We start from the raw sequence: 49,345 nt of genomic DNA, 5'->3' as shown, positions 1-49,345 counted from the left end.
CGGGAATCTGTCGACGGTGGGCGGTGTGGGTGGGCAGGACCGTTGGCGCCCGGGCTTGGGCCCACGAGCCCCCCAGGGTTGGGTTACGGCGGTTGCTGCCCCCCCCAAACCCCCCCCCCCACGCCGGGCAAAACGGGGGGGGTGTTGGGGGGGCCAGCACCCGCCCAAACCCCCCCCAGGGGGGCTCGTGGGCCCCACCCTGGCCCCCAACGGTCCTGCCCACCCACACCGCCCACCTTCGACAGATTCCCGCGGCGGTGGGTAGGTGTCGACCTTGGTCGACGCGGTAGATCCACGCCATGCGTGGATGGAAGCGTCTGTAAACTGTCTGGAGAAAAGCCCCCTTCTTGTTGAAGGGGGCGCGCCGACAGGCGCGGGGATAAGGAAAAATGCGCGGACACGGCGCGCAATAGTGCGCCGTGTCTTGGGCGCGTCATTACCTCGCACTATCATGCGCGGATGACTTCCGTACGCCTGACCTGCGCACTGGCGCTGCTGCTGCCATTGGCCGCCTGCACCACCGCGCCCGCCCCTTCCGCCTCCGTTCCCACACCCGTCGCTGCGGCTGCGCCGCCCAAGCTGCTGCTGATCTCCATCGATGGCCTGCGTGCCGACGCGCTGGACCGCGGCCTGACCCCCAACCTGCAGCGACTGATCGACGGCGGCGTGCGTGCACGCTGGATGACGCCGTCCTATCCGTCGCTGACCTTCCCCAACCACTACACCATCGTCACCGGCCTGCGTCCGGACCACCACGGCATCGTCAACAACAGCATGGACGATGCAACCCTGGGCCGTTTCGAACTGAGCAACCGCGACGCGGTCACCACCAGCGGCTGGTGGGGTGGCGAACCGATCTGGGTCAGTGCCGAGAACGCTGGCGTACGTTCGGCCACCACGGCGTGGCCGGGCAGTGAGTCTGAAATCCGCGGCGTGCGCCCCAGCAAGTGGCGCGTGTACGACGGCAAGCAACCGCTGGAACAGCGGGCCGGCATCGTGCTCGACTGGCTGGCGCAGACCGATGCTGATGCACCGCGCCTCACCACGCTGTACATGGAACACGTGGACAAGGCCGGCCACAACTACGGCCCCGAGTCGAAGCAGTATGCCGACGCCATCGTGCGCGCCGACCAGATCGTCGGCCAGGTGCTCGATGGGCTGCAGCAGCGCGGCCTGGCCGCGACCACCAACGTGATCGTGGTCTCTGACCATGGCATGGCCAGCGTGCCGGTCGGCCAGGTGATCTCCACCGAGTCGATGGCCGACCCGGCCATCGCGCGCAATGTCAGCCAGGGCCAGTCGGTGGGTTTTGCGCCGGTCGCCGGCCACGACGCGGAAGCCGAACGCGCCCTGCTCGGACGCCACGCGCACTACGAATGCTGGAAGAAGGAGAACCTGCCGGCACGCTGGCACTACGGCACGCATCCGCGGGTTCCGGCCATCGTCTGTGCCATGGATGAAGGCTGGGATGCCCTGCATCAGGAGAAAATCGCCAAACGCGACCATCAGGATCGCGGCTCGCATGGCTACGACAATGCCCTGCCCTCCATGCGTGCCGTGTTCGTGGCCAGCGGCCCGTCATTCCGACAGGGTTTGGTGATCGATGGCTTCGACAATGTCGACCTCTACCCGCTGCTGGCGCACCTGCTGCAGGTGCCGGCCGCGCCGAACGACGGAAATCCGGAAACGCTGAAGAAGACCCTGCGCTGATCCGATTGTAGAGCCGAGCCCACGCTCGGCTGCATTGCGCCGGGCATGGGCTCGGCTCTACAAGAACGTGCATAAAAAAACGCGGCGCCAGGCGCCGCGTTTTTCTTTGGACCGGTCGGTCGGCCGGATCAGGCCTTGGCGACGGCCTTCTTCGCCACAGCCTTCTTCGCCGGAGCCTTGGCCACGGTCTTCTTGGCAACCGGGGCGGCGGCGCCTACGGCGACCTTGCTCGCGGTGTGCGAACGGGCGTTGCCGTAGCTGGCGTTGTAGCGCTTGCCCTTGGCGGTCTTGCGGTCACCCTTACCCATGTCTTCAACTCCTCAAGTGTGAAATCTGGTTACCCCGTACTGACACGGGTTCGGCGGGGCCGCCTTGCTGGGCGCCCCCGCGCACGATCGAAAATCCTATCACGGAGCGCCTAGTGCGCGCAGCTGGCGTCGTGCACGTGGCCGTGGTTGAGGCGAAGATTGACCAGGTGGGCCACCCCCACCAGCAGGCCGCCGATGGTCATCACCACCGCATGCGGCACGGCGTTGTGGTGCAGCGGGTCATACAGCACACCGGCCCACAACGCGACCAGGCCGGGAATCAGGAAGCCCAGCGCGCGCAGCGCGCCGTGGCGGCGGTAGCCCCATACCAGGCTGAACAGCCCGAGCAGGGTCACAAACACCACCAGCGCCTGCTCCACGCCGTCGCTCAGCCAGAACGACAGGCCCAGCGAAGGCGCCGCCGCCAGCAGTACGGGGATCACCGCGCAGTGCACCGCGCACAGCATCGAACCGGTAGCGCCGAAACGGTCGAGCAGATGGCGCAGGCGTGAGGACAGGGACATGACTTCCAGCAGGGTCGGCGAATCGTTATGGAATAATATAACATCCCTTCCCGAACCGCACGGTTTCCCCTCCCCCTCTCCCATCGGCGGGATTCGTGCGCCCTGCGATTGATACATTGTAACAAAGGACCGATCCATGCCTGCCCACACCCCACGGCTCAAGCCGCATTCCCTGGCCCTGGCCCTCGCCGCCCTGCTTCCGACCGTTGCCTTTGCCGCCAGCGAAGACGATTCCCATCGTGACCGCCACCTGACTGAACTGTCGTCGGTGCAGGTCACCGCGTCGCCACTGCAGGGCGATGCCGAATCGCTGGCCCGCCCGGTGGAGGTTCTGGCCGGTGAGCGCCTGGACGAGCAGAAGGCCGGCACCCTCGGCGATACCGTGGCCAAGCTGCCCGGCGTGCAGAGCACCTTCTTCGGCCCCGGCGTCGGCCGCCCGATCATCCGTGGCCAGGAAGGCCCGCGCGTGGCCGTGCTGTCCAACGGCATGGGCAACATGGATGCATCCACCGTCAGTGCCGACCATGCCACCAGCATCGAGCCGTTCCTGGCCGACCAGATCGAAGTGCTGAAGGGCCCCGCCACGCTGTTGTTCGGCAGCGGTGCCATCGGTGGTGCGGTCAACGTGGTCGATGGCCGCATCGCACGGGAGCTGCCGGAGCGGCCGCTTAGCGGCCGCGCCGAACTGCGCGGCAATTCGGTGAACAATGAGCGCAGCGGCATGTTCCGCCTCGATGGCGTCAGCGGCAATGTCGTGCTTCATGTGGACGGCCTGGTGCGCAATGGCGACGACTACCGTATCCCTGGCTACGCGGTGATCGACAGCCTGGAAGACCACCATGACGACCACGACCATGACCACGCGGGCGAGGAAGGCGAAGAGCCGCGTCGCGGCCGCCTCGACAACAGCTCGATCCGCACCCGTGCCGGTGGCGTCGGTGCGACCTGGCTGGGCGAAGGCGGCTACTTCGGCGTGTCGGCCAGCACCTACCGCACCAACTACGGCATTCCCAACGGCGCACACGTGCACGCCGATGGCGACGATCACGGCCATGACCACGGCCACGACCATGGCGACGAAGAGGAAGGCGGCGACGAGCATGACGTGCGCATCGACATGGTGCAGAACCGCTTCGAGACCAAGGCCGGCATCTATGACCCGGTCTCGTTCCTGAAGAACATCAACGCACGCGTGGCCTATACCGACTACGAGCACGTGGAGCTGGAGGCCGGCACGCCGTCGACCCGCTTCACCAACCGTGGCATCGAAGCGCGCCTGGAAGCGGTGCAGCAGCAGATCGGTGGCTGGGACGGTGCCTTCGGCCTGCAGTTCGGCAACAGTGATTTCGGTGCCAAGGGCGAAGAGGCGTTCGTTCCGGATACAGGCACGAAGAACATCGGCCTGTTCGTGCTGCAGGAAAAGCAGTTCGGACCGTTCAAGCTGGAACTGGGCGGCCGCCACGACCAGGTCAAGCTGGACCCGACCGGTGATTACCGGCGCCGCACGTTCGGCGCCACCAACCTGTCTGCCGCCGGCATCTGGAAGCTCAACGACGCCGTTGACCTGCGTATCGGCGTGGACAGCTCCGAGCGTGCACCCACCAACGAGGAGCTGTATGCCGCCGGCGCCCACATCGCCACCCGTTCGCTGGAGATCGGCGACGCCAACCTGAAGACCGAGCGCGGCCAGCGCGTGGAACTGGGTATCCACACTCACAGTGAGCGCCTGGACTTCTCCGCCTCGGTCTACCAGACCAGGTTCAAGGACTTCATCTACCTGGCCGACACCGGCGTTACCGAGGGCCTGCCAGTTCGTGCGTGGACCCAGCAGGACGCGGTATTCCGCGGTGCCGAGGCCGAGGCCCTGGTGCACCTGTTCGAGGGCGGCGCCGGTGACTGGGACCTGCGCCTGTTCGGTGACTACGTGAAAGCCAAGCTGGATGGCAGCGGCAGCCGCAACCTCGACATCGCCGTGCCGCACGGCGACCACAACCACAATTACAACGTGGAACTGGCCAACACCGGCTACCTGCCGCGTATTGCCCCGGCCCGCGTCGGCGCCGACCTGCGCTGGTCGAAGGACGGCTGGCGCGCCTCGGTCGGTGCGGTGCGCTACAGCCGCCAGAAGGACGTGGCGCAGAACGAGGAGCCGAGCGATGGCTACACCCTGGTCGACGCCCACCTGGCCTACCGCTGGGACCGCAACGCCAGCAACAGCTACGAGGTGTTCCTGGATGGCAGCAACCTGACCAACCGCGAAGTCCGTCCGCACACCTCGCTGCTGCGCGACTACTCGCCGCTGCCGGGCCGTGGCGTCGCATTCGGCATCCGCGCGTTCTTCTGATCGGCCTGCGCCGTCGGAACATCACCTGAGGGGGCCGAAAGGCCCCCTTTTTTTGTCGTATATGGCATGAACTGGTGAAAGCGGCGCACTACCAATGCGTCACCATCTACTACGCGGCTAGACTCAGCCCGGTATCAATCCAATAGAAAAACTGAGCGGAAACACTTGCATGACCATGAGTCTCGATGCCGAACTGAAAGAGCGCATCCTTGCAATCGCCAAATGCGGGAGAACCGCTTGGCTGGCCGGTGACATCGCGGAGGCAGAGCATCGCTTCCTTGAAAGCTGGGACATGATTCCAGAGCCCAAGTCATCCTATGACCACGCCCAGAGTTCATCGTATGGAATAGCAGTTTTCTATCGCGATACCGCCCAGTTTGAGAAGGCCAGAGCGTGGGCGATGGTCGCCAGAGACATTTATGGACAAGGAGAAGCCTCAAGCGAGTACATGGACGAGCTCCTTGCAACGATTGAGTTCGAATCGGGAAACCTTGATGCAGCCTACGCGCTGTTCGAACCGCAGCACCGCAAGTACGGCACACGTGCCTTTGAGGGCCATGAGAAGGGGTTCATTGATTTCATCAAGAGCAGGAAGAAGGCCAGATGAGCGGATCAGCCACCGGCTAGCCGCATCCGTTCCGGCGCCAAGCCTTTTCATCCACGCATGGCGTGGATCTACAGCAACTCCAGCGGGGGGCCTTCGGGCCCCGCTTTCGTTCAGATTCTCACCATCACGTATCCGTCACAAAGATGTGCGTACGACAACAAGCGGACAATCCCGTCACTCAATGTCTCGCCAACCGGACACTAATGTCCGAAAATATACCCATGACCGCCCAACGTGCCGATGCCGCTGCCCGCCGCGCCCTCATCCTCGACGCCGCCGATCATGTGTTCGGCCAACACGGTGTCACCGCCCCGCTGGACCTGGTGGTTGAACGCGCCCAGGTGGGCCGCGCCACCCTGTACCGCAACTTCCCCGACCGCACCGCACTGATCCAGGCGCTGCTGCAGCGCACGGTCGACCGCATCCGGCGCCAGGTCGAACAGCTCGGTGACCGCGACGACGCCCTGTTCGAGGTGTTCGAGGGCATGGCCCAGCGCATCATCGATTCGCCTGCGCTAGCCGATTACTGGCGTGCGGTCGATTCGGACGTGCCGTCCATGCGCGCTGCGCGCGAGACCGTGCGCGACCTGTTGGAGGAACCGATCGCGCGCGCCAAGGCCGCCGGGCTGTGCCGTGCCGACCTGGAAAAGACGGATATTTCACTGATCTCGGGCATGCTGGGTGCGGCCCTGCGCGGCAAGACCCGCGACGAGCGCGCCCAGTTGGCCGGGCGCGCCCTGCAGCTGCTGCGTGGGGGTCTCCAGGGAGCTGCCAGCGAGGCCCGTTGATGGTCCAGCCGTATCTGAAGCCGGTTCCGGATTGGGAGGAACATGAGAAGCCGACCATGCCCGGCTCGGCGTCGATGCCCTGGCACCCGCCGTACCGGCGTGCGGCCTATGCGCTGGTATCGTTGCTGGTAGCGATCACCGGCGGCCTCGGCAATGCGCTGGTCACCGCCAACCTGCCGTTCCTGCAGGGCCAGCTGGCGCTGACCCCGACCCAGGGCAGCTGGCTGGTAGCGGCCTATGCCATGGTCAACGTCACCGCCAACCTGCTGGCCTTCAAGTTCCGCCAGCAGTACGGCATCCGCCTGTTCGCCGAAATCGGGCTGGGGCTGTATGCGGCGCTGGCGGTGCTGCACCTGTTCGTCGGCAGCTTCGAGACCACGATGCTGACCCGTGCCGCCAGCGGCTTCGCCGGCGCGGCCTGTTCAACGCTGGGCACGCTGTACATGCTGCAGGCGCTGCCGCGGCGCTTCACCGGCAATCTGCTGGTGGTCGGTGTCGGCCTTTCCCAGCTGGCGGTGCCGATCGCCTGGATCGTCTCCCCGGGCCTGGTCGATACCGGCCAGTGGCACCAACTGTACTCGTTCGAGGCCGGCCTGGCCCTGTGCGCCTTCGCCGCAGTGGTAGTGCTGAAGCTGCCGCCGGGCATCCAGGTGAAGGCGTTCGAGCCACTGGACTTCCTCACGTTCGCGCTGCTCGCCCCGGCCGTCGCCCTGCTGGTGATCGTGCTGGCGCAGGGCTACACGCGCTGGTGGCTCAATACAGCGTGGCTGGGCTGGGCGCTGATCGCTTCGATCGTGCTGTCCACCACCGCCTTGATCATCGAGCACTACCGGCGTAACCCACTGCTGCAGATCCGCTGGCTGTCGACGCTGCCGGTGCTGCATTTCATCGTCGGCGCCTTCCTGATCCGCTTCCTGACCACCGAGCAGTCCTACGGCGTGGTCAACCTGATGCGCACGCTGGGCATGGGACCGGACCAGATGCGGCCGCTGTTCGTGGTGATCCTGGCCGGGGTGATCACCGGAATCGCCGGTGCCTCGCTTACCTTCGGCCCGAAGCGGCTGATCGCCCAGCTGCTGATGGCGATCCTGCTGCTGGGCGCCGCCGCGTTCTTCGACCAGCACCGCACCAGCATGGATCGGCCGCACGACTTCTACGCCAGCCAGTTCCTGGCCTCGGTCGGTGCGGGCATGTTCATGGGGCCCCTGATCATGCTTGGCATCTCTGCTGCGCTGAAACAGGGCGTGGACCACATGATCACCTTCCTGGTGACGCTGTCGATCACGCAGACGCTGGGCGGCCTGGCCGGCTCGGCGGTGCTGGGCACCTTCCAGCTGCATCGCGAGCAACTGTATTCCAGCGCGCTGACCAGCCAGCTCGATCCGGCCGATCCGGTGGTAGCGCAACGCCTGCGTCTCCAGCAGCAGCTGTACAGCGCCCAGATCGCCGACCCGGTCATGCGCAGCGCACAGGGCAGCGCGCAGCTGGCACAGACCACGCGCCGAGAAGCCAACGTGCGTGGCTTCAACGATGTGTTCACCCTGAGCGGTTGGCTGGCGATCGGTTTCCTGTGCTGGTTGCTGCTGCTGTCGCTGCGTACCGCCGTACTGAAGCAATGGCGCAAGCGCCACCCGCCCGTGTCCACCGCGGCCACGCCGGCCGCATCCCGTTGAGTCCCCCCATGCCTCCCGTGCCGCCCCGACCCGACGACGCCGACAACGTCACCCCGCCGCCGCCCACCGACGCGGCGCCCGCGTCCACGCCGGTAGAACCCGCGGTCGCGCCGAAGTACCTCAAGCCCAGCGCGCGCAGCGTGGCGGTGATGGTGATTGTCGCCCTGCTGGGCATTGCGCTGATCCTGCGTGCCTGGCACCTGTGGCCGTTCACCAGCAGCGTGATGGTGACCGACAACGCCTATGTGCGCGGCCAGATCACGGTGATGGCGCCGCAGGTGAACGGCTATGTGACCGAGGTGCTGGTGAAGGACTTCCAGCACGTGAAGGAAGGCGAGCCGCTGCTGCGCATCGATGACCGCATCTATGCGCAGCGTGTCGCCCAGGCGCAGGCAACGCTGGACAGCGCGCGTGCGGCGCTGGCCAACTCCGACCAGTCGCAGGCGCAAAACCGTGCGCAGATCGCCTCGGCGCGCGCCACGCTCTCGGCCGGCCAGGCCGAACTGCAGCGCTCGCGCAACGAGCTGAAGCGCTACGAGGAACTGGCCGCACAGCAACTCGTGTCGATCAATGACCGCGACAAGTTCCGCACCAGCCAGGCATCGGCGCAGGCCAGCGTGCAGCAGTCGCAGGCGCAGATCCGCATCGCCGAGGAAACGCTGGTGTCGACCCAGGTCGCGCGCAAAAGCCTGGAGGCCCAGGTGGAAAGCGCGCAGGCGCAGCTGGAGCTGGCCCGCATCGATCTGGCCAATACGGTGATCCACGCACCGCGCGACGGCCAGATCAGTGAAGCCAGCGTACGCGTGGGCCAGTACGTCGCGGCCGGCTCGCAGCTGCTGTTCCTGGTACCTGACACGCTGTGGGTGGTGGCCAACTACAAGGAAGGCCAGACCTGGGGGATGGCGATCGGCCAGCCGGCCACGTTCTCGGTGGACGCGTTCCAGGGGCAGGTGCTGAAGGGCCGTGTCGAAGAGATCGCGCCCGCCACCGGGTCGGAGTTCAGCGTGTTGCGCCCGGACAATGCCAGCGGCAACTTCACCAAGGTGGTGCAGCGGCTGCCGGTGCGGATCTCGATCGATCCGGGTCAGGCACTGGCGGCGCGGCTGCGGCCCGGCATGTCGGTGATCGTGCGGGTGGATACGGCAGGCAAACCGAAGGACTAGCCCTTGTCATGAAACGGGGTCAGATCCCTTTTGCCAATGGCAAAGGGATCTGACCCCACTCAGGATGCCGGCCAGCGGCCGGCACTACCATTGCATTACCCCGCGCAGCGCGCGCAGAGACCGTGCACTTCAAGGGTCTGTGCCTGCGGCTGGAAACCCAGTTCCTTGGCGCGCTTTTCCAGCTGGCTGACGATTTCCCGGTCTTCCAGTTCCACCGCGCTGTGGCAGCTGTTGCAGATCAGGAACGGCACCGAATGCGCGGCGCTGCTGGGGTGGTGGCAGGCCACGAAGGCATTCACCGATTCCAGCTTGTGCACGAAACCATTGGCCATCAGGAAGTCGAGGGCGCGGTACACGGTGGGCGGGGCATCAGCACCCACACCCTTGCCGTTGCGCACCCATTCCAGCAACTCATAGGCCTTGACCGGCTTGCCGGCCTCGGCGATCAGCTTCAGTACATTGGCGCGGATCGGGGTAAGGCGCAGCCCGCGTTCGCGCGAGACACGCTCGACCACCGCCACGAAATCCGATGCGTCGTGGACGTGGTGGTGCGGGGCGGTACAAGCAGTGGCGGTCTTGGCGGACATGCGCGTTCTCCGGTTCGGGCCTGGCAAGGATGCCTCAGGCCGTTGCTACCTTGGTGATGGCCACATCGATGCGTTTCAAGGCCTGCTCGCGGCCAGCCAGGTACACGGTATGGGAAATGTCAGGACTGACCTGGGTACCGGTGATGGCCACGCGCAACGGCTGGGCCACCTTGCCCATGCCGATCTCCAGCGCTGCGGCCGCGTCATGCAGGGCCAGGCCCACCGATTCGGCGGTCCATTCCGGCAACGCCGCCAGCAGCTCGCGGGCCTTGCCCAGCGCCACCTCGGCACCGGCCTTGAAGTGCTTGGCCACCGCCGCGTCATCGTACTCGGTCAGCGGCTGGTACCAGACCACGGCTTTCTCGGCCATCTCCTTCAGGGTCTGCACGCGTTCACGCAGGGCGATCACCACGTCCTCCGGTGCCGGTCCGGCAGCCACGTCCAGCCCCAGCTTCTGCAGCTGGTAGACCAGGTGCGGCACGATCGCGGCCACATCCTCGGTCTTCAGGAAGTGCTGGTTGACCCAGCCCAGCTTGGCCATGTCCAGTCGCGAGGCCTTGGAGTTGCAGTCCTTCACGTCGAACAGCTCGATCAGCTCCTGGCGGCTGAACAGCTCCTGGTCACCGTGCGACCAGCCGAGACGGGCCAGGTAGCTCAGCAGCGCATCGGGCAGGTAGCCGGCGTCCTTGTACTGCATCACGTCGGCCGCGCCGGTGCGCTTGGACAACTTGGCGCCCTGCTCGTCCAGGATCATCGGCATGTGGCCGAACTTCGGCACCGGCGCACCAATGCCTTCGTACAGGTTGATCTGGCGCGGGGTGTTGTTGATGTGGTCGTCGCCGCGGATGACCTCGGTGATGCCCATGTCCCAGTCGTCCACCACCACCGCGAAGTTGTAGGTGGGGTAGCCGTCCGGGCGGAAGATCACCATGTCATCCAGCTCGCTGTTGGCGATCTCGATGCGGCCCTTGATCAGGTCGTCGAACACCACCGTGCCTTCCAGCGGATTCTTGAAGCGGACGACGCGGTTCGGGTCGTCCCTGTAGGGCAGGCCCAGATCGCGCGCAGCGCCGTTGTAGCGCGGCTTTTCCTGCCTGGCCATGGCGGCCTCGCGCATGGCATCCAGCTCCTCGCGGGTCTCGTAGGCGTAGTACGCCTTGCCCTCGGCGATCAGCTGCTCGGCCACTTCCTGGTAACGGGCAACGCGGTCGGTCTGGTAGATCGGGCCTTCGTCATAGTCCAGGCCCAGCCACTCCATCGCCTCCAGGATGGCGTCGATCGCACCCTGGGTGCTGCGTTCACGGTCGGTGTCCTCGATGCGCAGCACGAACTCGCCGCCACGGTGGCGGGCCTCCAGCCAGCAGTACAGCGCGGTGCGGGCACCACCGATGTGGAGGTAGCCGGTGGGACTGGGGGCGAAGCGGGTGCGGCAGGTCATGGACGGCTCGAGGAACGGGAATCCCCCGATTTTACCAGCCCGCCGCCCCCGACGGAAAAAGGGGACGGAGGGGATTAAGTCGTGATTGCCCAGCCCGTGGGCACTGCAACCGGGAAACGGAGGGGAGATGCGACTTAATCCCCTCCGTCCCCTTTTACGGTTCCACCTTGCGCGGGAACGGCTGCTCGCGCATCGCGGCGTTGTAGGCGAACGAGGCGACGATGGCAGCGGCCTGCTTCAGGTCTTCCGGTTCGGCGTGGTCCCAGGTGTCCAGGTGGCTGTGGTGGACATTGGTGAAGTAGTCCAGCCGGTCCTGGATGAACTGGAAGCCCGGCAGGCCGATGCGGTCGAAGCTGATGTGGTCGGTGCTGCCAGTGTTGCGGGTGGCCACGGTGGTGGCGCCCACGTCATGGAACGGCGCCAGCCAGGCTTCGAAGATGGGCATGGCCGCCAGGTTTTCCTGAGCGTAGATGCCACGGAAGCGGCCCGAGCCGTTGTCCATGTTGAAGTAGACCTGGAACTTGCCGTAGTCGCGGGTCTTCTGCAGTGCGCCGGTCGGCTCGCGCAGCGACGCCGGCAGCGCCTTCTGCGCCGGGTCGGTCGGCTCCGGGAACTTGCCGAAGTGCTTGGCCACATAGGCCTGCGAGCCGATCAGGCCCTGCTCCTCGCCGCTCCACAGCGCCACGCGGATGGTGCGCTTGGGCTTGGCGCCGGTGGCCTTGAGGATGCGCATCGCCTCCATCATCACCGCCACGCCGGCGGCGTTGTCGGCCGCACCGGTGCCGCTGTGCCAGGAATCCAGGTGCGCGCCGATCATCACCACTTCATCGGGCTTGCTGCTGCCACGGATCTCGGCCAGCGTGTTGTAGCCGGGCTGGTCGGCCTCGTCGGTGAAGCGTGCGGCCACATCCACGCGCAGGCGCACGGTCTGCTTGGCCTCCAGCGCGCGTACCAGCGGATTGAAGTGCTCGCTGATCATCGCCAGCTCGGGAATGCCCACCGACTCACCGGCCTTGCGCGAACCACCACCGGCAACGCGGATGATGCCGTTGTCCCAGCTGCTGATGCCGATCGAGGCCAGAGCGCCCTCTTCCACGAAGAAGGCATTGACCTTGGCCGCCAGCTGCTGGCGTTCCTGGTATTCCTTGACCCGCTTGGCGCGCTCGGCGGTGGCGTCCTTGTCCTTGGGCAGGGTGAACTCCTGCAGGCCCTCCAGCGAGGTGGCGTCGTGGCGGTGCGAATCGGGCTCGGTGCCCCGCTTGTATTCGCGTGCCTCGCCCAGCAGGAGGATCTTGCCACGCAGCTTGCCGCGGTACTTCTCTATGTCTTCGGGCTTCTTGATGTCGACCTGCACCAGCTCGCCTTCGACCGGGCCCTTCGTACCGGGGGTCCAGGCCTTGGGCAGCGCATGCAGCGGCTGCACGCGGTCACCCAGCATTTCCACGCTCGCCGAGGTGAATTCCCAGCCACGGCCGAAATCATCGAAGGCCTCGTCGTGGACGTTGTCCAGCTTCCATTCGTTGAACTTGCCGCGGGTCCACGCATTGGCGCGGCCCATCGCCGGCGAGTTGGTCAACCGCGGTCCAATGCGTTCGGTGAGGTAACTGAAGGTGTCCATCACCTGCGACCGGTGGAAGGCCTCCTGGCGGATGCGGCTGACCATGTCCAGGTCCACCGTCTCGCGCTGCTGCGCCCCTGCATTGCCACCCATCACCAGCGCTGCGGCCAGCACGCCCCACTTCAACACATCGCACCCCTGCCCTTCGGCTCGATCTTCAACCCATCGAGTCTAGCCAGCAGGGGCGCGCCGATACCGTCCCATCGGTCATGGACAGCAGTAGATCCACGCCATGCGTGGATGAACAACCCGATCACCCCCTCCACCCCAACCACAACTGCGCCCGCTCCGGCAGCAACAACAACCAGTGCCGCCGGTCGACGCTGCAGCAGCCGTACACCGCCGCATGCGCGGGCCAGTCATCGGGCAGGCCGTCGATGCCGATTTCGGCCAGCGCTTCCGCCCCGGCCTTCCATGGCCGGTAGCGCGGCACCCGTCCGGCCACTGCGCCACGTCCCTGCCGCGCACCCTGCAACCAGCCCAGGCCCTTGCCCCGCAGTCCTTGGCAGGTCGCCGCCGCCAGCTGGAAGCGGACCAGGCCGGGGGCGATCCGTGCCCCCGGCAGGGCCGCCAGCACGCCATGTGCCTGCAGCAGTGCATCCACTTCCAACAGGGCCGGAATACCCTGCCGTGCCCGTTGCCGCAATCCTTGGCGCCAACTCATGGCCTGCTCCTTACTTCAGGTCCGCGCCGAGCGCGTACCAGTCCACCCGACGGGTCACCCACATCGCCAGCGCCAGGATCACGAACAGCAGCAGCGAACCCATCAGCAGCGCATTGTTCTCCGACACCAGCAGGCCATACAGCGCGCCGTACAGCACGGTCAGCAGCGCCGCGAAGCCGAAGCCGCGCTTCCAGTGGCCCAGCACATTGGCCAGGTACACCGCCTGCAGGCCGATGCAGGCCACCGCCGAAACCAGGTAGGCCTTCCAGAACGCGATGTGCTCGGACAGGCTGATCAGCAGCAGGAAGAAGATCGCCAGCGCCAGGCCGACCATCAGGTACTGCAGCGGGTGGATGCGCAGCGACTTGATCAGCTCGAACAGGATGAAGCCGAGGAAGGTCAGCAGCACGAACAGCACGCCGTACTTCGAGGCACGGTCGGCCTGGGTGTAGCTATCGACCGGATCGACCAGCGACACCGTCACCGCCTGCGAGTCCACCGAACCGTCATTGCGCAGCTGCCGCTGTGCGTCGGAGGCCAGCGAGGACACCGCCCAGCGCGCATCGAATCCCTGCGCATCAACGCGGCGCTCGTTGGGCAGGAAAGCTCCGCTGAACGACGGATGCGGCCAGCTCGAACGCAGCGCGATGTGGGTGTCATCGCCCACCGGCACCACCGACAGCATGCGACTGCCATCCAGGCGCAGCTCCAGTTCAACGGTGCTGGCGGCCAGCGTGCCGCCCTGATCCGCATCGAAACCGGCCACCGGTGCATGCAGGCCCCGCCCGATCTCGCTGGCCGCACCAACACCCGGCAGCAAACGCAGCTGCTTGCCATCCACGCGCAGGTTCGGCGTGCCGACCAGGCCACGGACATCGGAAACCCCCACCGCCACATACGGCTGGCCGTAACTGCGGCCCGCCTTCACCGGGTAATCGTCTGCGGCGAAGGTCGCCTTCATCTGGCCGTTCCAGCTGTACACCGGCACCTTGAACAGCCCCACCTCACGCTGGCTCGGCAGCATCTCACCGCCCACCTCCAGCGACGCCGGCATCTGCAGCCAGTGCCCCTCGGTGACCTGCACCTCGGTCTTCTTGACGCCCAGCGGGTCAACCAGTTCAACCTGCTTGCGTTCCACCCACGGCACCACCCGCACCGGGCCCACCAGCTGCTGCGTGCCGGCACGGCTGTCGGCCACCCGCGCAAAGGCCTCGTCGCGGTACTGGCTGCGTTCGGTGATCACCCCGCGGATCATCATCAGCGGCACCAGCAACAACAGGATCAGCCCGCCGACAATGGCGAACCGCAGCAGCATCTTCAGGGATTTCATGGTCCATCCTCGTTGGAGAGGGCTGCAGGATGGACCGCTGCGGTGAGCAGGGTTTGTGGCGAATTTGAAGCGAGTGTGAAGTCAGCGGCGCGGGCGCTGGCCCGCAGCACCCAACGGCAGCCACAGGCTGGCCACCGTGCCACCGCCATCGCGGGCGTCGAGGCTGGCGCGTCCGTCATGCAGGCGAGCCACTTCCTGCACGAACGGCAGGCCCAGGCCGGAACTGCGCCGGCCGCTGCCGGGGCGGGCCAGCGAATAGAAGCGTTCGAACACCCGTTCGCGCGCGTAGTCGGGAATGCCGGCACCGCGATCCGCTACCTGCAGGCGTACGCCCTGCCCGTCCACCTCGGCCTGCAGCGCGATGTCCGCGCCGGGCGGTGAGAAGGCAATGGCGTTGTCGATCAGGTTGTGCAACGCCTGCCGCAGCAGATAGGCATCACCCTGCACGCGCATGTCGGGTACGCTGCCGATGCGCACCTGCACGCCGGCCGCCTGCGCACGCACCTGCGCGGCCGCCGCCGCATCGGCCAGCAGGGTTGGCAGCGCGATCGGATCGCGGGTCTGCAGCCAGCCGTGCTGTTCCACTTCGGCCAGCGCCAGCAGCTTGTCGATCGTCTCGGTCAGCCGCTCCTGCTGATCGACGATGCTGCGTGCAAAATGCACGCGGTCGGCCTCCGGCAGTGGCTCCTGCAGCAGCTCGGCGGCACCGCGGATCGCCGCCAGCGGACTCTTCATTTCATGCGTCAGCGACTGCACGTACTGCTCGACGTAGGCCTTGCCCTCCAGCTTGCGGCGCATCGTTTCCAGTGCCTGGCCCAGGTCGCCGATCTCGTCGCGGCGCCGCCGCGGGGGTGGCACCGGTTCGCCGGCGCTGACCGCACGCGCGTAGCGGCTGAGCTGGCCAAGGCCCGTGGTGAGCCACATCGTCACCAGCACGCCGACCAGCGCCGACAATCCGATCAGCCAGGCGCCGCGCTCGATGATGGCGCGTTGGCTTGCAGCGATGAACGGATCGATGCTGCGGTTGGGCTGGGCCAGGCTGAGCACGCCGATCAGCGTGCGCCCATCGTCCGGGTCGTATACCGGCGCCGCCACATGCATCACCGTATTGCCTTCCTCGCCCGGCGTTTCCGGGCTGGAGCGGGCACCGTACTCGCCACGCAGGGTGCGATAGACATCATTCCAGCGCGAGTTGTCGCGCCCCAGGTCGCGGCCCAGCGAGTCGTAGATGACGATGCCCTTGGCATCGGTGATGGTCACCCGGTAGTCCAGTGAGCGCTTGGGAAAGCGCCAGACCATCGCTTTCAGGTCACGCTGCCGCGCCTTGGCGAGGTTGCGGGTGAAGCTGCCGCTGCCGATGGTGCCGGCCTTGACGTCGGCGGCGGCCATCTCGGCCAGCACGTTGGCCGCATCGACCAGGGTCGATTCCATCGCCTGGCGCACGCCGGGCTTCACTTCGTTGACGAACACGCGCATCACGAAGAACGCGGCGATGCCGGTTATCAGGAAGAAGCCGAGGAACAGCTTCAATACCAGGCGCATCGGCTAGACCTCCAGCGCGTAGCCAAGACCACGGTGGGTGCGGATGGGGTCTTCGCTGGCACCGGCCGCGCGCAGCTTGGCGCGCAGCGTCTTTACATGCGTATCAACGGTGCGGTCGGCGCTGTCGGCACTGCTGTCCCAGCCACGGTCCATCAGCTGGGCACGGCTGAGGATGGCGCCCGGGCGCTGCAGCAGCGCTTCCAGCAGCGCGTACTCGTAGCGGGTCAGGTCCAGTGCCTGGCCGCGGAAGCGGATACGCCGACCTTCGCGGTCGATGGCAAAGGCGCCATGTTCCTGCCAGCCCGCATCGGCGCTGGGTCCTGCGTTGACCGGTGCCGCGCGGCGCAGGCGCGCACGCACCCGCGCCACCAGTTCTCGCGGCGAGAACGGCTTGGTCATGTAATCGTCGGCGCCCAGTTCCAGGCCCAGCACCCGGTCCACTTCATCGTTGCGGGCGGTCAGGAAGATCACCGGCAGCTTGGCCGCCGGCCCGGGCTGCGCGCGCAGCCGCCGGCACACTTCGAAACCGCCCAGGTCGGGCAGGCCCACGTCCAGCACCACCACGTCGATATCGCCGGCCTGCAGCCGTTGCAGGGCCTCGCCGCCGAGCAGGCAGTGGCTGGCGGCATAGCCTTCGCTGCGCAGCGCATAGAGCACGGTTTCGGCGATGGCGGCTTCGTCCTCGACCACCAGGACATGGGCAACGGGAGCTGTCATGGCGCGCAGCATAGCCGCTGCGGCCGCCGCCCCGTACACTGCCGCCCATGAACTACCGCCACGCCTTCCATGCCGGCAACCACGCCGATGTGCTCAAGCACATCGTGCAGCTGGCCCTGATCGACAGCTTCAAGCGCAAGGACAGCCCGTTCTTCGTGCTCGATACCCACGGCGGTGCCGGCCGCTACCTGCTGGCCAGCGAAGAGAGCCGCAAGACGCTGGAGGCCGAGTCCGGAATCATGCGGCTGATGGCCCAGCCCAAGCTGCCCGAGGTGGTCGAGCGCTACCTGAAGGCGGTGCAGGCCGACAATCCGGTGGGCGCGCTGACCAACTACCCGGGCTCGCCGCTGTTGAGCGCACAGGCCATGCGCGCGCAGGACCGCATGGCGGTCTGTGAGCTTCAGGAGGCCGAAACGGCCACGCTGAAGGCCCTGTTCGCCCATGACAGCCGCGTCGACGTGCGCGCCGGCGATGGCTATGCCCTGCTGCGCTCGCTGCTGCCGCCGAAGTTCAACGGCAGCAAGATCGGCCGTGGCCTGGTCCTGATCGACCCGCCGTACGAGGCCCAGGACGCGGAATACCAGAACGTCCTGGCCGCCCTGGCCGAGACTCTGGCACGCTGGCCGCAGGCCACCTGTGCGGTCTGGTTCCCGATCAAGCAGCGGCGCACCATCCTGCACTTCCTGCGCAAGGCCACTGCCCTGCCGGTCAAGTCGGCGATGACGATCGAGTTCCTGGTGCGCCCTGACGACTCGCCGCTGCGGCTCAACGGCAGCGGCATGCTGCTGCTCAACCCGCCCTGGCAGTTCGACCGGGTGGTCGGCCCGGCCCTGCCGGCGCTGCGCCAGCACCTGGGCGAACCCGGTGCCAGCACCCGCCTGGATTGGCTCAAAGCCCCCGAATAACGGCCTTCACGAGGCTGTACCGCCGTGAGCCTTCCGTTCACGGAATGCAGCCCCGGTGATGCCACAATCGATGGACCACCAAGGAATCACCCGGTATGGCCACTCGCAACCGCATGCCGCCCTGGCATGAGATCTTCAAGGCTCCCAGCGGCCACGAGCTGCTGATCCGCCCCATCCGCCCGGAAGATGGCGCACCGCTGCAAGCGGCATTCAGCCTGTTCGGGCCGGAAGAAATCCGTGATCGTTTCCTGCAGGCGGTGACCGAACTGTCGCCGGAGACTACCCAGCGCCTGACCCACCCGAACCCCAAGACCGAGATCACCCTGGTCGCAGCCGAGTCCCTGCCCGCTGGCGAAGCGGTGGTCGGCGCGGTTGCCCGGGCCTCGATCATCCCCGGCACCCGTGAAGCCGAGTACGCGATCCTGATCAGCCGCTTCCTTATCGGCCAGGGCCTGGGCCGGCAGCTGATGCGCAAGCTGGTGAAGTGGGGCCGCGGCAAGTACCTGGACCGCCTGTACGGCGACGTTGCCGCCGAGAACGAGCCGATGAAGCAGCTGGCCGCCTCGCTGGGCTTCAAGCCGGTGCCGCATCCGAACGGTGCCGAAGGCCTGGTGCGGATGGTGCTGGAGTTGGACAACTGAAGGTAGCGCCGGGCCATGCCCGGCGACGTTGATTCAACCGCCGCGCTCGCCGGGCTTGGCCCGGCGCTACACCCGCTCACGTCACGATCATGGGCCCGGCAGGGGCTTCTGCTAAAATCCGGAGTCCATGTCGCGTACCTCATACCCCGCCCCGCCGCTGCCGCGTGCCGGCCAGCTCCGCGCCTGGTGGCGCGCCCCCGCCTCGCCGACCGCCCTGGCCTGGTACCTGGCCCAGGCCGCGCGCGCGCACGACGCCCCGCTGCTGGTGATCGCCCGTGACAACCACGGTGCCAACCAGCTTGAAGCCGACCTGCAGACCCTGCTTGGCGGCGACCCGGCCCTGCCGGTGGTCGCCTTCCCTGACTGGGAAACCCTGCCCTATGACCGCTTCAGCCCGCATCCGGACATCATCTCGCAGCGCTTGGCTGCCCTGCACCGCCTGCCCACGCTGAAGCGTGGCCTGGTGATCGTGCCGGTGCAGACCCTGCTGCAGCAGCTGGCCCCGCGCAGCTATGTGATCGGTGGCAGCTTCGACCTGAAGGTCGGCCAGCGCCTGGACCTGGAGGCCGAGAAGCGCCGCCTGGAAAGCGCCGGCTACCGCAACGTGCCGCAGGTGATGGACCCGGGCGACTTCGCCGTGCGCGGCGGCCTGCTGGACGTGTTCCCGATGGGCGCCGACGAGCCGCTGCGGGTAGAACTACTGGACGAGGACATCGACTCGATCCGTGCCTTCGATCCGGAAAGCCAGCGTTCGCTGGACAAGGTCGAGGCGGTGCACATGCTGCCCGGCCGCGAAGTGCCGATGGACGAGGCCAGCATCGCACGCGTGCTGGCCACGCTGCGCGAGCGTTTCGATGTGGATACCCGGCGCAGTTCGCTGTACCAGGATCTGAAGTCCGGGCTGGCCCCGGCCGGCGTCGAGTACTACCTGCCGCTGTTTTTCGAACGCACCGCGACCCTGTTCGACTACCTGCCCGACGGCAGCCTGCCGGTGGTCTGCGCCGGTGCTGGCGAAGCCGCCGAGGCGTTCTGGGCGCAGACCGGCGAGCGTTATGAGCAGCGCCGCCACGATGTGGAACGGCCGCTGCTGCCGCCGTCGGCGCTGTACCTGTCGCCGGAGCTGCTGCGCGAGCGCCTGAACGATGCCCCGCGCATCGAGGTATGGGCCGCCGACCATGCACGCATCGCCGACGCGCACGCGCTGGGCGACCAGCCGCTGCCACCGCTGCCGGTGGCCGCGCGCGAAGCCCCCGCCGGCGATGCGCTGAAATCCTTCCTCGGCCATTATCCGGGCCGGGTACTGATCGCCGCCGATTCACCCGGCCGCCGCGAGGCGCTGCTGGAAGTGCTGCAGGCCGCCGAGCTGAAGCCGCCGGTGGTGGCCGACCTGCCCAGCTTCCTCGCCGACGACGCGCGCTTCGCGATCGCGGTGGCACCGCTGGAGGATGGCTTCGCGCTGGACGATCCGCGCATCGCGGTGCTGACCGAGCGCCAGCTGTTCCCCGAGCGCGCCGGCAGCACCCGGCGCACGCGCCGCGCCGGCCGCGAGCCGGAAGCGATCATCCGCGACCTCGGTGAACTGACCGAGGGCGCGCCGATCGTGCACGAGGATCATGGCGTCGGCCGCTATCGTGGCCTGATCGCGATGGACGTCGGCGGCATGCCCGGCGAGTTCCTCGAAATCGAATATGCCAAGGGCGACCGCCTGTATGTGCCGGTCGCCCAGCTGCACCTGATCAGCCGCTATTCCGGTGCGTCGGCGGAAACCGCGCCGCTGCATTCGCTCGGTGGCGAGCAGTGGAGCAAGGCCAAGCGCAAGGCCGCCGAGAAAGTACGCGACGTTGCTGCCGAGCTGCTGGAGATCCAGGCCCGCCGCCAGGCGCGTGCCGGCCTGGCACTGCAGGTCGACCGCGCGATGTACGAGCCGTTCGCGGCCGGTTTCCCGTTCGAGGAGACCCCGGACCAGCTGGCCGCGATCGATGCGACCCTGCGCGACCTGGCCAGCAGCCAGCCGATGGACCGCGTGGTCTGCGGCGACGTCGGCTTCGGCAAGACCGAGGTGGCGGTGCGCGCCGCGTTCGCCGCCGCCAGTGCCGGCAAGCAGGTGGCCGTGCTGGTGCCGACCACGCTGCTGGCCGAACAGCACTACCGCAACTTCCGCGACCGCTTCGCCGATTACCCGCTGAAGGTCGAGGTGCTGTCGCGCTTCAAGACCAGCAAGGAAATCAAGGCCGAACTGGAAAAGGTCGCTGCCGGCACCATCGACGTCATCGTCGGCACCCATCGCCTGCTGCAGCCGGACGTGAAGTTCAAGGACCTGGGCATGGTCATCGTCGACGAGGAGCAGCGATTCGGCGTGCGCCAGAAGGAGGCGCTGAAGGCGCTGCGCGCCAACGTGCACCTGCTGACGCTGACCGCCACGCCGATCCCGCGCACGCTCAACATGGCCATGGCCGGCCTGCGCGACCTGTCGATCATCGCCACGCCGCCGCCGAACCGGCTGGCGGTGCAGACCTTCATCACCCAGTGGGACAACGCGCTGCTGCGCGAAGCCTTCCAGCGCGAGCTGGCACGTGGCGGCCAGCTGTACTTCCTGCACAACGACGTGGAGAGCATCGGCCGCATGCAGCGCGAGCTGTCCGAGCTGGTGCCGGAAGCGCGCATCGGCATCGCCCACGGGCAGATGCCCGAGCGCGAACTGGAAAAGGTGATGCTGGATTTCCAGAAGCAGCGTTTCAACGTGCTGCTGTCGACCACGATCATCGAATCGGGCATCGACATCCCCAACGCCAACACCATCATCATCAACCGTGCCGACCGTTTCGGCCTGGCCCAGCTGCACCAGCTGCGTGGCCGCGTCGGTCGTTCGCACCACCGTGCCTACGCCTATCTGATCACCCCCGACCGTCGCGCGATCACCCCCGACGCCGAGAAGCGCCTGGAAGCGATCGCCTCGATGGACGAGCTGGGCGCCGGCTTCACCCTGGCCACACACGATCTGGAAATCCGCGGCGCCGGTGAACTGCTTGGCGAGGACCAGAGCGGGCAGATGGCCGAGGTCGGCTTCAGCCTCTATACCGAGCTGCTGGAACGCGCGGTACGCAGCATCAAGCAGGGCAAGTTGCCCGACCTGGATGCCGGTGAAGAAGTGCGCGGCGCCGAGGTCGAGCTGCATGTGCCGGCGCTGATCCCGGAAGACTACCTGCCGGACGTGCACACGCGCCTGACCCTGTACAAGCGTATTTCCAGCGCGCGCGACACCGATGCGCTGCGCGAGCTGCAGGTGGAGATGATCGACCGCTTCGGCCTGCTGCCGGATGCGGCCAAGCACCTGTTCGCCATCGCCGAGCTGAAGCTCAAGGCCAACACGCTGGGCATCCGCAAGCTGGACCTGGGCGAGAACGGTGGCCGCATCGTGTTCGAGTCCAAGCCGAACATCGACCCGATGGCGGTGATCCAGCTGATCCAGAAACAACCGAACCTCTACGCCATGGAAGGGCCCGACAAGCTGCGCATCAAGCACCCGCTGCCGTTGCCGGAAGACCGCTTCAATGCGGCCCGCGCCCTTCTGACCACCCTCGCCCCGGGTTGATCGCCCCCCCGAACACCCCGCACCGGTCCCCACCCGGTGCGGGCGGATGACCATGCTCCCTGACGCCGTACCCGCCCCCGACCTGCTGCACGCGCAGTCCTGCCTGATCGATGCGCTCTCGATGTCGCTGCAGATGCGCGACGCCTACACCCGCCACCACTGCGACCGCGTCGGCCTGCTCGCGCAGTGCCTGGCCGCGCACTGCGACCTGGGTCAGGAGGCCTGTGCACAGGTCGGCCTGGCCGCGCGCTTCCATGACATCGGCAAAATCGGCATTCCCGACGAGGTGCTGCTGGCCCCGCGCCGCCATACCGACGAGGAACGCGCGATCATGCGTGAGCATCCGGTGCGCGGCGAACACATCTTCCTGGCGACCGGTCGCAGTGACGCCGCGCCGGTCGCGCAGCTGATCCGTGCCCATCACGAGGCGTTCGATGGGAGCGGCTATCCCGACGGGCTACGCGGTGAAACCATTCCCCTGGGCGCGCGCATCGTCACCATCGTCGATGCCTACGATGCAATGACCAGCGTACGCCCGTATCGCGACGCAATGGAGCACGAAACCGCCTTGCGGATCATCGAAGCGCAGTCCGGCGGGCTGGTGGACCCCTACGTGCTGCAGCGCTTCCATCGCATGCTGGCGCGGGAACCTGCGCTGGCCTGAGATCTTCCCGACGGTGAAACGACCCGCCGGTAGAGTCGACTGTTAGTCGACTGCTCGTCGTTCAGCTCGAGAAAATCCCGCGCTGCGCGCGATAGTCGACTAACAGTCGACTCTACCAGCCGGCGCTGCGCTGCCGGCCTGGAAAACAAAAGGCCCGGCATTCGCCGGGCCTTTCGCATCATGCATCACGGATGATCGATTACCAGATCACCACGCGCTTGTCGTCGGCACGCACCATCGCATCACCGGCCTTGCACTGGAATGCAGCGGCATAGGACGGCATGTTCGACGGCGCACCGTTGGCACGGAAGTTGGCCGGGGCGTGCGGATCGGTGTTCAGGCGGACGCGCAGCTCACCATCGGTGAAGTTGCGGCGCCACACCGTGGCCCAGTTCATGAAGAAGCGCTGGTCCTGGCTGTGGCCATCGACCTCGACATTCGCCTTCGGGTCTTCCTTCAGCGCCATCTGCAGCGCGTCATAGGCCACGGTCAGGCCGCCCAGGTCGCCGATGTTCTCGCCCAGGGTCAGCTTGCCCTTCACGAACACGCCCGGCACCGACTCGTAGCCGTCGAACTGCGCGACCAGCTGGTCGGTACGCTCGGTGAAGGCCTTGCGGTCGGCGTCGGTCCACCAGTTGTCGAAGTTGCCGTTGGCGGCGAACTGGCTGCCCGAGTCGTCGTAGCCGTGCATCATTTCGTGGCCGATGACCGCACCGATGCCGCCGTAGTTCAGCGCCGGATCGGCCTTGGCGTCGAAGAACGGCGCCTGCAGGATCGCTGCCGGGAACACGATCTCGTTCTTGGTGGCGTTGTAGTACGCGTTGACGGTCTGCGGGGTCATGCCCCATTCGGTCTTGTCCACCGGCTTGCCGATCTTGTCCAGCATGTAGCGGTAGTTGAACGCACGCGCCGCCTGCATGTTGCCCAGGTAGCTGTCGCCGTTGGTCTGCAGGCCCGACCAGTCACGCCACTTGTCCGGGTAGCCGATCTTCGGGGTGAAGCTGGCCCACTTTTCCAGTGCCTTCTTCTTCGTTTCCTCGCCCATCCACGGCAGCTGCTCCAGCCGCGCCTTCAATGCCTGCGACAGGTTCTCCACCAGGTGCTGCATGGCCACCTTCGACTCGGCCGGGAACACGGCGTCGACGTACAGCTGGCCCAGGGCTTCGCCCATGCCACCGTTGACCGACTCCAGCACGCGCTTCCAGCGCGGCTGCATTTCCTTCTGGCCACGCAGGGTGGTGCCGTAGAACTCGAAGTTGGCCTTCTCGAACTGGCTGCTCAGGTACGGCGCGGCATCGTCGATGGTGTGGAAGCGCAGGTAGGCCTGCCAGGTGCTGGCCGGCACGTCGGCCAGCATCTTGTCCATTTCACCGAAGAAGCCCGGCTGGGCCAGTGAGAACTTCTGCGCGGCCGGCACCTTCAGCGTGTCGAACAGCGCGGTCCAGCTGAAGTTCGGGGTCAGCCTGTCGGCCTCAGGAGCGCTGAGCGGGTTGTAGCGCTTGGCCGGATCACGCATTTCGATGCGCGACATCGAGGCCTTGGCCAAGCGGGTTTCGAAGGCCATCACGGCCTTGGCCTGCTCGGCGGCCTGCGCCGCGTCCACGCCGGACAGGGTCAGCACCTGTGCGATATAGGCCACGTAGGCGTCGCGGATCTTGGCCTGCGCATCGTCGAAGTAGTAGCCCTTCTCCGGCAGGCCCAGGCCACCCTGGCCGACGTAGGCGATGACGTTGGCCGAATCCTTGTAGTCGGCATTGGCGAACAGCGAGAACAGCACGCCCTTGCCTTCGGCCTGGCTGTCGCGCAGGTACCGGGTGATGGCGGCGGTGTCGTTAAGCGCGGTGATCTTGTCCAGCTGCGGCTGCAGCGGCGCCAGGCCGGCAGCTTCGATCTTCGCTTCGTCGTTGCCGGTCTTCCAGATGTCACCGATCTTGGCTTCCACCGAGCCGGCCTTGGCCTGGCTGGCGGCGGCCTGCTGCACCAGCGCGTGCTGCACTTCCAGCGAGCGCTCGCGCAGGATCTCGAAGCTGCCCCAGGTGGTCTGGTCGCCCGGCACCGGGTTGGCCTTCAGCCACTTGCTGTTGACGAAGCCATTGAGGTCGGTACAGGCGGAGATGGACGGATCCAGGTCGGCGCTGTTGAGCGAAATCAGCGGCGTCTTGATCTGCGACAGGTCGAAGGCTGGCTTGGCGTCGGCGCTGGCCGCCGGTGCGGCGTCATTCTTGCCACAGGCCGCCAGCGAAGCAGCGATGGCGATGGTCAGGCCCAGCGGGACCAGGTTGCGGACGTTCATGAGGCTCTCCTGCGGGTAATTTCACAGGGTAGCCGGGGGCGTGAGGTTGGGGACCGGCCAAAGGTCACAGAGCGGCCTTCTGTAGAGTCGAGCCATGCGCGACTGCTCTCCGTTCCGGGTTCATGCTTCGTGCGGCAAAAGCCCAAAGCAGCCGAGCGTGGGCTCGGCTCTACAAAAGCGAAGGCCGGCTTGCGCCGGCCTTCTGCTTCTTATTTCGCCTTGCCCTGGTTGGCCACGGCTTCGGCGGCCTTGCGCGCCGCTTCCGGGTCGCCCAGGTAGCGGAACGACTGCACGGTCAGGTCATCGTTCAGTTCGAACAGCAGCGGGATGCCGGTCGGGATGTTCAGCTCGAGGATTTCCTCGCGCGAGACATTGTTGAGGTACTTGTACAGCGCGCGCAGCGAGTTGCCGTGGGCGGTGACCAGCACGGTCTTGCCGTCCTTCAGCTGCGGGGCGATGGCGTCGTGCCAGTACGGCAGCACGCGATCCAGGGTGGTGGCCAGCGACTCGGTGCCCGGCAGCGCGTTGCGGTCCAGACCGGCGTAACGGCGGTCATGGATCGGGTGGCCCGGATCTTCCAGTTCCATCGGCGGCGGCGGGATGTCGTACGAACGACGCCACACCTTGACCTGCTCCTCGCCGTGCTTGGCCGCGGTCTCGGCCTTGTCCAGGCCCTGCAGGCCGCCGTAGTGGCGCTCATTGAGGCGCCAGGACTTGTTCACCGGCAGCCAGTCCTGCTCCAGCTCGGCCAGCGCACCCTGCAGGGTGTGGATGGCGCGCTTCAGTACGGAGGTATGGGCGACGTCGAACTGCAGGCCTTCCTCGCGCATCAGGCGACCGGCGGCGGCCGCTTCGCGACGCCCCTGCTCGGTCAGGTCAACATCGACCCAACCGGTGAAGCGGTTGTCCAGGTTCCACTGGCTCTGGCCATGGCGCAACAGTACGAGTCTACGGGTCACTGCAGGGTCTCCAACGCGAGGATAGGCAGGCCGCCATTGTAGCCCGGCCGCCGCTCACCGGGCCGTGGCGCCGCCCGTGCGATGCTGTGACCCATGAATACGGTGATCGATCCCGGGCGCTGGGAAGGCAGCGTCGCTGCCGCCCGTGCGCAGCAGCTGCAACTGGCGGGCCGCGCGGAGCGCCAGGACCGCCTGCCACGCAGCGTGCGCTGGCTGGCCGGGATGGATGTCGGCTTCGAAGACAACGGCGCCATCACCCGCGCCGCGGCGGTACTGCTGGATGCAAAGACGCTGCAGCCCGTGGCGCAGGAGATCGCGCGGGTTCCCACACTGATGCCCTATATCCCGGGCCTGCTCAGCTTCCGCGAGCTGCCGGCATTGCTGGCCGCACTGGCACTGCTGCCACGAACGCCGGACCTGGTGTTCGTCGATGGCCACGGCATCAGCCATCCGCGCCGGCTTGGCGTCGCCGCGCATCTTGGCGTGGTCACCGATCTGCCGAGCATCGGCGTGGCGAAATCGAAACTGGTGGGAAGGTTCGTCGAACCGGGCGCCGAAGCTGGTGCGCATACACCGCTGCTGGATGGCGACGAGCAACTGGGCTGGGTGCTGCGCAGCAAGGTGCGCTGCAAGCCGCTGTTCGTGGCCGGTGGCCATCGGGTCAGTGCCGACACCGCGCTGGGCTGGGTGCAGCACACCCTGCGTGGCTATCGGCTTCCGGAGCCAACCCGGCTGGCGGATCGGCTGGCCTCGCGGCGGGACGAATGACCTTCGCTGCTCTGGACGGAGGCAGCCTGCGCGGTCGTGTCGGGACGATTGGGTAGAGTCTACTGTCAGTTGACTATCGCGCGCAGCGCGGGCTTCGTCGCAGCCTCGCGGGAGAGCAGTCGACCAACAGTCGGCTCTACCAAGGCGGATTCGTCCAATCGGTTTTGTCCGACCGTTTTCACCCGGCCGGATTCACCCGATCCGCGTGACGGCATACCCCGTTCAACGATGCACGTGGCCACGATGGCCCTGCGCGTCCTCGCCATGGTCGTGGCCCTCGTGGCCCTCGTGGCCCTCGTGTCCGCCGCCCTTGGCCGGCGCCGGCCCGCCACAGGCTTCGCCACAATGGTCCGCTTCAATCTGCAGTGTCACGTGCTCGATACCGAAGTCATCATGCAGGCGACCGCCCAGCTCGCGGCGCAATGCATCGGCGTCGGTGCCGTCGCGCATCACGATGTGCGCGGTCAGCGCCGGCGTGCTCGAGGCCAGCGCCCACACGTGCAGGTCATGCACATCCAGCACTGCAGCATGGCCGGACAGGCTGTCGCGCACCCTGGCCACATCCATGCCCTTGGGCACGCCTTCCAGCAGCACGTTGATCGCCTCACGCATCAGCACGTAGGTACGCGGCAGCACCCACAGGCCGATCAGCACCGCCAGGATCGGGTCGATCGGTTTCCATCCGGTCCACTTGATCAACAATGCGCCCGCAATCACTGCCACCGAGCCGAGCATGTCGGCCCATACTTCCAGGTAGGCGCCCTTCACGTTGAGGCTCTCGCCACTGCCCGCCTGCAGCAGGCGCATCGAGATCAGGTTGATGACCAGGCCCGCCGCAGCAATCACCAGCATGCCGGAGGAGGCGATCTCCTGCGGCTGGCGGAAACGGCCGACCGCCTCCCACAGGATGTAGGCGGCGACCACGAACAGCATGGCACCGTTGATCATCGCGCCCAACGCTTCCAGCCGTGCATAGCCGTAGGTGCGGCGCGCATCCGGCGGGCGCCGGCTCAGCCGCACCGCGACCAGCGCGATCATCAGCGCCAGCGCATCGGTGGCCATGTGCGCGGCGTCGGACAGCAGCGCCAGGCTGTTGGTCCAGAACGCGCCCACCACTTCGACGACGAGGAAGGTGGTGGTCAGGCCGAGTGCCCACCACAGGGGTTTCTCGTGGCGGATCTGGGATGGCAGGTGGTCGTGGTCGTGGCCCATGGCAACAGCTCCTTTGCGATGCGGTGCAGGCTACGCGGTGCCGGCGGGGGAGACTATTACGATGTTTATAACATTGCAGGCCACACGAGCCCTCCGGGCATGGCCCGGCGAGGGCTGCAGACCGACGACCGCCTGCGGTCAGAAGCCGAAGCGCAGGCTCGCCCAGTATGCGCGGCCCGGCTCGTTGTAGGTCGCCGCCCCGGCATCGCTGCTGTTGGCCTCGCGGAACAAGCGCTTGTCGGCCAGATTGTTCACTCCGAAACCGAAGCTGACCGTCTCGGTCACCTTGTAGCGCGCGCTCACGCCCCAGATGTTGTACGCGCCACGATCCTGCAGCGCGATCGATGCATCACAGCTGCCAGTGCAGCGCGGGTCGTTGTTGATGTTGGTCGTGGCCGGTTCCTGCCTGCCGTAGAAGGTGCCGGTCAGCAACACGGACAGCCTGTCGGTGGCCTGCCAGTCCAGCATGGTGTTGATCGTGTACTTCGGAATCACCGACAGCGGCTGATGCGTGGTCTTGTTCTCGTTTTCCACCATGTAGGTGAAGTTGTTGCTCCACTTCAGGCGGTTGCCCTGCTCGCCCAGCAGCGGAATGACCAGGTTGCCTTCCAGCCCCTGCACGATCGCCTTCGGCGCGTTCTCCCAGCGGAAGATGCGGCCCTTGGTGTCGGCGGTCAGCCCGATCTGGGTGTATCCGGCCTGGATCTTGTCCTTGTAATCGTTGTGGAAGTAGGTCAATGACGCCTGCCAGCCGCTCTGCGGTGCCCACTCGATGCCCAGTTCCTTGTTCAGGCTGGTTTCCGCCTTCAGGTCCGCGTTGCCGCGCATGTAGCAACCAGCGCCCAGGCTCGGCAGCGCATTGGGGCAGCCGTTGCCGCGGGTGTAGTAGAGATAGTCCGGATTCGACTGGTACAGGTTCGGCGCCTTGAACGCGCGGGCAATGCCGCCCTTCACCACCCAGTCGCTGTTGATGCGGAACTGCGCATTGAGGCTGGGGCTGGTGTTGTTGCCGAACTGGCTGTGGTGGTCGAAGCGCAGGCCCGGGGTAACGATCCAGCGCTCGCCCAGGTAGATGTTGTCTTCCACGAACGCCGCCGTGGTCTGCGCGTCGGCCTTGCCACGCGCACGGTCGGCCGACAGCCCCGGGATGCCGCCGCCGCTGCTGCTGGACTGGCTCATCGAATAGGGATCGGTCAAGCGGCTGTCCAGGTACTCGAAGCCGAGCGTCCAGACGTTCTCGGCGCCGCCCAGCGTGGTCGGGAAACTCACTTCGCCATCCAGCTGGTAGTTGCGCAGGCGCGAGGTCGACCAGTCGGTGCCGTTGAAGCTGCCCTCCGGGCCACCGGCCAGGCCTTCATTGATGCGCGAGTTGTTGACCGCCTCGACTGCGGCCGTCACCCGCGAAGTGACATCACCCCAACGGCCGCGGTGGGTGACCGCACCGGTGTTGCGGTACATGCGGTTGGTCTCCGCTTCGCCCTCGGCCAGTGCCGCCAGATCGACGCCGGTCGAGGTACCGGTGGTGCTGACGGCGCGGTCGCCGGCGTAGATGTTGCCCTGGCGGCTGGTGCCGGCTTCGAACTCCACCACCTGGTTGGCGGTCACGTCCCAGCGCAGCAGCGCGTTGACGTCGCGGTTCTTGACGCCCTCGCGGCCAGCTGGCGGCACTGCGTTCGGGTTGGTGGCGTACTGGCGGTTGAGGTCCAGTGAGTCGGCGTCGGTCTTGTTGAGGTTGCCGTACAGGCGGAACGACAGGGTGTCGGTCATCGGCCCACTCAGCTGCAGGCCGACACGCTCGCTGCCACCTTCGGCACTGTGCTCGGGCACCAGGCCATACAGGTCGACCGCACCGGTCAGGTCGCCGGTCGGGCGCTTGGTGATGATGTTGACCACGCCGCCGGACGCACCGGAGCCATAGCGCGCCGCCGCCGGGCCGCGCAGTACTTCGATGCGCTCGATCATTTCCGCTGGCACCCAGTTGGTGTCACCGCGGGTATTGCGCTCACCGCTGCGGCCCATGCGCACGGCATCACGCGCACCGATGCGCTTGCCGTCGACCAGGATCAGGGTGTTCTCCGGGCCCATGCCACGCAGGTCGATCTGGCGGTTGTTGCCGTACTGGCCCGAGGCACTGTTGCCGGTGAGGTTGACGCCCGGCATGGTGCGCAGCAGTTCGGCGATGTCGTTGGCCGGCGGGCGCTTGGCGATGTCCTCGGCGGTGATGGTCGAGGTACCCAACGCCTGGCGGGCAATCTGCGAGGCGGTGACATGCACCGTGTCGATATCGGTGGCGTCGGTTCCGGCCTGGGCGGTCAGGGCGCTGCCCGCCAGCAGGGCGGCAACGGCAAGCGCCAGCGGGCGCGGCGAAAGGACAACGGCAGGAGACATGATCTGGACCTTCTGGCAGGGCAACGGGGCCTCTGGCAAAGGGCTTGAGGCAACGACGAGGGGGAGGCGGAGCGTCGCTGCAGTCGCCTGCGGCCCGATCCGTGCGCGCATTCTCCCATCAATGCGAGTGATTCTCAAATGCGTTCACTCATTGCCGCAGTGGCGCCGATGTGCTTTGCGCACCGTGCAACCCTGCATCGCGCTTAAACTGGCCGGCTTACCCGCCATCAACCGCACGCCGCCACGGCCGATACCCGTGGTTTGTCGTACGCAGTCAGAGATCGACGTGGAAACACCGCAACTGGACGATGCCAGCCAGCCGCTGGCCGAAGCCTGGCAGCACTGCCTGCAACAGGCTGGCCCTGCCGCCACCGCGCTGCTCAAGGCCGCTGCCACCGATGCCCCAGCCGTGCTGGCACAGCGCTTTTACGAAGTGCTGCTGCAGGACGGGCGTGCACGCCGCTTCCTGTCCCACGACCAGGTCAAGCAGCGCCTGCAGCCGGCCATGCAGCGCTGGCTGGTGCAACTGCTGACCACTGATCGCGACAGGATCGACAGTGCCGTGGCCTCGCAACGGGTGATCGGCGATGTGCATGCCCGGGTCGGCATTCCGGTCGACCTGGTCACCCGCGGCGCGCGCGTGCTCAAGCACGAGCTGTTCGTGCGCCTGCGCGACGACGCACCCGACAGTGCCACCGCGTTCGCCGCCATCGACTGCCTCAGCGCGATCATGGACATCGCCATGGAAGGCATGACCCTGGCCTACACCCATGCGCGCGAACGATCCACCCGTGCCGATGCGGCCTACCGGTTGTTCTCGCTGGTGCAGAACGTCAGCACCGAGCGCGAGCGCCAGCGCGCCCTGCTGCTGGACTGGGAAAACGCACTGCTGTACGCACTGGCCGGCCACGTGCAGGCCGGCGAAAGCGCCAGTCTGGCGACCTCGGAATTCGGCCTGTGGTTCACCCACAAGGGCATCCCCAGCTTCGGCGAGAGCAGCGAAACCCAGCAGGTCGGCCAGCTGATGGCCCGCATCGACGGGAACCTGCAACAGGCAAGCAACGATGCCCCGGCGCAGCGGCTGGCGGTGCTGCCGGCCATCCGCGAGGATCTGGCCGCCATCCGCACCCTGATGACCCTGCTGTTCGAGCGCATCGGCGAACTGGATGCCGGCAGCGATGCACTGACCAACCTGCTCAACCGCCGGTTCCTGCCGACCGTGCTGCGCCGGGAAATCGAGCTGGCCACGCGCAACGGCACGCCGTTCTCGCTGCTGCTGCTCGACCTGGATCACTTCAAGGCGATCAACGACGGCCACGGCCACGATGCCGGCGACCGCGCGTTGCAGCACGTGGCCGGCCTGCTCGGCCAACTCACGCGGGGCAGCGACTATCTGTTCCGCTATGGCGGCGAAGAATTCGTGGTGGTGCTGGTGGCCGCCAGCGAGTCACAGGCCTCGGTGATCGCCGAGAGCCTGCGCCGGCAGATCGCACAATCACCGGTAGCACTAGCCAATGGCCAGGTGCTGGAGCTGACCGCCAGCATCGGCGTGGCCGGTCACGATGGTCATCCGGACTACGAACGGTTGATGGCACGTGCCGACGCGGCGATGTACGAGGCCAAGCGCAGCGGCCGCAACCGCGTGGTGGTGGCCAGCGCGGACCTGCAGGAAGCCCCGGGGCGGCGTGCACTGCAGCGATGACGACAGGACAGGTAGAGTCGACCGCTGGTCGACTGTCGCGCGCAGCGCGGGATTTTTCGCACGCGGGGCGAAGAGCAGTCGACTGACAGTCGACTCTACCGACAGTCGACTCTACCGGTTCGCGCGCCAGCCGATGCGTTGAACGCCACCACCCGCCATGCTGCCCACCACAGCAGCGCCAGCAGCGCGATGCCGGCGCCCAACAGGCACACTGCTGGCCAGCCATGCCGGGCCTGCACCCAAGGCCCCGCAGCCGCACCCGCCCCACTGCCAACTGCATAGAACAACATGTACAACGCCACCAGGCGCCCATGCTGTTCTGCCGGTGCACGCAGCAACAATGCCTGGTTCGAGACATGGAGTGCCTGGCCGCCGAGGTCGAGCACGACCACACCCAGCAAAAGCAAGGACAGCGAACGCGGCAGGCCCAGCAGCGGCCACCACGCGACCAGCATCAACAACAGCGCGCCGAGGCTGACCCGATGCGCGAAACCGCGGTCCATCCAGTGCCCGACCCGCGACGCCATCAATGCACCTGCCACCCCGGCCAGGCCGAGCGCACCGATGGCTGCGGTCGACCAGTGCAGCGGCGGTGCCGACAGCGGCAAGGGTGCCGCCGCCCAGAACACATTGAGGCCGGCAAACAGCAGCAATGCCAGCGGCCCGCGCTCGCGCAGCGTTCGATCGCGGCGCAGCATGCCCAGCATCGAGCCGATCAGGTCGCGCCAGCGCGGCGGCACTGCGGGTATCGGCACGGCCGGCAGGCGCCGCCACAGCAGTACGGCCAAGGCCGCCATCAGCGCTGCCGAAAGCAGATAGACCGCTTGCCAGCCGGCAATGGCCGCCACCGTGCCGGACAGCACACGCGCCAGCAGCAGCCCGATGAACACCCCACCCTGCACCACGCCAACCATGCGACCGCGCTGCTCGGGCGGTGCCAGCGTGGCTGTGTAGGCGATCAGTCCTTGGGTCAGCGCGGTGCCCAGCAGTCCGGCCAGCAGCATGGCCGACAGCAGCCAACCGGTCGTGCGTGCCGCTGCCAGCCACAGCAGGGCCGCCACCAGTGCCGCCAGCTGCAGCCGCAGCAGGCGCCGCCGGTCACCGCGATCGGCCAGCGGCAGCAGGCCGAGCAATGCAAGCACGCTGCCGGCCTGGGTTGCCGCCAACACTGCGCCCGCCACGGCACGGTCCAGTGCGAAGGCCTGTGCCAGCCGATCCAGCAGCGGTTGCGCGTAATAGACGTTGGCCACGCTGGCGCCGGCCGCGACCGCGAGCAGGGTCAGCAATGGGCGGGACATCGATGCGCTCATGATGTAGTTGCAATTTGAAACTTGATGCAGGCTATCGCCATTGGTTTTAAACTGCAACCACATTCGGAGGCCCCAGCATGCACGCCAACAGTCCCTGCCCCGTTGCCCGCAGCGCCGACCTGCTCGGTGATCGCTGGGCACTGCTGGTGATTCGCGATGCCTTCGACGGCGTCAGCCGCTTCGGCGACTTCCAGCGCAGCCTCGGCGCGGCGCGCAACATCCTCAGCGATCGCCTGCGCAGGCTGGTCGAGGCCGGCATCCTGCAACTGCAACCGGCCTCCGATGGCTCGGCCTACCAGCAATACGTGCTCACCGCCGCCGGCCAGGAGCTGTTCCCGCTGCTGGTCGCGCTGCGCCAGTGGGGCGAACGCCATCGCTTCGGCGCTGGCGAAGCCCACTCTTCCCTGGTCCAGCGTGACAACGGCTCAACCGTGCCCTACATGCAACCGCTGGACACCCACGGACAGCCACTGCCGGCGCACGCTACCGTGGTGCGCAAGCTGTAAACGGCGCCCCCCCCGAATGGGGGACTCGACAGGGTCACCGGTGTCAAATAGCATTCAATTGCAATTGCACACGGTTCTCATTGACATCGGCGATGGCCGCTCCTACCTCTCCTTCTGCTGCCGGCGCTGCGCCGGCCAAGCGCGTGGCGCGCGGTAACGGTCATGGCCTGCTGTGGGCGCGCGGTCTGCTGGCGCTGCTGGGCGGTTACGCCGTGGCTGCCTGCTGGGCCGCCGCACTGGCGCGTCTGCTGCCGGGCGCCAAGGCCGATGCCACCCTGGTGGCGACCATGGCCGCGTTCGTGGTCTACGCACTGGCCGCCATCTGGGCCTACGCCGCGCGCAGCACCCTGCGTGCCGCTGTGGGCCTGCTGGCCGCGGGCGCCCTCGCTGCACTGATCGCCTGGCTGCTGCGCGGGAACTACGCATGAGCAGCGCCGACAACCTGGGCGGCATCCGCCAATCGCAATCGGTGCTGCACACCTGGTCGGGCCTGGTGGTCGGCTGGGTGCTGTTCCTGATTTTCATTGCCGGTACCGCATCGTACTGGAAGGAAGAACTGACCCGCTGGATGCAGCCGGAAATCGGCCTGCCCGCCGAGGCCACGACCGCCGTCACCCAGGCCCAGCAGTTCCTGGCCCGCACTGCACCGGACGCGCAGCGCTGGAGCATCGAACTGCCCGATTCGCGCAGCAGTGCCACCACCGTCAGTTGGCAGGCGAAGGGCGAAAAGGAACGCCGGCGTGGCCAGCGCAATCCCAACCAAGCCACCCTGGATGCCAACGGCACCCCGGTGCAGGTGCGCGAGACACGCGGTGGCAACTTCTTCTATCGCCTGCATTTCGATCTGCACTACGTACCGGTGTTGTGGGCGCGCTGGTTCATCAGTGCCTGTTCCATGCTGATGCTGGTGGCGATCATCAGCGGGGTCATCACCCACAAGAAGATCTTCACCGACTTCTTCACCTTCCGCCGCGGCAAGGGCCAACGCACCTGGCTGGACGGCCACAACGCGCTGGCGGTGCTGTCGCTGCCGTTCCACCTGATGATCACCTACACCGGCCTGATCACCCTGATGACGCTGTACATGCCGTGGGCGGTGGACGCGAACTACCCCGGTGGACGCGATGCGTTCTTCGCCGACCTGTTCCCGCGCGCGGAAAAGGTCGAACCCAGTGGCGTAGCCGCTGCGCCGCCCGCACTGGCCCAGGTCCTGCGCCGTGCGGAATTGCAGTGGGGCGGTGGCCATGCCGCGTCGCTGCAGATCGACCAGCCAGGCGATGCGTCGATGCGCATTGCCGTGCGCCGCCAGCAGGCCGACCAGATTGCCGGGGCCAACGACACCCTCACCTTCGACGCGCGCGGCGAACTGCTCGATGCTGCCCCGCCGCGCTCGGCCGCCGTGGTCACCCGCGACGGCATGATCGGACTCCACGCGGCACGTTTCGCGCCCACCACGATGCGCTGGCTGTTCTTCCTGTCCGGCGTGGCCGGCACGCTGATGGTCGCCACCGGGCTGGTGTTGTGGACGGTGAAGCGCCGCACCCAGTTGCCCGACCCCGCGCGTCCGCATCTGGGTTTCCGCATCGTGGAACGCCTGAACATCGGCTTCGTCAGCGGCCTGCCGGTCGCCATGCTGGCCTTCCTGTGGGGCAACCGCCTGCTGCCGGTGGAGCTGGCCAACCGCAGCGATGCCGAAGTGAAGGTGTTCTTCTACGCGTGGGCGGCCTGCCTGCTGCACGCGCTATTCCGTCCGGCCCGTCGCGGCTGGGTGGAACAACTGGCATTGGCCGGCGTGTTGGCGCTGGGCCTGCCGCTGTACAACCTGGCGGCCTGGCAGGGGGGCGCGGTCACTGCGCTGGCCAACGGTGATGGCGCCCGGGCCGGCATCGACATCGGCCTGCTGCTGATCGGCGCCAGCCTGTTGTGGGCAGCGCGCAAGGTGCATCGTTTCGTGCCGGCGCAACGCAAGCCACGTGCCGCACGCGCCGCCCCGGCTGCCGAGGCCAGCGCATGAGCGCGCTCGCCCTGCTGCTGGCGACCGTCGGCTTCGTATGTCTGGCGTTGGCGATGGAACGCCACCATCGCGACGTCACCGGTCATGCCCCCGCCGCGCCGCGCCGCCGCCTGCTGCGCCTGCTGGGCGCGGCGGCGCTGGCGGCCAGCCTGGCACCGAGCATCGCGGCTTGGGGCGTTGCCCAGGGCTTCGTGGGCTGGTGTGGCGTGCTCGCCGCAGGCGCCGGGGCCATGGTGCTCTGGCTCAGTCTCCGCAGCCCGGCCAAGCCGGCGCCACGCCCGTCTTCCCGTTCCTGAACTAGAAAGGTCATTGCATGAAGCACACGCACTCTGGCGCCCTGCGCCGGAACGCCCTCGCCTTGTCGCTCGCCTGCGCCGCCGCGCCGGTATTTGCCCAGGACAGTGCGCCGACCACCACCGAACTGGACCGGGTGATGGTGACCCAGCGCACCGAGGGCTACCAGGTCTATGGCACCAACACCGCCACCAAGCTGCCGCTGACCCTGCGCGAGACCCCGCAGTCGCTGACCGTGTTCACCCGCCAGCGCATCGAGGATTTCAACCTCATCACGATCTCCGAGGTGCTGCAGCAGACGCCCGGCGTGACCATCCAGTCGTATGACAGCAACCGCACGCTGTTCAATGCGCGCGGCTTTGCCATCAACAACTTCATGTTCGATGGCATTCCCACCAACTACACCACCGGTGCCGGCGGCAACTCGATCCTCAGCGACACCTCCATCTACGAGCGCATTGAAGTGGTGCGCGGTGCCAGCGGCCTGGTCACCGGCTCGGGTAACCCGTCGGCCACGGTGAACATGGTGCGCAAGCGCCCGACCGAAACCTTCCAGGCCAGCACCAGCCTCAGCGCCGGTTCGTGGGATTACAAGCGTGCCGAAGTGGATGTGTCCGGCCCGCTCAGCAAGAGTGGCCGCGTACGCGGGCGTTTCGTCGGCGCCTACACCGACAAGGAAAGCTGGGTACGTTTCCAGCATGACAAGTCGCCCAGCCTGTACGGGGTGATCGAAGCCGACCTGACCGACAGCACCCGCCTGCGTGCTGGCATCGATTACCTGAAGACCGGTTCCGATGGCGGCGCCTGGAGCGCCTCGCCGCTGTACTTCCGCGATGGCAGCCGCGCGCACATGCCGCGTTCCTACAGCGCCGCAGCGCGCTGGAACGAGTGGAACCGCGAAAGCACCAACTACTTCGCCACCCTGGAACAGCAGTTCGGCGCCGGCTGGAGTGGCCGCCTGGCGTACAACCACCGCGCCACCGATACCGATTCGCTGCTGCTGGCCGGCTCCAACACCGGCAACTGGGCCGACCCGGTCACCGGTCTGGGCCTGCGCATTGCCGATACCTATTCGGTGTCGGAAACCCGCGAGGATGCCTTCGACCTGTACGCGTCCGGTCCGTTCCAGCTGTTCGGCCGTTCGCACGAGCTGGTGGTGGGCATCAACCACTACGACCGTGACCTGGACACCATCCGCGCCGGCATCACCTCGCGCCCGTACAACGTGGCCGCCTTCCCCAGCATCTTCGGCTGGGACGGCAACATCGGCAAGCCGACCACGTACAACTACGGCATTCCGTCCAGCACGGTGAACACCACCGAGACCGGCTACTACGCCGCCGTGCGCCTGAACCCGATCGATCCGCTGAAGATCATCGCCGGCGCGCGCTATTCCGATTACCGCACCACCACCGACAACTACAACACCGACGGCGTTTTCACCAGCCGCAGCGCGCGCACCACCGCCCATGAGCTGACCCCATACGTGGGCGTGCTGTATGATCTGAGCAGCACCATCACCGCCTTTGCCAGCTATTCGGACGTGTTCCAGGCCACCGCGCGGCGCGACATCAACAACCAGCTGCTGGCCCCCACCACCGGTGGCAACTACGAGTACGGCCTGAAGGCCGACTTCTTCGGCGGCTGCCTGTACGCGGCGTTGAACGGCTTCTACATGAAGCAGGACAACGTGGCCGAGCTGGACCCGAACGGTGGCGAGATCAAGCTGCCCGATGGCAGTTCGCCGTACATCGCCAGCCGTGGCATTACCACCCAGGGCGGTGAGTTCGAAGTCTCCGGTTCGATCAACGACCACTGGAGCATGACCGGCGGCTACACCTACAGCTACAGCAGCAACCCCGATGGCAGCCGCTTCGCCAGCACCAGCCCGATGCACCTGGCCCGCGTCAATACCACCTGGACCCATGGCCAGTGGACGCTGGGCGGCGGTGTCAGCGTGCAGAGCGAGATCTACCAGATGCAGCCCATTCCCACCGGCCGCTTCACCGCCAGCGGTGCGCCGGTCACGGCCACCGGTCGGATGAGCCAGGGCGGCTACGTGCTGTTCGATCTGATGGGCCGCTACCGCATCAACGACAACCTGAGCGTGGGCGTGACGGTCACCAACCTGTTTGACAAGGTCTACTACCGAAACGTCGGCTTCTTCAACTCCGGCTATTGGGGCGAACCGCGCCGCGTGCTGTTCAACCTGCGCGCGAAGTTCTGAGCCGACGGCCGCATGCCGGACAGACCGGAACGGCAATGCGGCTGGCGCAGCGACGGCGTAGCATCAAGGGCGGGCCTTCGGGCCTGCCTCTTCATTGCCCGCCAAGGAAACATCCCATGCCGCATCGCGCCCTGTTCCGCCTTGCCCGCCTGCTGCCGCTGGCCCTGCTGGCCTGTGCCGCTGGAGCCACGCAGGCCCGCGAGGTCGCCGCGCCTGCTGACCATGTACAGGCCGATGGCCCGTACGTGTTCCGCGACGGCAAGCAGCTGAAGGCGAAATGGATCTGCGCGGACAAGGTCGAGTCGCGCGCGCTGCCGATCAACGCGGCGGGCACCGATATCCCGCCGCGCTGCGGCTACGAACACACCGTGCATGTCGCCGCACCCAACGCACCGTCGGTCTCCGTGCTGCCGGCGGTACCGCGCATCGTTGCCCTGTCCGATATCCACGGGCAGTACGGCCTGCTGGTGCGCCTGCTGCGCGCCAACAAGGTGATCGATGCGCAGGACCGCTGGGCGCTGGGCAAGGACACACTGGTCATCGCCGGCGACGTGTTCGACCGCGGCCCGCAGGTGACCGAGGCGTTCTGGCTGCTCTACGGCCTGCAGCAGCAGGCGGCCGCCGCCGGTGGCGCCGTGCACTTCGTGCTCGGCAACCACGAAACCATGGTGCTGTACGACGACCTGCGCTACGTCAACCCGAAGTACCTGCGCAGCGCCCAGCTGCTGGGCCGCAGCTACCCGCAGCTGTATGGTGCCGATTCGGTGATCGGGCAGTGGCTGCGCACCCGTCCGGTGCTGCTGAAGATCGGCGATACCCTGTTCCTGCACGGCGGCATCTCGCCCGAGGCGGTGCAGCTGGCGCTGGACCCGGCACGCACCAACGCGGCCTATCAGGCCTCGCTGGGCCTGCCCAAGGCCGAAGTGAAGGCCGACCCGGCCACGGCACCGCTGTATGACGGCAAGACCAGCCCGATCTGGTACCGCGGCTATTTCGATGGCCGCCTCGACACCGCGGGGGTACAGGCCGTGCTCGACCGCCTGCAGCTCACCCGCATCGTGGTCGGCCACACCTCGATGCCGCACGTCAGCAGCTTCCACGGCGACCGCGTGATCGCCATCGACAGCAGCATCAAGAACGGCGAGAACGGCGAACTGCTGTTCATCGAGGATGGCAAGCTCAGCCGTGGCCTGCTGGATGGTTCGCGGGTGCCGCTGGCGCTGGGTGAGCCGGGCCTGCAGGACTGAATGGAGGTACAGCGCGACGGTGCCGGGAGGTGCCGGCGCGCTCCACCTTCACCCGGTTTGCGGCTACCCTTCGGCAGCCGAGAGGCCCAACCCGTCCATCCGGTGGGCCTGACCGTTACAGGAGCCCCGCGCATGCGCGTTCTGATTGCTGAAGACGACCCGGATATCGCCTCCGGCCTGTGCGCCTCGCTGCGCCGGCAGGGGCACGTGGTCGACCACGTCGACAACGGTGCGCACGCCGATGCTGCACTGGGCTCGACGCAGTACGCGCTGCTGGTGCTGGACCTGGGCCTGCCGCAACTGGATGGCCGCGACGTGCTGCAACGCCTGCGCCAGCGCGGCGATGGCCTGGCGGTGCTGGTGGTGACCGCACGTGACGGCCTGGCCGAGCGGGTACGCGTGCTCGACCTCGGCGCCGATGACTACCTGGTCAAGCCGTTCGCACTGGACGAATTCGAAGCGCGCGTGCGAGCACAGCTGCGGCGGGTCACCAGCAATGGTAATCCGGACCTGCGCGTCGGCCGCTTGCGCCTGGACTTGGCCGGGCACCGCGTCTGGATCGACGACCAATCACTTGAACTGACCGCACGCGAGTTCGGCTTGCTGTCGGCGCTGGCCGTTCGCGCCGAGCGCATCGTATCGCGCGCGCAGCTGGTGGAAGCGCTGTGCGACTGGGGCCAGGACCTGACCGACAACGGCCTGGACATCGCCCTGCACCGCCTGCGCCGCAAGCTGCAGCCCGGCGGCATGGGCATCCGCACCGTGCGCGGGCTGGGCTACATGCTGGAAGACGCGCAGGACGACAGCGCCCCGTGATCAGTGGACCGCCCAGCCTGCGCCGGCGCCTGCTTGCCTTCCTGGCGCTGCCGATGCTGGCCCTGCTCACTTTCAATACGATCCTGGCCTACTACGTTGCGCTGGACTACTCCAACCGCATCCACGACCGCAACCTCATCGACGACACGCACTCCTTCGCGCAGATGCTGAGCGGCATGCCGGTGACCAGCGAGCTGTCACCGCAGGCGCGCTTCCTGATCGAGTACGAGCCCGACGGCCATCGCTATTTCAACGTCGACAGCAGCCGCCAGGGGACACTCAGCGGCAATGCGGATTTCAGTGCCTACGCGCCTTCGCAGGAATGCACCGGCGTGGACCCCACCCTGTACGACGGCATTCTCAACGGCCAGCCGGTGCGCATGGCCACCGTCTGCACGCGTGCGATGAACGATCCGCAGGACCAGCTGGCGGTGACGGTGGCCGAAAGCATGGCCGAACGACGCCAGCGCGCGCGCGAGATCCTGATGATCATCATCCCGCTGATGACCATGCTGGCGCTGGGCACCGCCGCGCTGGTCTGGTTCGGGGTGACCCATGGCCTGCGCATCCTGACCCCGCTGAGGACCCGCCTGGCACAGCGCCGCGGCGAACTGGCGCCGATCTCCGACGCCGACGTGCCGGAGGAGATCCAGCCGCTGATCAGCACCATCGACGATCTGTTTGCCCGCCAGGCGGAAATGATCACCCTGCAGAACCGTTTCATCGCCGACGCCGCGCACCAGCTGCGCTCGCCGTTGGCCGGCATGGCCCTGCACGTGGACCAGGCACTGGCGCATGGCGACCCGGACACGGTGCGCGAGGCACTGCAGCACATCCGCCGGCTCAACCAGCGCACCGCGCGGGTCAGCACCCAACTGCTGGCGCTGAGCCGGGCGCAGACCGTGCCCGATACCGTGGAGGCACTGGACCTGTGCGAACGGGTGCCACAGTGGGTCGGCATGCGCGTGCCCGAAGCGATCCGCGACGGCATCGACCTGGGCTACCTCGGCAGTCCCCACCCTCTGCGCGTGCTCGGCAACGGTGCCCAGCTGCAGGAGGCACTGGACAACCTGATCGACAATGCGCTGCGCTATGCCGGCCGCGGTGCGACCGTCACCGTCGGCGTGCACGCGCTGGATGACAATGACGTCGAACTGTACGTGGAGGACAACGGACCCGGCGTACCCGAGGAGCTGATGCCACGATTGGGCGAGCGCTTCTTCCGCGCCCCCGGCACCACCGCCAGCGGCACCGGCCTGGGCCTGGCCATCGCCCACGAGGCGGTGGAGCACTTCGGCGGCCGCCTGAGCTTCCTCAACCGGCCCGGTGGTGGACTGAAGGTCGCCATCTCGCTGCCGCTGCTGAAGGCATCCTGACCCGGCCGGGACGCTGAAAGGCTGGCGAAAATCGCGCTTGCGATCCTGACCCTCCCCACTGCCGTCCCGGAGCCGCCAGGTGACCGAATCGCACGACTTCTTCCTCCCCGGTGGCCGCCAGGGCGTGCTGCTGGTCCATGGCCTGACCGGTACCCCGGCGGAAATGCGCATGCTGGGCAAGGGCCTGAACAACGCCGGCTTCACCGTACACGGCGTGCAGCTGCCCGGCCATTGTGGCACCGTGGATGACCTGCTGGCGACCACCTGGGAACAGTGGTACCAGGGCGTGGAAGATGCGGCGGCAAGCCTGCGCGGCAAGGTCGACCAGCTGTTCGTCGGTGGCCTGTCGATGGGCGCGGTGCTGTCGCTGGCACTTGCTGCCCGACGACCGGACTGGGTGTCCGGCGTCGGCGTGTATGGCGCCACGTTCCGCTACGACGGCTGGAACATACCCGCCGTCGCCCGCCTCTCGTTCCTGCTGCCGTGGTTCAAGCGCTTCAACATCGGCCGCGACCGCATGTTCATGGAAGAACCGCCGTACGGCCTGCGCGACGAGCGCCTGCGTGCGCAGGTCAGCGCCGCCATGCTGTCCGGCGACAGCGCGGCGGCAGGCCTTCCGGGCAATCCCTGGCACGCGCTGGCCGAGATGCGTGCGCTGAGCAACTGGACCCGCCGCCACCTGCACCAGGTCACCGCCCCGTGCCTGGTGATGCACGCCCGCGAAGACGACGTGGCCAGCATGGGCAATGCCGAACTGGTGATGTCGCGGGTCAGTGGCCCGAAGGAACTGGTGGTGCTGGAGGACAGTTACCACATGATCACCATCGACCGCGAACGTCGAGAGGTGATCCGCCGCAGCGCGCGCTTCTTCGCCGGGATCGGCGAACGCAGCGGCGCGCTCAAGGCGGTGGCCTGAGATGGGGGCACTTGCCACGCTGTTGTGGCTGGCCAATGTGGTACTCGATACCGGTGGCCAGCTCGCCTTCAAGGCCGCCGCCAGCGATCCGCAGGAGGGTGAGGGACTGCAACGCTGGAAACACATGCTCAGCCGCCCCTGGCTGTGGATCGGCATCGCCTGCTACGTGTTTGAGTTCGTCGCCTGGATTGCGTTCCTGTCGCTGGTTCCATTGTCCAAGGGCGTGCTGCTTGGCTCGATCAACATCGTCGCGCTGATGATCGCCGGCCGCATCCTGTTCCGCGAAAAGCTCACGCCATTGCGGGTGACCGGCATGCTGCTGGTCACGGCGGGCGTGGCGGTGGTGGGGGCCGGCTCATGAGGCGCCTGTATGTAATCGGCTTCCCGCTGCTGATGGCCTTCGACACACTGGCCCAGCTGTGCTTCAAATACGCCGGCGACGCCGCGCTGCCGGTGGAGGCCAACACGGCGTGGCTGCTGCGCGTGCTGTCGCAGCCGTGGGTGTACGGCGCCATCCTCGGCTACGTGGGGGCGTTCTTCACCTGGATGAGCCTGCTGCGGCATGCGCCGATCGGCCCCGCATTCGCTGCCTCGCACCTGGAAGTGATCAGCGTGCTGCTGCTGTCGGCGTGGCTGTTGAACGAGCCACTGACCCTGCACCACCTGGTCGGTGCGGTCCTGATCGTGGCCGGCATCGTCTGCCTCGGTCGCGCCGAAGCGGACGACCCGCACAGCCCCGACGAAAGCACCTCGTGAGCGGGCTGCGATGAGCCTGTTCGCGCGCGAACTGCCACCGACCGCCGGCCTGCCGATGCAGGCCAGCGACTTCCTTCCCGGTGGTGGTGACCTGCGCGGGATCCTGGCCAACCAGCTGGGCACGCCGCCGCTGCAGCTGACCTGTTCCGGCACGCACGCGCTGCTGATCGCCCTGCGCACCTTGCGCAAGCGCGCGCCCAGGCGCGACACGGTGATCATGCCGGCCTACACCTGCCCGCTGGTGCCGATCGCGGTGCACAGCCTCGGCCTGCGCGTGCAGCTGTGCGATACCCGGCGCGGCCACTTCGACTTCGATCCCGGCCAGCTCGAACGGTTGGCCGATGCGCGTACGTTGGCCATCCTGCCAACCCACCTCGGCGGTCGCATCGCCGATGTCGAACGGGCCTGCGACATCGCCCGCAGCGCCGGCGCCTGGGTCATCGAAGATGCCGCACAGGCGCTGGGCGCACGGGTGGGCAACAGCAGTGTCGGCCTGCGTGGCGATATCGGATTCTTCAGCCTCGCTGCAGGGAAGGGACTGAGCCTGCACGAAGGCGGCCTGCTGGTCAGCCGCGATGATGAACTGCGCGCCGAACTGGCCGAGCATGCCGCCGAACACGTGCGCTTCAACCTGCGCTGGGAGCTGCTTCGCAGTGTGCAGCTGCTTGGTCTTGCCGCCTGCTATCGCCCCTCGCTGCTGTCGCTGGTGTACGGCAATCCGCTGCGCAGCGCACTGCAGCGTGGCGATCTGGAAGACGCGGTCGGTGACATTTTCCCGCTGGACATACCGCAGCACCGGGTCAGTCGATGGCGACAGAACATCGGTGCCCATGCTGCACGGCGGCTGCCGGCGTTCCTGCAGGCCGGGCGCCTGCGCGCACTGCAGCTGCGCGTGCAGCTGGCACAACTGCCGGCGGTGGAGGTGGTCGATGGCCTGGCCGGCACCGGCGGCACCTGGCCGATGCTGATGCTGCTGCTGCCCAGCCAGCGCGCGCGCGATGCCGCGCTGGACGACCTGTGGCCGCGCGGCCTCGGTGCCAGCCGCATGTTCATCCATGCTCTGCCCGACTACGCCTACCTGCGTGGCATCGTGCCGCAGGAGAACGTGCCCAATGCACGTGACTTCGCCACACGCATGCTGACCCTTGGCAACAGCGCCTGGCAGACCCGTGAGGAAACCGCGGAGATCCTTCGGGCGCTGGCCGCTGCGCAGCTCTGAAACCGCGGTTTCCAGGGCATTACGCCCGTTCAGCAAGCGCGATTCCTGAACACTTTCCCCAGCCTGCGGTGCAGGCTTTCAACAGGAAAGGAACACGAAAGGCGGCCTGCCTACATTGAGCCTGCCCCGGCATCGTGCCGGACGTTTCTCTCATCGACGGACCTGCCCATGCACTGGAGCATCCTGTGTGACTTCGACGGCACCATCAGCCTCGAAGATGTCATCGACTCGCTGCTGGAAAAGTACGGCCAGCCGGGCTGGCAGGAACTGGAAGACCAGTGGAAGGCGGGAAAGATCGGCTCGCGTGAATGCATGCAGGGCCAGGTGCGGCTGCTGAAGCTGGACCCGGCCACGCTCGATGCCCATCTGGACCAGGTGCAGATCGATCCGGGCTTCGCGGCCTTCGTCTGCCGCGCCGAACAGCTGGGCCTGCCACTGCGCATCGTCAGCGACGGCCTGGACTACGCGATCCACCGCATCCTTGCCAACCATGGCCTGCCACCGCTGCCGGTGGTGGCCAACCACCTGCGCTGGTGCGAAGACCATTGGGAACTGGAGTCGCCCTACCAGGCCGAAGGGTGCCGCAGCGGGACCTGCAAGTGCACCTGCGCTGCGCAGGCGCGCGCCAACGAAGCCCCCCGCGTGCTGATGATCGGCGACGGCAGCTCGGACTTCTGCGTCTCTGAAGACGCCGACTTCGTGTTCGCCAAGCGCCGTCTGATTACCCATTGCACGAAGGCCGGCATCGCGCATGCCGCCATCGATACCTTCCACGATGCAATCGCACTGTTGCCGCGCCTGCTCGATGGCAGCCTGCTGCAGCCACGTCGCCCCGACGCCAGCCCGCAGCCCGCCGCACTGCCCCTGCTGCTTGCCACCGCCTGAGCACTCCCTTCCAGGCGCGCTCCCCTGTTACCCCTTTCGAACGTCCTTCACGGAACCGAACTGCATGAATATTTTTGACAAGAACGCCGACGCCGCTGCCTCCGATGCGCAGCTGCTGGCCGACGAAGCCCGCTACAGCTCCTTCGGCGACACCGTCCACTACGTCGATCCGCCGAAGATCTTCCAGCGCGGCGAAGGCAGCTACATGTTCGACGGCGCGGGCGTGCCCTACCTCGACCTGCAGATGTGGTACTCGGCGTGCAACTTCGGCTACAGCAACAAGCGCCTGAACGATGCACTGAAGGACCAGATCGACACCCTGCCGCAGGTCGCCAGCCAGTACCTGCACCCGACCCGCGTGCAGCTGGCCAAGACCATTGCCGTGGACATGCACGAGAAGTTCGGCCTCGACGGCCGCGTGCACTTCAACGTCGGCGGCGCGCAGGCCATTGAGGACTCGCTGAAGATCGTGCGCAACGCGCGCGGCGGCAAGAGCCTGATGTTCGCCTTCGAGGGCGGCTACCACGGCCGCACCCTGGGTGCGTCGTCGATCACCTCCAGCTACCGCTACCGCCGCCGCTACGGTCACTTCGGCGAGCGCGCGATGTTCATCCCGTTCCCGTACCCCTTCCGTCGCCCGAAGGGCATGACCCCGGACGAGTACTCCGACCACTGCGTGTGGCAGTTCGAGCGCCTGTTCGAAAGCGAGTACAACGGCGTGTGGGATCCCAAGGTCGGCCAGGCCGAGTACGCCGCGTTCTACGTTGAGCCGATCCAGGGCACCGGCGGCTACGTCATTCCGCCGCGCAACTTCTTCACCGGCCTCAAGCGCGTGCTGGACAAGTACGGCATCCTGATGGTCGTCGATGAAATCCAGATGGGCTTCTGGCGCACCGGCAAGCTGTGGTCGATCGAGCACTTCGGTGTCACCCCGGACGTGCTGGTGTTCGGCAAGGCGCTGACCAACGGCCTGAACCCGCTGTCGGGCCTGTGGGCTCGCGAAGAGCTGATCAACCCGACCGTGTTCCCGCCGGGCTCCACCCATTCCACCTTCAACTCCAACCCGCTGGGCACCCGCCTGGGCCTGGAAGTGCTGAAGTTGGGCAAGGAAATGGACTACGAGCGCACCGTGCCGGAGAAGGGCGCGTACTTCCTCGACGGCCTGCGTGGCCTGCAGAAGCGCCACCCGGAAATCGGCGACGTCGACGGCCTGGGCCTGGCCCTGCGCGCGGAAATCTGCCAGACCGACGGCTACACCCCGAACAAGGAACTGCTGGACCGCATGGTCGACATCGGCCTGGCCGGTGACCTGCTGCACGACGGCAAGCGCATGGGCCTCGTGCTCGACGTGGGTGGCTGGTACAAGAACGTGATCACCTTCGCGCCGTCGCTGGACATCAGCTACGAAGAGATCGGCCTGGCGATCACCCTGCTCGACCAGGCGCTGACCAAGGCCAAGGGCTGAGGTCGATGCGCTGCCGGTTCCCGTGCCGATGGAGATGACGTCACGCGCATCCAGCACCGCGCTGGAACCGGCCGTGCTGCTGGAGGGCTTCCTGGCCCACCCGCCGCTTGGATTCGAGGCAGGCCTGCTCCCCAGCGGCCTGCCGACCTTCCGTGCGCCGCTCGACCTGACCACCACGATGGACGAAGACCTGCGCGGCAAGCTGCTTGGCTTGCCGCTGTCGCGCCTGTGGCGGCCCTGGATCACCTGGAAGACCCGCTTCGTCGGTGCCACCAGCACCGAGTACACCCCGCTGCCGGCACACGTAGCGCCGGAGGCACTGGCCGAGGACGTGACGCGTCACGCGATCGGCGATACCCGGCTGCTGGTGGTGAAGGATCTGGCCATCGATTCACCGTTGCTGGACGACGCGGCCAATGCGCACAGCGCTGCCTTCCTGCAGGCATTGCTGGCGCGCGGCTTCGTTGAACTGGAAGGCATGCCACTGGCCTGGGTGGCGATCGATTTCGATTCGATCGATGGCTATCTCGGCCGCCTGTCGTCCTCGCGCCGCAAGAACATCCGTCGCAAGTTGCGTTCGCGCGATGACCTGCAGATTGACTGCATCGCCACCGGCAACCCGGCCCTGGCCGACCCGCAACTGCAGGCCGAACTGTACGCGCTGTTCCTGGACGTATACGCGCAGAGCGCGGTGCATTTCGACCAGCTCGACCTGCCCTATTTCCAGTACCTGCTGGCCGACAGCCAGGGCCAGGGACGGATGTTCCTGTACCGCCACCAGGGCCGGTTGATCGGCTGGAACCTGTGCTACGTGCATGCCGGCAAGCTGGTGGACAAGTACATCGGCCTGGCCTATCCGCAGTCGCGCGAGCACAACCTGTACGCGGTCAGCTGGATGCACAACCTCGAGTACGCGCTGCGGCACGGCCTGAGCCACTACGTGGCCGGCTGGACCGACTCGCGCATCAAGGCCGAACTGGGTGCGCGCTTCACCTCCACCCGGCACGCGATCCACGCACGCTCCCCGCTGCTGCGTGCCGCCCTTCGCAGGCTGGCCCCGTACCTGCAGGGCGAACCTGATGGAGGCGGTTGAACGATGCCGGTGCGTTCGCCGCTGATCCTGGACCTGGACGGTGGCGTGCTGCCGCTGCCCCGGGCGCAGATCCTGGCCCTGCCGCAGTGGCACGACCCGCTGCGCTTCGCCTGCAGCAATGCCACCCTGGACCGTTTCGCCGCCGAAGTGCTGGCACCGCTGCCCGCGCAGCTCGGCACGGTCATGCTCGGCAGTGGTGACTTCCACCATCTCAGCCTGCCGCTGCTGCGCCGCATGCATGGGCAGGCGCCATTCCAGCTGGTCGTGCTGGACAACCATCCGGACAACATGCGGTTCCCGCTCGGCATGCACTGCGGCTCGTGGGTGAACGCCGCCAGCAAGCTGCCGCAGATCTCGCACATCCATGTGCTCGGCATCACTTCCAGCGATATCGGCCTCGGTCATGCCTGGGAGAACCACTGGCGACCGCTGATGGGTGGACGCCTGACGTACTGGTGCATGGACGTGGACGTGGGCTGGGGCCACCGCCTCGGCATGGGCCGTGCGTTCCGACGCTTCGAGCACCCGGAAGCACTGGTCGCCGCGTTCGCCGCCGAGCAGGCCGCATCCCCACAGCCGACCTACCTGTCGATCGACAAGGATGTGTTCGCCGAGGACGTTGCCCGCAGCAACTGGGACCAGGGCCGCTTCCAGCTGGAACACGCGCTGGTGGTGATCGAAGCACTGCGCGCCGGTGGCCTGGTCGGCAGTGACATCACCGGCGAAGTTTCGCTGGCCAACTACCAGAGCCGCTTCAAGCGCTGGCTGTCGTCGCTGGATGGCCAGCCCGACATCCGTGTCGATGACCTGCCCGCGTGGCAGGCGCGGCACCAACAGGTGAACCGCGAGCTGCTGGCGGCTATGGCTTCGGTGCCAACCGCCTGCTGACCGCGTCCGGTCGTGGGGGGCGCGGGGCGGCGACCCCCGCGTTGCCCCGGGGCCGCGGCGGCCCGCGCGCCCCCCCCCCCGCCGGGGCCCCCCCCCCCGGGGCGGGGCCCCCCCCCCCCCCCCACGACCGGACGCGGTCAGCAGGCGGTTGGCACCGAAGCCATAGCCGCCAGCAGCTCGCGGTTCACCTGTTGGT

General features: G+C 67.1%; 42 protein-coding genes. 28 read left to right on the top strand and 14 right to left on the bottom strand.

Translation table 11 applies throughout. The features are described from left to right. Positions 1-459 precede the first annotated feature (459 nt). Positions 460-1,710, top strand: coding sequence for an ectonucleotide pyrophosphatase/phosphodiesterase (locus R5H29_RS01470; protein ID WP_332328622.1), 1,251 nt, complete (start codon positions 460-462; stop codon positions 1,708-1,710). A 128-nt stretch (positions 1,711-1,838) separates the two neighbouring features. Here the strand turns inward: R5H29_RS01470 and R5H29_RS01465 are convergent, their stop codons facing one another. Both R5H29_RS01465 and R5H29_RS01460 read right to left on the bottom strand, forming a co-directional pair. Then, positions 1,839-2,018 (bottom strand): 30S ribosomal protein THX, encoded by a 180-nt coding sequence (locus R5H29_RS01465; RefSeq protein ID WP_004150462.1) that lies wholly within the window; start codon positions 2,016-2,018, stop codon positions 1,839-1,841. A gap of 110 nt (positions 2,019-2,128) precedes the next feature. Then, positions 2,129-2,542, bottom strand: coding sequence for a MerC domain-containing protein (locus tag R5H29_RS01460; protein WP_008264835.1), 414 nt, complete (start codon positions 2,540-2,542; stop codon positions 2,129-2,131). Between the two features lie 136 nt (positions 2,543-2,678). Between R5H29_RS01460 and R5H29_RS01455 the strand changes: the two genes are divergently transcribed. The 5 genes from R5H29_RS01455 to R5H29_RS01435 all read left to right on the top strand — a co-directional run bounded on the left by R5H29_RS01455 (position 2,679) and on the right by R5H29_RS01435 (position 9,117). Beyond that, positions 2,679-4,886 (top strand): TonB-dependent receptor, encoded by a 2,208-nt coding sequence (locus tag R5H29_RS01455; protein ID WP_021202516.1) that lies wholly within the window; start codon positions 2,679-2,681, stop codon positions 4,884-4,886. Positions 4,887-5,055: 169 nt separating this feature from the next. Continuing rightward, the gene (locus tag R5H29_RS01450; protein ID WP_164145354.1) at positions 5,056-5,493 is read left to right on the top strand and encodes a hypothetical protein; all 438 of its coding nucleotides are present in this window, start codon (positions 5,056-5,058) and stop codon (positions 5,491-5,493) included. Positions 5,494-5,714: 221 nt separating this feature from the next. Beyond that, on the top strand, positions 5,715-6,281 hold the full coding sequence (locus R5H29_RS01445; RefSeq protein WP_019659167.1) for a TetR/AcrR family transcriptional regulator: 567 nt from the start codon (positions 5,715-5,717) through the stop codon (positions 6,279-6,281). Next, the gene (locus R5H29_RS01440; protein ID WP_332328621.1) at positions 6,281-7,954 is read left to right on the top strand and encodes an MFS transporter; all 1,674 of its coding nucleotides are present in this window, start codon (positions 6,281-6,283) and stop codon (positions 7,952-7,954) included. Before R5H29_RS01445 ends, R5H29_RS01440 begins: the two co-directional genes overlap by 1 nt. A gap of 8 nt (positions 7,955-7,962) precedes the next feature. Beyond that, positions 7,963-9,117: an HlyD family secretion protein gene (locus R5H29_RS01435; protein WP_021202514.1), complete on the top strand. Its 1,155-nt coding sequence runs from the start codon at positions 7,963-7,965 to the stop codon at positions 9,115-9,117. 95 nt (positions 9,118-9,212) lie between these two features. Here R5H29_RS01435 and R5H29_RS01430 read toward each other — a convergent pair whose 3' ends face one another. From R5H29_RS01430 to creB, 7 genes are all read right to left on the bottom strand, one after another. After that, positions 9,213-9,704, bottom strand: coding sequence for a Fur family transcriptional regulator (locus R5H29_RS01430; protein ID WP_021202513.1), 492 nt, complete (start codon positions 9,702-9,704; stop codon positions 9,213-9,215). Between the two features lie 34 nt (positions 9,705-9,738). Then, positions 9,739-11,142 carry a glutamate--tRNA ligase gene (gene gltX, locus R5H29_RS01425; RefSeq protein ID WP_180876000.1) on the bottom strand — a complete coding sequence of 468 codons (1,404 nt, stop codon included), beginning with the start codon at positions 11,140-11,142 and terminating at the stop codon, positions 9,739-9,741. 154 nt (positions 11,143-11,296) lie between these two features. Next, positions 11,297-12,889, bottom strand: a complete 1,593-nt coding sequence (locus R5H29_RS01420; RefSeq protein WP_171952284.1) for a M20/M25/M40 family metallo-hydrolase — start codon at positions 12,887-12,889, stop codon at positions 11,297-11,299. A gap of 124 nt (positions 12,890-13,013) precedes the next feature. Next, positions 13,014-13,424 carry a hypothetical protein gene (locus tag R5H29_RS01415; RefSeq protein ID WP_019659172.1) on the bottom strand — a complete coding sequence of 137 codons (411 nt, stop codon included), beginning with the start codon at positions 13,422-13,424 and terminating at the stop codon, positions 13,014-13,016. Between the two features lie 10 nt (positions 13,425-13,434). After that, a complete protein-coding gene (gene creD / locus R5H29_RS01410) occupies positions 13,435-14,754 on the bottom strand; it encodes a cell envelope integrity protein CreD (protein ID WP_332328620.1) in 1,320 nt (439 codons plus the stop codon). Positions 14,755-14,835: 81 nt separating this feature from the next. Continuing rightward, positions 14,836-16,296, bottom strand: a complete 1,461-nt coding sequence (gene creC, locus R5H29_RS01405) for a two-component system sensor histidine kinase CreC (RefSeq protein WP_227844000.1) — start codon at positions 16,294-16,296, stop codon at positions 14,836-14,838. Between the two features lie 3 nt (positions 16,297-16,299). After that, positions 16,300-17,025, bottom strand: coding sequence for a two-component system response regulator CreB (gene creB, locus R5H29_RS01400; RefSeq protein WP_332328619.1), 726 nt, complete (start codon positions 17,023-17,025; stop codon positions 16,300-16,302). 35 nt (positions 17,026-17,060) lie between these two features. Here creB and R5H29_RS01395 point away from each other — a divergent pair, with 35 nt between their 5' ends. The 4 genes from R5H29_RS01395 to R5H29_RS01380 all read left to right on the top strand — a co-directional run bounded on the left by R5H29_RS01395 (position 17,061) and on the right by R5H29_RS01380 (position 22,815). Then, complete coding sequence (locus R5H29_RS01395; RefSeq protein ID WP_021202507.1) at positions 17,061-17,918, top strand: 23S rRNA (adenine(2030)-N(6))-methyltransferase RlmJ; 858 nt, start codon at positions 17,061-17,063, stop codon at positions 17,916-17,918. A 95-nt stretch (positions 17,919-18,013) separates the two neighbouring features. Then, on the top strand, positions 18,014-18,559 hold the full coding sequence (locus R5H29_RS01390) for a GNAT family N-acetyltransferase (RefSeq protein ID WP_019659177.1): 546 nt from the start codon (positions 18,014-18,016) through the stop codon (positions 18,557-18,559). Between the two features lie 127 nt (positions 18,560-18,686). After that, positions 18,687-22,151 (top strand): transcription-repair coupling factor, encoded by a 3,465-nt coding sequence (gene mfd / locus R5H29_RS01385; RefSeq protein WP_332328618.1) that lies wholly within the window; start codon positions 18,687-18,689, stop codon positions 22,149-22,151. A 46-nt stretch (positions 22,152-22,197) separates the two neighbouring features. Continuing rightward, entirely contained in the window at positions 22,198-22,815 is a 618-nt protein-coding gene (locus R5H29_RS01380; RefSeq protein ID WP_058983344.1) for an HD-GYP domain-containing protein, read from the top strand. Between the two features lie 199 nt (positions 22,816-23,014). Here R5H29_RS01380 and R5H29_RS01375 read toward each other — a convergent pair whose 3' ends face one another. Together R5H29_RS01375 and gpmA are read right to left on the bottom strand one after the other, a co-directional pair. Further along, positions 23,015-25,108: a M13-type metalloendopeptidase gene (locus R5H29_RS01375; protein ID WP_332328617.1), complete on the bottom strand. Its 2,094-nt coding sequence runs from the start codon at positions 25,106-25,108 to the stop codon at positions 23,015-23,017. 209 nt (positions 25,109-25,317) lie between these two features. Next, positions 25,318-26,067 carry a 2,3-diphosphoglycerate-dependent phosphoglycerate mutase gene (gpmA, locus tag R5H29_RS01370; protein ID WP_019659181.1) on the bottom strand — a complete coding sequence of 250 codons (750 nt, stop codon included), beginning with the start codon at positions 26,065-26,067 and terminating at the stop codon, positions 25,318-25,320. 93 nt (positions 26,068-26,160) lie between these two features. Here gpmA and nfi point away from each other — a divergent pair, with 93 nt between their 5' ends. Then, positions 26,161-26,835 carry a deoxyribonuclease V gene (gene nfi / locus R5H29_RS01365; RefSeq protein ID WP_332328616.1) on the top strand — a complete coding sequence of 225 codons (675 nt, stop codon included), beginning with the start codon at positions 26,161-26,163 and terminating at the stop codon, positions 26,833-26,835. A gap of 222 nt (positions 26,836-27,057) precedes the next feature. Here nfi and R5H29_RS01360 read toward each other — a convergent pair whose 3' ends face one another. Both R5H29_RS01360 and R5H29_RS01355 read right to left on the bottom strand, forming a co-directional pair. Next, positions 27,058-28,047, bottom strand: coding sequence for a cation diffusion facilitator family transporter (locus R5H29_RS01360; protein ID WP_332328615.1), 990 nt, complete (start codon positions 28,045-28,047; stop codon positions 27,058-27,060). Positions 28,048-28,185: 138 nt separating this feature from the next. Next, positions 28,186-30,435, bottom strand: coding sequence for a TonB-dependent siderophore receptor (locus R5H29_RS01355; protein WP_332328614.1), 2,250 nt, complete (start codon positions 30,433-30,435; stop codon positions 28,186-28,188). A 286-nt stretch (positions 30,436-30,721) separates the two neighbouring features. On the opposite strand from R5H29_RS01355, the gene R5H29_RS01350 reads away from it, so the two are divergent. Continuing rightward, on the top strand, positions 30,722-32,137 hold the full coding sequence (locus R5H29_RS01350; RefSeq protein ID WP_332328613.1) for a GGDEF domain-containing protein: 1,416 nt from the start codon (positions 30,722-30,724) through the stop codon (positions 32,135-32,137). Positions 32,138-32,232: 95 nt separating this feature from the next. On the opposite strand, the gene R5H29_RS01345 is transcribed toward R5H29_RS01350, so the two are convergent. Continuing rightward, on the bottom strand, positions 32,233-33,435 hold the full coding sequence (locus R5H29_RS01345) for an MFS transporter (protein ID WP_407073512.1): 1,203 nt from the start codon (positions 33,433-33,435) through the stop codon (positions 32,233-32,235). Positions 33,436-33,524: 89 nt separating this feature from the next. On the opposite strand from R5H29_RS01345, the gene R5H29_RS01340 reads away from it, so the two are divergent. The 16 genes from R5H29_RS01340 to R5H29_RS01265 all read left to right on the top strand — a co-directional run bounded on the left by R5H29_RS01340 (position 33,525) and on the right by R5H29_RS01265 (position 49,149). Then, the gene (locus R5H29_RS01340) at positions 33,525-33,953 is read left to right on the top strand and encodes a helix-turn-helix domain-containing protein (protein ID WP_134730279.1); all 429 of its coding nucleotides are present in this window, start codon (positions 33,525-33,527) and stop codon (positions 33,951-33,953) included. Between the two features lie 92 nt (positions 33,954-34,045). Further along, on the top strand, positions 34,046-34,381 hold the full coding sequence (locus R5H29_RS01335; RefSeq protein ID WP_167692757.1) for an iron transporter: 336 nt from the start codon (positions 34,046-34,048) through the stop codon (positions 34,379-34,381). Continuing rightward, positions 34,378-35,967 (top strand): PepSY domain-containing protein, encoded by a 1,590-nt coding sequence (locus tag R5H29_RS01330; protein WP_180876028.1) that lies wholly within the window; start codon positions 34,378-34,380, stop codon positions 35,965-35,967. The genes R5H29_RS01335 and R5H29_RS01330 overlap by 4 nt, the downstream gene beginning before the upstream one ends. Next, positions 35,964-36,263 (top strand): DUF3325 domain-containing protein, encoded by a 300-nt coding sequence (locus tag R5H29_RS01325; RefSeq protein ID WP_332328611.1) that lies wholly within the window; start codon positions 35,964-35,966, stop codon positions 36,261-36,263. Before R5H29_RS01330 ends, R5H29_RS01325 begins: the two co-directional genes overlap by 4 nt. Positions 36,264-36,280: 17 nt before the next feature. After that, positions 36,281-38,488, top strand: a complete 2,208-nt coding sequence (locus R5H29_RS01320; RefSeq protein WP_332328610.1) for a TonB-dependent siderophore receptor — start codon at positions 36,281-36,283, stop codon at positions 38,486-38,488. Positions 38,489-38,604: 116 nt separating this feature from the next. Continuing rightward, a complete protein-coding gene (locus R5H29_RS01315; RefSeq protein ID WP_332328609.1) occupies positions 38,605-39,735 on the top strand; it encodes a metallophosphoesterase in 1,131 nt (376 codons plus the stop codon). Between the two features lie 132 nt (positions 39,736-39,867). After that, on the top strand, positions 39,868-40,551 hold the full coding sequence (locus tag R5H29_RS01310) for a response regulator (RefSeq protein ID WP_019659189.1): 684 nt from the start codon (positions 39,868-39,870) through the stop codon (positions 40,549-40,551). Further along, positions 40,548-41,927: a sensor histidine kinase gene (locus R5H29_RS01305; protein WP_019659190.1), complete on the top strand. Its 1,380-nt coding sequence runs from the start codon at positions 40,548-40,550 to the stop codon at positions 41,925-41,927. The genes R5H29_RS01310 and R5H29_RS01305 overlap by 4 nt, the downstream gene beginning before the upstream one ends. A gap of 79 nt (positions 41,928-42,006) precedes the next feature. After that, a complete protein-coding gene (locus R5H29_RS01300; protein WP_288037672.1) occupies positions 42,007-42,843 on the top strand; it encodes a carboxylesterase in 837 nt (278 codons plus the stop codon). A 1-nt stretch (position 42,844) separates the two neighbouring features. Continuing rightward, the gene (locus R5H29_RS01295; protein ID WP_019659192.1) at positions 42,845-43,204 is read left to right on the top strand and encodes an EamA family transporter; all 360 of its coding nucleotides are present in this window, start codon (positions 42,845-42,847) and stop codon (positions 43,202-43,204) included. Next, on the top strand, positions 43,201-43,599 hold the full coding sequence (locus tag R5H29_RS01290) for a DMT family transporter (RefSeq protein ID WP_332328608.1): 399 nt from the start codon (positions 43,201-43,203) through the stop codon (positions 43,597-43,599). The genes R5H29_RS01295 and R5H29_RS01290 overlap by 4 nt, the downstream gene beginning before the upstream one ends. Before the next feature lie 10 nt (positions 43,600-43,609). After that, entirely contained in the window at positions 43,610-44,818 is a 1,209-nt protein-coding gene (locus R5H29_RS01285; RefSeq protein WP_332328607.1) for a DegT/DnrJ/EryC1/StrS family aminotransferase, read from the top strand. 168 nt (positions 44,819-44,986) lie between these two features. Further along, positions 44,987-45,703, top strand: coding sequence for an MtnX-like HAD-IB family phosphatase (locus tag R5H29_RS01280; RefSeq protein WP_332328606.1), 717 nt, complete (start codon positions 44,987-44,989; stop codon positions 45,701-45,703). A gap of 64 nt (positions 45,704-45,767) precedes the next feature. Continuing rightward, positions 45,768-47,168 (top strand): aminotransferase class III-fold pyridoxal phosphate-dependent enzyme, encoded by a 1,401-nt coding sequence (locus R5H29_RS01275; protein ID WP_332328605.1) that lies wholly within the window; start codon positions 45,768-45,770, stop codon positions 47,166-47,168. A 28-nt stretch (positions 47,169-47,196) separates the two neighbouring features. After that, positions 47,197-48,261, top strand: a complete 1,065-nt coding sequence (locus R5H29_RS01270; protein WP_155029169.1) for a GNAT family N-acetyltransferase — start codon at positions 47,197-47,199, stop codon at positions 48,259-48,261. Between the two features lie 3 nt (positions 48,262-48,264). Further along, entirely contained in the window at positions 48,265-49,149 is an 885-nt protein-coding gene (locus R5H29_RS01265; RefSeq protein ID WP_155029168.1) for a hypothetical protein, read from the top strand. Positions 49,150-49,345: the final 196 nt, after the last annotated feature.

This window comes from Stenotrophomonas sp. A3_2, assembly GCF_036624925.1.
In the GTDB taxonomy this organism is placed as follows: domain Bacteria; phylum Pseudomonadota; class Gammaproteobacteria; order Xanthomonadales; family Xanthomonadaceae; genus Stenotrophomonas; species Stenotrophomonas hibiscicola.
This window is presented reverse-complemented; position numbering and strand designations above follow the sequence as displayed.

Coding starts and splice junctions, on each gene's coding strand:
- R5H29_RS01430 (WP_021202513.1), bottom strand. CDS start 9,704: ATGTCCGCCAAGACCGCCACTGCTTGTACCGCCCCGCACCACCACGTC.
- R5H29_RS01395 (WP_021202507.1), top strand. CDS start 17,061: ATGAACTACCGCCACGCCTTCCATGCCGGCAACCACGCCGATGTGCTC.
- R5H29_RS01390 (WP_019659177.1), top strand. CDS start 18,014: ATGGCCACTCGCAACCGCATGCCGCCCTGGCATGAGATCTTCAAGGCT.
- mfd (WP_332328618.1), top strand. CDS start 18,687: ATGTCGCGTACCTCATACCCCGCCCCGCCGCTGCCGCGTGCCGGCCAG.
- nfi (WP_332328616.1), top strand. CDS start 26,161: ATGAATACGGTGATCGATCCCGGGCGCTGGGAAGGCAGCGTCGCTGCC.
- R5H29_RS01345 (WP_407073512.1), bottom strand. CDS start 33,435: ATGTCCCGCCCATTGCTGACCCTGCTCGCGGTCGCGGCCGGCGCCAGC.
- R5H29_RS01275 (WP_332328605.1), top strand. CDS start 45,768: ATGAATATTTTTGACAAGAACGCCGACGCCGCTGCCTCCGATGCGCAG.
- R5H29_RS01360 (WP_332328615.1), bottom strand. CDS start 28,047: ATGGGCCACGACCACGACCACCTGCCATCCCAGATCCGCCACGAGAAA.
- R5H29_RS01295 (WP_019659192.1), top strand. CDS start 42,845: ATGGGGGCACTTGCCACGCTGTTGTGGCTGGCCAATGTGGTACTCGAT.
- R5H29_RS01335 (WP_167692757.1), top strand. CDS start 34,046: ATGGCCGCTCCTACCTCTCCTTCTGCTGCCGGCGCTGCGCCGGCCAAG.
- R5H29_RS01315 (WP_332328609.1), top strand. CDS start 38,605: ATGCCGCATCGCGCCCTGTTCCGCCTTGCCCGCCTGCTGCCGCTGGCC.
- gltX (WP_180876000.1), bottom strand. CDS start 11,142: ATGACCTGCCGCACCCGCTTCGCCCCCAGTCCCACCGGCTACCTCCAC.
- R5H29_RS01455 (WP_021202516.1), top strand. CDS start 2,679: ATGCCTGCCCACACCCCACGGCTCAAGCCGCATTCCCTGGCCCTGGCC.
- creB (WP_332328619.1), bottom strand. CDS start 17,025: ATGCTGCGCGCCATGACAGCTCCCGTTGCCCATGTCCTGGTGGTCGAG.
- R5H29_RS01465 (WP_004150462.1), bottom strand. CDS start 2,018: ATGGGTAAGGGTGACCGCAAGACCGCCAAGGGCAAGCGCTACAACGCC.
- R5H29_RS01265 (WP_155029168.1), top strand. CDS start 48,265: ATGCCGGTGCGTTCGCCGCTGATCCTGGACCTGGACGGTGGCGTGCTG.
- R5H29_RS01270 (WP_155029169.1), top strand. CDS start 47,197: ATGGAGATGACGTCACGCGCATCCAGCACCGCGCTGGAACCGGCCGTG.
- R5H29_RS01380 (WP_058983344.1), top strand. CDS start 22,198: ATGACCATGCTCCCTGACGCCGTACCCGCCCCCGACCTGCTGCACGCG.
- R5H29_RS01415 (WP_019659172.1), bottom strand. CDS start 13,424: ATGAGTTGGCGCCAAGGATTGCGGCAACGGGCACGGCAGGGTATTCCG.
- R5H29_RS01285 (WP_332328607.1), top strand. CDS start 43,610: ATGAGCCTGTTCGCGCGCGAACTGCCACCGACCGCCGGCCTGCCGATG.
- R5H29_RS01330 (WP_180876028.1), top strand. CDS start 34,378: ATGAGCAGCGCCGACAACCTGGGCGGCATCCGCCAATCGCAATCGGTG.
- R5H29_RS01440 (WP_332328621.1), top strand. CDS start 6,281: ATGGTCCAGCCGTATCTGAAGCCGGTTCCGGATTGGGAGGAACATGAG.
- R5H29_RS01280 (WP_332328606.1), top strand. CDS start 44,987: ATGCACTGGAGCATCCTGTGTGACTTCGACGGCACCATCAGCCTCGAA.
- creC (WP_227844000.1), bottom strand. CDS start 16,296: ATGCGCCTGGTATTGAAGCTGTTCCTCGGCTTCTTCCTGATAACCGGC.
- R5H29_RS01310 (WP_019659189.1), top strand. CDS start 39,868: ATGCGCGTTCTGATTGCTGAAGACGACCCGGATATCGCCTCCGGCCTG.
- R5H29_RS01375 (WP_332328617.1), bottom strand. CDS start 25,108: ATGAACGTCCGCAACCTGGTCCCGCTGGGCCTGACCATCGCCATCGCT.
- R5H29_RS01450 (WP_164145354.1), top strand. CDS start 5,056: ATGACCATGAGTCTCGATGCCGAACTGAAAGAGCGCATCCTTGCAATC.
- R5H29_RS01435 (WP_021202514.1), top strand. CDS start 7,963: ATGCCTCCCGTGCCGCCCCGACCCGACGACGCCGACAACGTCACCCCG.
- creD (WP_332328620.1), bottom strand. CDS start 14,754: ATGAAATCCCTGAAGATGCTGCTGCGGTTCGCCATTGTCGGCGGGCTG.
- R5H29_RS01460 (WP_008264835.1), bottom strand. CDS start 2,542: ATGTCCCTGTCCTCACGCCTGCGCCATCTGCTCGACCGTTTCGGCGCT.
- R5H29_RS01340 (WP_134730279.1), top strand. CDS start 33,525: ATGCACGCCAACAGTCCCTGCCCCGTTGCCCGCAGCGCCGACCTGCTC.
- R5H29_RS01355 (WP_332328614.1), bottom strand. CDS start 30,435: ATGTCTCCTGCCGTTGTCCTTTCGCCGCGCCCGCTGGCGCTTGCCGTT.
- R5H29_RS01470 (WP_332328622.1), top strand. CDS start 460: ATGACTTCCGTACGCCTGACCTGCGCACTGGCGCTGCTGCTGCCATTG.
- R5H29_RS01290 (WP_332328608.1), top strand. CDS start 43,201: ATGAGGCGCCTGTATGTAATCGGCTTCCCGCTGCTGATGGCCTTCGAC.
- R5H29_RS01445 (WP_019659167.1), top strand. CDS start 5,715: ATGACCGCCCAACGTGCCGATGCCGCTGCCCGCCGCGCCCTCATCCTC.
- R5H29_RS01320 (WP_332328610.1), top strand. CDS start 36,281: ATGAAGCACACGCACTCTGGCGCCCTGCGCCGGAACGCCCTCGCCTTG.
- R5H29_RS01325 (WP_332328611.1), top strand. CDS start 35,964: ATGAGCGCGCTCGCCCTGCTGCTGGCGACCGTCGGCTTCGTATGTCTG.